The 55,421-nt window shown below is 41.7% G+C and carries 58 protein-coding genes, 2 tRNA genes, 2 rRNA genes and 1 pseudogene; 1 reads left to right on the plus strand and 62 read right to left on the minus strand.

Features of this window, described 5'->3' with window-relative positions:
* The 48 genes and pseudogenes from AAZR19_RS18385 to metG form a co-directional block, all read right to left on the minus strand.
* Window positions 1-77: ribosomal RNA gene (locus tag AAZR19_RS18385) — 16S ribosomal RNA — on the minus strand; the annotation flags it as partial.
* 341 nt (window positions 78-418) lie between these two features.
* Window positions 419-1,918, minus strand: a complete 1,500-nt coding sequence (lysS, locus tag AAZR19_RS18390; protein WP_024427180.1) for a lysine--tRNA ligase — start codon at window positions 1,916-1,918, stop codon at window positions 419-421.
* Between the two features lie 90 nt (window positions 1,919-2,008).
* Entirely contained in the window at window positions 2,009-3,010 is a 1,002-nt protein-coding gene (gene dusB, locus AAZR19_RS18395; protein ID WP_041105742.1) for a tRNA dihydrouridine synthase DusB, read from the minus strand.
* The gene (locus AAZR19_RS18400) at window positions 3,003-3,236 is read right to left on the minus strand and encodes a helix-turn-helix domain-containing protein (RefSeq protein ID WP_024425661.1); all 234 of its coding nucleotides are present in this window, start codon (window positions 3,234-3,236) and stop codon (window positions 3,003-3,005) included. The genes dusB and AAZR19_RS18400 overlap by 8 nt, the downstream gene beginning before the upstream one ends.
* Window positions 3,188-3,691, minus strand: a complete 504-nt coding sequence (folK, locus tag AAZR19_RS18405; RefSeq protein ID WP_024425660.1) for a 2-amino-4-hydroxy-6-hydroxymethyldihydropteridine diphosphokinase — start codon at window positions 3,689-3,691, stop codon at window positions 3,188-3,190. Before folK ends, AAZR19_RS18400 begins: the two co-directional genes overlap by 49 nt.
* A complete protein-coding gene (gene folB / locus AAZR19_RS18410; RefSeq protein WP_024425659.1) occupies window positions 3,688-4,050 on the minus strand; it encodes a dihydroneopterin aldolase in 363 nt (120 codons plus the stop codon). The genes folK and folB overlap by 4 nt, the downstream gene beginning before the upstream one ends.
* On the minus strand, window positions 4,043-4,900 hold the full coding sequence (folP, locus tag AAZR19_RS18415) for a dihydropteroate synthase (RefSeq protein ID WP_076839434.1): 858 nt from the start codon (window positions 4,898-4,900) through the stop codon (window positions 4,043-4,045). The genes folB and folP overlap by 8 nt, the downstream gene beginning before the upstream one ends.
* Before the next feature lie 9 nt (window positions 4,901-4,909).
* Window positions 4,910-5,758, minus strand: coding sequence for an aminodeoxychorismate lyase (gene pabC / locus AAZR19_RS18420; RefSeq protein WP_076839432.1), 849 nt, complete (start codon window positions 5,756-5,758; stop codon window positions 4,910-4,912).
* Window positions 5,755-6,348: an aminodeoxychorismate/anthranilate synthase component II gene (pabA, locus tag AAZR19_RS18425; protein WP_024427182.1), complete on the minus strand. Its 594-nt coding sequence runs from the start codon at window positions 6,346-6,348 to the stop codon at window positions 5,755-5,757. Before pabA ends, pabC begins: the two co-directional genes overlap by 4 nt.
* 13 nt (window positions 6,349-6,361) lie before the next feature.
* Window positions 6,362-7,780: an anthranilate synthase component I family protein gene (locus AAZR19_RS18430; RefSeq protein WP_434703946.1), complete on the minus strand. Its 1,419-nt coding sequence runs from the start codon at window positions 7,778-7,780 to the stop codon at window positions 6,362-6,364.
* Between the two features lie 124 nt (window positions 7,781-7,904).
* On the minus strand, window positions 7,905-8,828 hold the full coding sequence (cysK, locus tag AAZR19_RS18435; protein WP_024425655.1) for a cysteine synthase A: 924 nt from the start codon (window positions 8,826-8,828) through the stop codon (window positions 7,905-7,907).
* Between the two features lie 77 nt (window positions 8,829-8,905).
* Window positions 8,906-9,814 (minus strand): peptidyl-prolyl cis-trans isomerase, encoded by a 909-nt coding sequence (locus AAZR19_RS18440; RefSeq protein WP_024425654.1) that lies wholly within the window; start codon window positions 9,812-9,814, stop codon window positions 8,906-8,908.
* Window positions 9,815-9,860: 46 nt separating this feature from the next.
* Complete coding sequence (gene hslO, locus AAZR19_RS18445; RefSeq protein WP_041105733.1) at window positions 9,861-10,736, minus strand: Hsp33 family molecular chaperone HslO; 876 nt, start codon at window positions 10,734-10,736, stop codon at window positions 9,861-9,863.
* Between the two features lie 14 nt (window positions 10,737-10,750).
* A complete protein-coding gene (locus AAZR19_RS18450) occupies window positions 10,751-11,527 on the minus strand; it encodes a type III pantothenate kinase (protein WP_262090828.1) in 777 nt (258 codons plus the stop codon).
* A gap of 162 nt (window positions 11,528-11,689) precedes the next feature.
* Entirely contained in the window at window positions 11,690-13,591 is a 1,902-nt protein-coding gene (gene ftsH / locus AAZR19_RS18455; RefSeq protein WP_024427186.1) for an ATP-dependent zinc metalloprotease FtsH, read from the minus strand.
* Window positions 13,592-13,686: 95 nt separating this feature from the next.
* Window positions 13,687-14,226, minus strand: a complete 540-nt coding sequence (gene hpt / locus AAZR19_RS18460) for a hypoxanthine phosphoribosyltransferase (protein WP_434703950.1) — start codon at window positions 14,224-14,226, stop codon at window positions 13,687-13,689.
* Window positions 14,223-15,645, minus strand: a pseudogene (gene tilS / locus AAZR19_RS18465) (tRNA lysidine(34) synthetase TilS). The gene hpt and the pseudogene tilS overlap by 4 nt, the downstream one beginning before the upstream one ends.
* A 96-nt stretch (window positions 15,646-15,741) precedes the next feature.
* Entirely contained in the window at window positions 15,742-16,749 is a 1,008-nt protein-coding gene (locus AAZR19_RS18470) for a protein kinase domain-containing protein (RefSeq protein ID WP_434703968.1), read from the minus strand.
* Entirely contained in the window at window positions 16,733-17,470 is a 738-nt protein-coding gene (locus AAZR19_RS18475; protein WP_434703952.1) for a VWA domain-containing protein, read from the minus strand. Before AAZR19_RS18475 ends, AAZR19_RS18470 begins: the two co-directional genes overlap by 17 nt.
* A gap of 76 nt (window positions 17,471-17,546) precedes the next feature.
* Window positions 17,547-20,030 carry a stage II sporulation protein E gene (gene spoIIE / locus AAZR19_RS18480; protein ID WP_326149332.1) on the minus strand — a complete coding sequence of 828 codons (2,484 nt, stop codon included), beginning with the start codon at window positions 20,028-20,030 and terminating at the stop codon, window positions 17,547-17,549.
* A gap of 203 nt (window positions 20,031-20,233) precedes the next feature.
* Window positions 20,234-20,305 (minus strand) — tRNA-Glu (locus tag AAZR19_RS18485).
* A 25-nt stretch (window positions 20,306-20,330) separates the two neighbouring features.
* Window positions 20,331-20,404: transfer RNA gene (locus AAZR19_RS18490), tRNA-Met, on the minus strand.
* Between the two features lie 177 nt (window positions 20,405-20,581).
* Window positions 20,582-20,977, minus strand: coding sequence for a S1 domain-containing RNA-binding protein (locus tag AAZR19_RS18495; protein WP_008357409.1), 396 nt, complete (start codon window positions 20,975-20,977; stop codon window positions 20,582-20,584).
* Between the two features lie 82 nt (window positions 20,978-21,059).
* On the minus strand, window positions 21,060-21,434 hold the full coding sequence (locus AAZR19_RS18500) for an FtsB family cell division protein (protein ID WP_003217952.1): 375 nt from the start codon (window positions 21,432-21,434) through the stop codon (window positions 21,060-21,062).
* A gap of 18 nt (window positions 21,435-21,452) precedes the next feature.
* Window positions 21,453-22,091, minus strand: a complete 639-nt coding sequence (gene yabQ, locus AAZR19_RS18505; protein WP_041105727.1) for a spore cortex biosynthesis protein YabQ — start codon at window positions 22,089-22,091, stop codon at window positions 21,453-21,455.
* Window positions 22,088-22,396: a sporulation protein YabP gene (gene yabP / locus AAZR19_RS18510; protein ID WP_024425646.1), complete on the minus strand. Its 309-nt coding sequence runs from the start codon at window positions 22,394-22,396 to the stop codon at window positions 22,088-22,090. The genes yabQ and yabP overlap by 4 nt, the downstream gene beginning before the upstream one ends.
* A 73-nt stretch (window positions 22,397-22,469) precedes the next feature.
* Window positions 22,470-22,730, minus strand: a complete 261-nt coding sequence (locus AAZR19_RS18515) for an RNA-binding S4 domain-containing protein (protein ID WP_008341839.1) — start codon at window positions 22,728-22,730, stop codon at window positions 22,470-22,472.
* Window positions 22,727-24,211 carry a nucleoside triphosphate pyrophosphohydrolase gene (mazG, locus tag AAZR19_RS18520; RefSeq protein ID WP_041105725.1) on the minus strand — a complete coding sequence of 495 codons (1,485 nt, stop codon included), beginning with the start codon at window positions 24,209-24,211 and terminating at the stop codon, window positions 22,727-22,729. Before mazG ends, AAZR19_RS18515 begins: the two co-directional genes overlap by 4 nt.
* Window positions 24,201-25,805 carry a putative polysaccharide biosynthesis protein gene (locus AAZR19_RS18525; protein ID WP_041105722.1) on the minus strand — a complete coding sequence of 535 codons (1,605 nt, stop codon included), beginning with the start codon at window positions 25,803-25,805 and terminating at the stop codon, window positions 24,201-24,203. Before AAZR19_RS18525 ends, mazG begins: the two co-directional genes overlap by 11 nt.
* A gap of 190 nt (window positions 25,806-25,995) precedes the next feature.
* The gene (spoVT, locus tag AAZR19_RS18530) at window positions 25,996-26,532 is read right to left on the minus strand and encodes a stage V sporulation protein T (protein WP_024427194.1); all 537 of its coding nucleotides are present in this window, start codon (window positions 26,530-26,532) and stop codon (window positions 25,996-25,998) included.
* Window positions 26,533-26,671: 139 nt separating this feature from the next.
* Window positions 26,672-30,205, minus strand: a complete 3,534-nt coding sequence (gene mfd / locus AAZR19_RS18535; RefSeq protein ID WP_041105720.1) for a transcription-repair coupling factor — start codon at window positions 30,203-30,205, stop codon at window positions 26,672-26,674.
* Between the two features lie 68 nt (window positions 30,206-30,273).
* Complete coding sequence (locus AAZR19_RS18540) at window positions 30,274-30,504, minus strand: anti-sigma-F factor Fin family protein (RefSeq protein ID WP_003217967.1); 231 nt, start codon at window positions 30,502-30,504, stop codon at window positions 30,274-30,276.
* Window positions 30,505-30,559: 55 nt separating this feature from the next.
* Window positions 30,560-31,126, minus strand: a complete 567-nt coding sequence (gene pth, locus AAZR19_RS18545; RefSeq protein ID WP_024425643.1) for an aminoacyl-tRNA hydrolase — start codon at window positions 31,124-31,126, stop codon at window positions 30,560-30,562.
* Between the two features lie 140 nt (window positions 31,127-31,266).
* Complete coding sequence (locus AAZR19_RS18550; protein WP_041105718.1) at window positions 31,267-31,893, minus strand: 50S ribosomal protein L25/general stress protein Ctc; 627 nt, start codon at window positions 31,891-31,893, stop codon at window positions 31,267-31,269.
* 138 nt (window positions 31,894-32,031) lie between these two features.
* Window positions 32,032-32,985, minus strand: coding sequence for a ribose-phosphate diphosphokinase (locus AAZR19_RS18555; protein ID WP_024425641.1), 954 nt, complete (start codon window positions 32,983-32,985; stop codon window positions 32,032-32,034).
* A 22-nt stretch (window positions 32,986-33,007) separates the two neighbouring features.
* Window positions 33,008-34,378: a bifunctional UDP-N-acetylglucosamine diphosphorylase/glucosamine-1-phosphate N-acetyltransferase GlmU gene (gene glmU, locus AAZR19_RS18560; protein ID WP_041105717.1), complete on the minus strand. Its 1,371-nt coding sequence runs from the start codon at window positions 34,376-34,378 to the stop codon at window positions 33,008-33,010.
* Between the two features lie 198 nt (window positions 34,379-34,576).
* Window positions 34,577-34,873 (minus strand): septation regulator SpoVG, encoded by a 297-nt coding sequence (gene spoVG / locus AAZR19_RS18565; protein WP_008357439.1) that lies wholly within the window; start codon window positions 34,871-34,873, stop codon window positions 34,577-34,579.
* A gap of 224 nt (window positions 34,874-35,097) precedes the next feature.
* Entirely contained in the window at window positions 35,098-35,475 is a 378-nt protein-coding gene (gene ridA / locus AAZR19_RS18570; RefSeq protein ID WP_024425639.1) for a 2-iminobutanoate/2-iminopropanoate deaminase, read from the minus strand.
* Window positions 35,476-35,513: 38 nt separating this feature from the next.
* The gene (purR, locus tag AAZR19_RS18575) at window positions 35,514-36,347 is read right to left on the minus strand and encodes a pur operon repressor (RefSeq protein ID WP_076839430.1); all 834 of its coding nucleotides are present in this window, start codon (window positions 36,345-36,347) and stop codon (window positions 35,514-35,516) included.
* A 55-nt stretch (window positions 36,348-36,402) separates the two neighbouring features.
* On the minus strand, window positions 36,403-37,272 hold the full coding sequence (gene ispE / locus AAZR19_RS18580) for a 4-(cytidine 5'-diphospho)-2-C-methyl-D-erythritol kinase (protein WP_019743558.1): 870 nt from the start codon (window positions 37,270-37,272) through the stop codon (window positions 36,403-36,405).
* 146 nt (window positions 37,273-37,418) lie between these two features.
* Window positions 37,419-37,604 (minus strand): small, acid-soluble spore protein, alpha/beta type, encoded by a 186-nt coding sequence (locus AAZR19_RS18585; RefSeq protein ID WP_012008653.1) that lies wholly within the window; start codon window positions 37,602-37,604, stop codon window positions 37,419-37,421.
* Window positions 37,605-37,767: 163 nt separating this feature from the next.
* Window positions 37,768-38,025, minus strand: a complete 258-nt coding sequence (veg, locus tag AAZR19_RS18590) for a biofilm formation stimulator Veg (RefSeq protein ID WP_024425637.1) — start codon at window positions 38,023-38,025, stop codon at window positions 37,768-37,770.
* Between the two features lie 213 nt (window positions 38,026-38,238).
* Window positions 38,239-39,123, minus strand: a complete 885-nt coding sequence (gene yabG / locus AAZR19_RS18595; RefSeq protein ID WP_024427198.1) for a sporulation peptidase YabG — start codon at window positions 39,121-39,123, stop codon at window positions 38,239-38,241.
* A 134-nt stretch (window positions 39,124-39,257) separates the two neighbouring features.
* A complete protein-coding gene (gene rsmA / locus AAZR19_RS18600; RefSeq protein WP_041105713.1) occupies window positions 39,258-40,136 on the minus strand; it encodes a 16S rRNA (adenine(1518)-N(6)/adenine(1519)-N(6))-dimethyltransferase RsmA in 879 nt (292 codons plus the stop codon).
* Window positions 40,129-40,689 carry a ribonuclease M5 gene (gene rnmV, locus AAZR19_RS18605; protein ID WP_017359323.1) on the minus strand — a complete coding sequence of 187 codons (561 nt, stop codon included), beginning with the start codon at window positions 40,687-40,689 and terminating at the stop codon, window positions 40,129-40,131. The genes rsmA and rnmV overlap by 8 nt, the downstream gene beginning before the upstream one ends.
* A 161-nt stretch (window positions 40,690-40,850) precedes the next feature.
* Window positions 40,851-42,053, minus strand: coding sequence for a G5 and 3D domain-containing protein (locus AAZR19_RS18610; RefSeq protein WP_041105711.1), 1,203 nt, complete (start codon window positions 42,051-42,053; stop codon window positions 40,851-40,853).
* 244 nt (window positions 42,054-42,297) lie between these two features.
* On the minus strand, window positions 42,298-43,065 hold the full coding sequence (locus AAZR19_RS18615) for a TatD family hydrolase (protein WP_024425634.1): 768 nt from the start codon (window positions 43,063-43,065) through the stop codon (window positions 42,298-42,300).
* Between the two features lie 81 nt (window positions 43,066-43,146).
* Window positions 43,147-45,147 (minus strand): methionine--tRNA ligase, encoded by a 2,001-nt coding sequence (gene metG / locus AAZR19_RS18620; RefSeq protein ID WP_218677574.1) that lies wholly within the window; start codon window positions 45,145-45,147, stop codon window positions 43,147-43,149.
* A 520-nt stretch (window positions 45,148-45,667) separates the two neighbouring features.
* On the opposite strand from metG, the gene AAZR19_RS18625 reads away from it, so the two are divergent.
* Complete coding sequence (locus AAZR19_RS18625; RefSeq protein ID WP_087975202.1) at window positions 45,668-45,958, plus strand: AbrB/MazE/SpoVT family DNA-binding domain-containing protein; 291 nt, start codon at window positions 45,668-45,670, stop codon at window positions 45,956-45,958.
* A gap of 44 nt (window positions 45,959-46,002) precedes the next feature.
* Here AAZR19_RS18625 and rsmI read toward each other — a convergent pair whose 3' ends face one another.
* From rsmI to rrf, 14 genes are all read right to left on the minus strand, one after another.
* Window positions 46,003-46,884 carry a 16S rRNA (cytidine(1402)-2'-O)-methyltransferase gene (rsmI, locus tag AAZR19_RS18630; RefSeq protein ID WP_041105708.1) on the minus strand — a complete coding sequence of 294 codons (882 nt, stop codon included), beginning with the start codon at window positions 46,882-46,884 and terminating at the stop codon, window positions 46,003-46,005.
* The gene (locus AAZR19_RS18635; protein WP_041105706.1) at window positions 46,859-47,158 is read right to left on the minus strand and encodes a GIY-YIG nuclease family protein; all 300 of its coding nucleotides are present in this window, start codon (window positions 47,156-47,158) and stop codon (window positions 46,859-46,861) included. Before AAZR19_RS18635 ends, rsmI begins: the two co-directional genes overlap by 26 nt.
* Window positions 47,145-47,888, minus strand: a complete 744-nt coding sequence (locus tag AAZR19_RS18640; RefSeq protein WP_434703962.1) for a tRNA1(Val) (adenine(37)-N6)-methyltransferase — start codon at window positions 47,886-47,888, stop codon at window positions 47,145-47,147. The genes AAZR19_RS18635 and AAZR19_RS18640 overlap by 14 nt, the downstream gene beginning before the upstream one ends.
* Window positions 47,889-47,943: 55 nt before the next feature.
* Window positions 47,944-48,297: a DNA replication initiation control protein YabA gene (gene yabA / locus AAZR19_RS18645; RefSeq protein WP_024425629.1), complete on the minus strand. Its 354-nt coding sequence runs from the start codon at window positions 48,295-48,297 to the stop codon at window positions 47,944-47,946.
* A 14-nt stretch (window positions 48,298-48,311) separates the two neighbouring features.
* Window positions 48,312-49,139, minus strand: coding sequence for a PSP1 domain-containing protein (locus AAZR19_RS18650; protein ID WP_024425628.1), 828 nt, complete (start codon window positions 49,137-49,139; stop codon window positions 48,312-48,314).
* A gap of 2 nt (window positions 49,140-49,141) precedes the next feature.
* Complete coding sequence (holB, locus tag AAZR19_RS18655; protein ID WP_024425627.1) at window positions 49,142-50,131, minus strand: DNA polymerase III subunit delta'; 990 nt, start codon at window positions 50,129-50,131, stop codon at window positions 49,142-49,144.
* 11 nt (window positions 50,132-50,142) lie between these two features.
* On the minus strand, window positions 50,143-50,583 hold the full coding sequence (locus AAZR19_RS18660) for a YaaR family protein (RefSeq protein ID WP_024425626.1): 441 nt from the start codon (window positions 50,581-50,583) through the stop codon (window positions 50,143-50,145).
* Between the two features lie 12 nt (window positions 50,584-50,595).
* Entirely contained in the window at window positions 50,596-50,925 is a 330-nt protein-coding gene (locus AAZR19_RS18665; RefSeq protein ID WP_024425625.1) for a cyclic-di-AMP receptor, read from the minus strand.
* 91 nt (window positions 50,926-51,016) lie between these two features.
* Window positions 51,017-51,643, minus strand: coding sequence for a dTMP kinase (gene tmk / locus AAZR19_RS18670; protein ID WP_226015554.1), 627 nt, complete (start codon window positions 51,641-51,643; stop codon window positions 51,017-51,019).
* A complete protein-coding gene (locus AAZR19_RS18675) occupies window positions 51,640-53,049 on the minus strand; it encodes an aminotransferase class I/II-fold pyridoxal phosphate-dependent enzyme (RefSeq protein WP_076839429.1) in 1,410 nt (469 codons plus the stop codon). Before AAZR19_RS18675 ends, tmk begins: the two co-directional genes overlap by 4 nt.
* A gap of 77 nt (window positions 53,050-53,126) precedes the next feature.
* Window positions 53,127-54,191, minus strand: a complete 1,065-nt coding sequence (locus tag AAZR19_RS18680; RefSeq protein WP_076839427.1) for a toxic anion resistance protein — start codon at window positions 54,189-54,191, stop codon at window positions 53,127-53,129.
* Between the two features lie 18 nt (window positions 54,192-54,209).
* Entirely contained in the window at window positions 54,210-54,824 is a 615-nt protein-coding gene (locus tag AAZR19_RS18685; RefSeq protein WP_041105699.1) for a 5-bromo-4-chloroindolyl phosphate hydrolysis family protein, read from the minus strand.
* Between the two features lie 128 nt (window positions 54,825-54,952).
* Entirely contained in the window at window positions 54,953-55,144 is a 192-nt protein-coding gene (locus AAZR19_RS18690; RefSeq protein ID WP_024425620.1) for a sigma factor G inhibitor Gin, read from the minus strand.
* A 171-nt stretch (window positions 55,145-55,315) separates the two neighbouring features.
* Window positions 55,316-55,421: ribosomal RNA gene (gene rrf / locus AAZR19_RS18695) — 5S ribosomal RNA — on the minus strand; the annotation flags it as partial.

Below are 55,421 nucleotides of genomic sequence, written 5' to 3' on the forward strand. Positions count from 1 at the left end.
CCTTCTGTCCGCTCGACTTGCATGTATTAGGCACGCCGCCAGCGTTCGTCCTGAGCCAGGATCAAACTCTCCGAAAAAGTACAAAACCGAAGTTTTGCTTTTCGCCAGTTTGACTGACTACCTATGATGTATCATAGGATTTTTTATAAAAACTCGAATTAACAGGTACGTTTTGTCTTGTTTAGTTTTCAAAGATCATGTTCGTTATCGCTCGTAAGCGACTTTAATATCTTACCATTTTGTATCGGTTAAAGTCAAGAATTTTTTTCAATTTCTTTTTTTAACCTCGTTGCTATTTTGCGGCAACGAATAGTAATATACCACCTGGAATCTTTCCTTGCAATAGTTTTTTTAAAAAAAGTTTCATTTTATGAAAAATAAAAAGCGCCATAGATAAAATGGCGCTTTGATTGATGTATTAGCGGTTTCTCATTTGCGGGAAAAGCAGTACATCTCTGATTGATGGAGAATTTGTTAAAAGCATGATTAATCGGTCGATCCCGATTCCTAACCCACCTGTTGGAGGCATGCCGTATTCTAACGCTTCAACAAAATCGTCATCCATTAGATGTGCTTCGTCATTTCCTTCTTCACGTTCTTTTAATTGAGCTTCAAAGCGTTCTCTTTGATCAATTGGATCGTTTAGCTCTGTGAATGCATTTGCATGCTCACGGCGCACGATAAACAGCTCAAAGCGATCTGTGAAGCGAGGATCTTCAGGATTTTTCTTAGCTAATGGAGAAATCTCCACTGGATGTCCGTAAATGAATGTAGGCTGAACCAATGTTTCTTCTACTTTTTGCTCGAAGAACTCATTGATAATATGACCTACTGTCATATTTTTCGTGATTTCAACACCATGATCAGCAGCATGCTGCTTTGCTTCTTCTATAGACATCTCCTGCCAGAAGTCTACGCCTGTTGCTTCTTTGACCGCTTCAACCATATGCAGTCTCTTCCATTCAGGTTTGAGATCAATTTCATCTTCTCCATATTGAATGGTTGTTGTTCCCAGCACCTCTTGGGCAATATGAGCAATCAAGTTTTCAGTCAGATTCATGATGTCTTTGTAGTCTGCGTATGCTTCATACAGCTCAATCATAGTGAATTCTGGGTTATGACGAGTCGATACACCTTCATTACGGAATACGCGGCCAATCTCGTATACTTTCTCTAGACCACCGACAATTAGGCGTTTTAAGTGCAGCTCGATCGCAATACGCATATAAAGCGGCATATCAAGTGCATTGTGATGAGTAATGAAAGGACGCGCTGATGCACCACCAGGAATGCTGTGCATTGTTGGTGTTTCAACTTCTAAGTATCCTTTAGAATCCAAGTATCTTCTCATGGATTGAATGATTTTGCTTCGCATAATGAATGTCTGCTTACTTTCTGGATTTACAATGAGGTCAAGGTAGCGCTGACGATAGCGTTGTTCAACATCTTTTAATCCATGATATTTATCAGGAAGCGGGCGAAGTGCTTTTGTCAGAACCTCAAAGCTAGTCGCTTTAATAGAAAGTTCTCCTACATTTGTTTTAAATACCGTTCCTGTTACACCGATGATATCGCCTAGGTCCGAGCTTTTAAATAATTCGTAGGCTTCTTCCCCTACACTATCTTTACGAACATAGATTTGAATTTGTCCTTCTAAGTCTTGAATATGCGCAAAGCCAGCTTTACCTTTTCCGCGCTTTGTCATCATACGTCCAGCGATTGTTACTTGAGCCGCTTTTCCTTCTAAGTCTTCTTTAGAAAACTCGTCATATTCAGCGATAATTTGCGCAGATTGATGAGAACGGTCATATCGTTCACCGAATGGATCGATACCCTCTTCTCTCATTTTATTCATTTTGTCACGTCTGACTTGGAATTGGTCATTTAATTCTTCGTTATTAAGCCCTTCATTACTCATTTATATCACTCCAATAATGTATTTTGCAGAGAAAAGCAGAAAAACTGCCAGTACATGCACTAGCAGTGAGCTACAAAAAGAAAGATAATCTTATCCTACTTTTATACTTTGAAGCTCTTTTGCCTCGGCTTCGATCGTAAAGTCATCAAGAACTTGTACAAGCTCCGCTCTCGTTTCACTTTGATTGATTTGATTTCTCACGTCCGCATTACCTCGGACACCTTTTAAGTACCATGCTGCGTGCTTTCTCATTTCTCTAACAGCCACATGCTCACCTTTTAGATCAATGAGTCTGTCTAAGTGAAGCTTGCACACTGACATTTTCTCACGCACGTTTGGCTCTTCTTTCAGTTCACCCGTTTCTAAATAATGAACCGTTCGATAAATCATCCACGGGTTTCCAAGTGCGGCTCTTCCGATCATGACAGCGTCCACTCCTGTTTCATCAAGCATACGTTTTGCATCTTGAGGGGTTTTGACATCGCCATTGCCAATGACAGGAATTGAAACAGATTGTTTAACCTCTTTCATAATATCCCAATTCGCTGTTCCTTCGTACATTTGCACGCGTGTCCGTCCGTGAAGCGCAACCGCTTGTCCACCTGCTCGTTCTACAGCACGGGCATTGTCGATAGCAAAGATATGGTCTTCGTCCCAGCCCATTCTCATTTTCACTGTAACTGGTTTGTCTACAGCTTCTACGACAGCAGAGACCATTTCATAAATCTTGTTTGGATCAAGGAGCCATTTCGCGCCTGCATCACATTTCGTAATCTTTGGTACAGGACAGCCCATGTTGATATCAATAATATCAGCTGTGGTATTCTGGTCTACAAACTTTGCCGCTTCGACGAGTGTGTCTTTTTCCCCTCCAAATATCTGAAGGCTCAAAGGCTTTTCCCGTTCATCAATGTATAGCATACCCATTGTTCTCGCATTGTTGATCAGGATCGCTTTGTCACTGACCATTTCAGCGCAGACTAAGCCCGCTCCAAACTCTTTCACTGTCAGTCTGAAGGCAGAGTTGCACACACCAGCCATTGGTGCGAGCACTACTTTGTTTTTAATCTCGATATCTCCGATTTTAAACATTTTTCCCCCTCCTTTCTTCTTCAAGAATTGGCGAAAGTTCTTCCACCGTTATATTTAAAGCATCTGCTATTTGACCAACCAATTGGTTTGTTGGTAATCGATTGCCTCGCTCAATTTCTCCTAAGACAGAGACAGAGATGCCCAGTCTTTTCGCGAACCCTTCCTGAGTATACCCTTTTAGCTTTCGGTATGCACGAATTCTTCTACCCCACATGTCTTTTTCCATATGCTTACACCTTCTTGGTCTGTTACGGCATTTATTTGTACTTCGCCGATTTCTGGGCAAATCTCACTCATCGGGACAAGAACGAATAAACGTTCGTACATTCTAGGATGCGGCACTACAAGTTGTTCTGTTTCAATATTTTCACGATTATAAAGTAAAATGTCAAGGTCAGCCGTTCGCGGTCCCCATCTCACTTCTCTTGTTCTGCCTAACTCTTGCTCGATTTTCTGAGTAAGAGAAAGTAGCTCCTCTGGACGAAGTGAAGTGGTAATTTTCACAGCCATATTTAAAAAGTCATCTTGGTTTTCATAGCCTACAGGTGCTGTTTCATATATCGATGAGATTAATTCCACTTGAACCTCTGGATGTTCATGCAGTTTTTTGACGGCTTCTTTTAAATAGGTTTCTTTTTTACCTATGTTTGAGCCTAATGCGATGTATGCTGTATTGTTCATGTGCGCGATCTCGTCATTTCAATTGCAACGGACTGATAGTGTCCTGGAATTGGCGGGTCTGGCTTGATTACCTTCACTGTACATTCCTGAACTGTCGGAAAGTCCTTTAACACTTGGTTTGCAATTCTTTCTGTCAGTGTTTCAACGAGATTGACCGGCTCGCCTTCTACAATGCTTTTGCAGATTTGGTAAAGCTCTGCATAGTTGATGGTCTCATTGAGGTCATCAGTTTGTCCGGCTTTACTTAAATCAAGTGAAGCTGTTAAGTCCACGCGGAATCGCTGCCCTAATTTATTTTCTTCTGCAAATACACCATGGTACCCGTAAAATTCCATTCCATTTACATATACTTTATCGATGATAAGCGCCTCCCTTATTCAGCATGGCATCCATCATTTTTGCCATTCTTGCTATTTCTTTTACATCATGTACACGGACCATCGCACTGCCCTTTTGAATCCCAAGGCAGACCGTCGCACCTGTTCCTTCAGTACGTTCTTCAGGCGGCAGGTCTAAGACAGCACCAATGAATCGTTTTCGAGATGTAGCTAGCAGCAGTGGATACCCAAGGTGACAAAAATGTTCAAGTTCATTCATGACCTTCAGGTTGTCCTCTTTATTTTTCGCAAATCCTACCCCTGGATCTAATATGATCATGTCATCACGGACACCCGCTTGCTGGGCAATTTGGACACTTTCTTTCAAATCGGCGATCATATCTGAAATCAGATGTGTGTAGTTTCGTTCTGGCCGATTGTGCATTAAAATAATTGGGACATTGTGCTTCGCTGCCACATGTGCCATTTGGGGATCTGCCTTCGCTCCCCATACATCATTAATGATGGAGGCTCCAGCTCTCACCGCTTCATCTGCGACACGGGCTTTATACGTATCAATAGAGATAGGTACATCTAATTCTTTTGTGATCTTCTCAATGACAGGAATGACCCTTGAAAGCTCCTCTTCTTCCGAGACAAGTGCCGCTCCCGGGCGAGTCGATTCTCCGCCAATATCAATAATATGCGCCCCGTCTTCTATCAGCTGCGCTGCATGAGCCAGCGCTTTATCTACTTGATTAAACTTTCCTCCATCTGAAAAAGAGTCAGGAGTGACATTTAAAATGCCCATGACCAATGTCTTTTCTTCATAGCTAAGGGTGTGATGCTTGGCCTGTATGATTTTAGGCTGTTTTATCAATTGTTGTGTCATTGTGTCCACCTACTCTTTATGGTCTTGACGTTCTTTTGTGTATTGCATTCTTAACTTTGTTGAGATGGTCCGGCTGTTTTTGGGCAAGTGGATGTCTCCTATACTCCCGAAAGGTACAACTCCCTGAACAGAATTGGTCATCCATGCCTCATCAGCTGAGAGCAAATGTGAGACTGGGTATCGTCCTTCCTTTAGCGAGACCCCCATCGCGTGGAGTGTTTCCATACAGTATCGACGTGTGACCCCATTTAAAATGCCTGTATCAAGTGACGGTGTATAGACCTCATCATCTTTCCGCCAAAATACATTCGAGGTAATACCTTCTGCCACATCATCTTCTTTCGTTAAAAAGATGCCTTCTAACGCCGGGTCGTTCCCCACTTCTCTTTTCCCGAGCAGGTTGTTCATATAGTGATGAGACTTGAGGCGTTTTGGCCCTTCAGGTGTATTTCTTCTTGTTTGAAGAATGACTCCCTTTTTCTCATCCAAAATAGATTCTGGACGGAATGGAGAGATCATGACAAAAACGACAGGCTCTTCATAAGGATCTGCAGAAAACCCATTGCCTCTGCCCGCAGAAACATTCAAGCGAATTCTCGCATGGCCGCCTGCTATTTGGTTTTTATTTAGTAAAGTATGAATGATGTCGAGTACAAATGGTTTCTCTATTGTGGATTCGATGCAAAGGTCACGTAATGATTGATTGAGCCTTTCAAGATGCCAATCTAACAGGAATACTTGTCCTGCCAGGCTGGTAAATGTTTCGAATACACCGATGCCATATAGAAAACCATGATCAAAAGGAGAAAGAGTCGCGTCTTTCTCCTCTATATACTGACCGTTCAGATAAATGATCATGCGTTTACTTCTTGCCCCTTTTTACGATAGGTTTCAATGAAATTTTTCAGCATTTCTTTTCCGAAGGACGTCATAATCGATTCAGGATGGAATTGCACACTTTCAATCGGCAGTTCTTTATGGCGAATCGCCATGAGCTCGCCTTCTTTTGTGCTGGCTGTTGCGTCAAAGCACTCTGGCAGTGTCTCGTTTTTGACAATTAACGAATGATATCTCGTTGCGACGAGCGGATTTTGTAGTCCTGTGAAGACACCTTTTCCGTCATGTTTAATCTCTGACGTTTTCCCGTGCATTAAGCGCTCTGCTCGAACGACATCCCCGCCAAAGACTTGTGCGATGGATTGGTGACCTAGACACACACCGAAGATCGGAATACTTCCTGCAAAGTGCTTGATCGCCTCCATACTAATTCCCGCTTCATCAGGACTGCATGGCCCTGGAGAAATCATGAGAAAATCCGGCTTGAGTTCTTCAATTTCTTGAATGGTGACTTGATCATTCCGTTTTACGATCAATTCTTCTCCAAGCTCACCTAAATACTGGACCAGGTTGTACGTAAATGAATCATAATTATCAATCATTAAAATCATACTCTGCTCACCTCTAACTCAAAATAGTCTCTTCTTTGCTCAGCTGTAATGCTTTTTTCACTGCATAGGCTTTTTTAATCGATTCTTTATATTCGTGTTTTGGGACTGAATCAATGACGATCCCCGCACCTGACTGCATAAAGGCTTTTCCTTCTGTACAATACGCAGTACGAATGACGATATTAAAGTGCATATCTTGATTGAATCCAAACCAGCCTATAGATCCAGTATAAAGCCCACGTCTTGTTGGCTCAAGTTCTTCTATGATTTCCATCGTCCTCACTTTTGGAGCACCTGTAATCGTTCCACCTGGGAATACAGCTCTCATGACATCTACCGCGTCACATTCATCACGCAGCTCTCCTTGTACATTGGATACAATATGCATTACGTGTGAATATTTCTCAATCGCCATAAATTCGTTCACTTTTACGGATCCATAAGTGGATACGCGTCCAAGGTCATTCCGCTCAAGATCAACGAGCATCACATGCTCTGCGCGTTCTTTTTCATTTCCAATGAGCTCTTTTGCCAGAGCTTGATCCTCAGCGTCGTCTTTGCCTCGTGATCTTGTTCCGGCAATTGGTCTTGTTTCTAGCTGAGTTCCTTTTTTCTTAATAAGCAGCTCTGGAGATCCACAAACAATCTGGAAGTCAGGCGTATGCAGGTAAGACATGTAAGGAGATGGATTGACTTGACGTAACGTTTTGTATAAATCATACGGATGAGTGTGTAGCTGTTCATCTTGTCTGATGGATAAGTTCACTTGGAACACATCACCGTTTGCGATATATTGCTTAATTTTCTCTACTGCTTCCCCAAAGGTTTCTTCAGTGAATGGTGCTGCTGGTACAAATTCTGTGGAAGGTTCACTGACAGGTGATTGTGCTGATTCTTCTGAAGAGCTTGTCCATTTTTGCTTCCATTCTTCAAGCCTTTGGTTCGCTTTACTCACTGATTCCGTTTCCTCTATGTGCGTAATCAGCCACAGCGCGTGCTCTTTATGATCAAAAACTGCAACATCGTTAAATACGAGGAAATAAAGGTCTGGTGTTTGAAGATCATCAATTGACAGCATCTTAAAATGTTCGATGTATCTAGCATAATCGTAGCTTAAAAACCCAATTGCTCCGCCTTGAAAATCGGGGTATTCGTCGTTCGTTTCGGTTTGAAGAGTTTGAAACCAATCCGTAAACGCTCTGAATGGATCACCTTCTTTGAACAGCACCTCATCTTGATAATGGATAGTCGTCATTCCATCTTTCCCCTTCGCTTTAGCGATCGGGTGAATACCAGCGATGCTATAAGAACCGCCGCGCGCACTTTCAAGAAGCACATGATGTGTTTCACGAGCAGTTAATTGTTCGTATCTTTTCAAGAATGCATCTTTCGTAAAAGGAATTTTGATGCCCATCGGCCTGCGTTGTGTCATGTTATCATCCTTTTTCATTTTCATTAATCTTATTGTAATGCAATCCAATTTATTTAGAAAATAGTATTTGCTTTCCATCTTCAGAATTCATGAAAAAACCCCAGCAAATGCTGGGGTGATTGGTTTAATCGAATTGATAAAGAGGTGTACTGAGGTAACGCTCACCATTACTTGGGATGATGGCCAGAACCTTTTTCCCTTTACCAAGCTTCTTCGCTGTTTGAAGTGCTGCGTAAATAGCTGCTCCGGAAGAAATACCGCCAAGGATTCCTTCTTCTTTCGCTGCTTTTCTTGCAAGCTCAAATGCATCTTCGTTTTTCACTTGGATGATGCCGTCATATATTTCTGTGTTCAAGATTGAAGGAACAAAACCTGCTCCAATTCCTTGAATTTTATGTGGACCCGGCTTACCGCCTGACAATACAGGAGAATCTGTCGGCTCTACTGCATAAAGCTGGATGGATGGGATGGCTTCTTTTAGGACTTCACCAGCACCTGTAATCGTACCGCCCGTACCAACACCTGCAATAAATGCATCAAGCTCGCCGTCAAACTGTTCAAGGATTTCTTTCCCAGTTGTACGACGGTGAATCTCTGCATTGGCTTCGTTGCTAAATTGCTGAGGCATGAAATAACCATGCTCTTCTGCTAATTCTTCCGCTTTTTTGATGGCACCTTTCATTCCTTCTGCACCTGGTGTTAAGACAAGTTCCGCACCATAAGCGCGTAAAAGGTTGCGGCGTTCCTGACTCATTGTGTCCGGCATAACCAAAATCGCATTGATTCCTTTAGCAGCCGCTACCATTGCAAGGCCGATTCCTGTATTTCCGCTTGTTGGTTCAATAAGCGTATCGCCGGCTTTTAATGTACCTTTTGCTTCAGCATCTTCGATCATCGCTAAAGCAATACGATCTTTGACACTGCTGCCCGGGTTCATATATTCAAGTTTCAAGTAGACATCCGCACTGTCTTCATCTACTAAACGGTTTAATTTAACGACTGGTGTATTTCCTATTAGTTCAAAAACTGAATTTGCAATACGAGCCATCACTAACACCTCTATCTCCGAGTAATTTTATTGTATTAATATTAAATTATCAATTTCAAAAAATTTTGTCAATGCTTTTAGTCCTGCTCTCCATCGTAAAACCATGTGACTTTTGCTTCTTTCCACAGGGTTTTGACATTCGCCTTTTCACCTAGATCTTCCATGGCGATCTGCCTTTTAATCTGGTCTTTGACTTCGTCATAGGAGAAAGAGCGGCCATTTAATTTTTCTTTTAACTGAATAATGGCATACCCGTTTTTGGTCTGAATCGGCTCTTTCGTCCATTCATCTGGCTGAAGCTTTTGAGCTTCTTGTATGTATAGGGCTGGGATACTTTCCTGCTCTTCTGTCACAAATCCAAGATCTCCGCCGTATGGTGAGGTGTAACGGTCGATTGAACGTTCAGCTGCCACGGCTTCGAAACTAGATCCACCTTTTAAATCTTTCAATACATTTTCAGCCTCGCTCTTTGTCTTCACGACGATATGGCGAATGCGGTATGAATCATCATATTGATATAAGTCCTTGTTTTTTTCATAAAACGATTTCGCTTCTTTTTCAGAAACGACGGCATCTCTTGTTAAAAGCTGCTCTAATAAAATTTGATAACGAATCTGTTCTTTCCATTCCTTCTCACTTGTATGTCCATCTTCATAGAAATTATTAGACACCGCTTTGAGCATAAGCAATTCACGATTGATCTCTTTTGAAGACACTTCCAGCTTGTTTTGCTTGGCAAGCTGATTGACCACCTTTTGATTGATCATTTGCTCAAGAGTCGCCTTTCCGTAGCGGTCTTCCATTTTCTTTAGCCATTCTTGACGCGTCACCTTCTCTTTTCCAATTGACGCAATTTCTTCACCGCTCTTCCCGTTAGAAGAAGCCTGTGACATTTGTGACTTTGTTAATACATATGCAATGACAACGGCATTAATCATGAGCAACACGAGGATAAATGTCCATACCACTCTTGCTTTTAGTCTCATCTTTCGTCTCCTTTCCATTCTAAAAAGAAAACCCGCTGCTTAGAGCTTAGCGGGTTAATTCTTCACGTAGCTCTTCTAGCTCTTCTTTTGTAAATACATACGTTTCGTTACAAAAATGGCATTGAGCTTCTGCTTGTCCGTCTTGTTCAATCATATCATCAATTTCGGCTTTCCCTAGGCTGATAATGCCATTTGCAAACCGTTCTTTTGAGCAGTTACAAGAAAATTCGACAGGTACAGTTTCTAAAATTTGAGGCTTTTCACCGAGTACTTCTTCTAATATTTGTTCTGGTGTCATCCCTTTTTCAATGAGTTTAGAGATGGGTTCAATGGTTGACAGGCGCTTTTCTAGTCTTTCAATGACAGCATCTTCTGTACCAGGCAGCAATTGAATGATGAAACCGCCTGCTGCGAGAATCGAATTATCTGGATTGACAAGGACGCCTACGCCTACAGAAGAAGGCACTTGCTCAGAAGAAACAAGATAATAAGTGAAGTCATCTCCAATTTCACCTGAGACAATTTCTGTTTGTCCTGTAAAGTGGTCCTTCAGCCCGATATCTTTGACAACACTTAACGTTCCAGATGTTCCGACTGCACGTCTAACATCCAGCTTGCCATGTTCATTTAAGTCAAAGTGAACTTGTGGGTTTGAGACATATCCTCGCACCTGGCCTTTTGCATTTCCATCAGCAATAATGGCGCCGATTGGTCCACCGCCTTCTATTTTGACAGTTAGCTTATTCTCACCTTTCAGCATAGCACCCATCATGACTGTTGCTGTCATCGTTCTGCCGATGGCTGCTGATGCAGTCGGCCACGTATGATGTCTTCTTTGTGCTTCGTTGATTGTATCTGTTGTGTTTGCAGCATATGCGCGGACTTTTCCGTCATATGCTAACGCTTTAACTAAGTAATCCATTTGATTTAAACCTCCTATAATACACCGACACGATTACGTTCATAAATGAGCCGCAGTCCTTTTAATGTGAGGAACGGATCGACAATATCAATACAGTCTGATTCATTTCCAATCAATGTAGACAAACCGCCTGTTGCAATGACTTTCGGTGTTTGTTTGGCTTGCTGCTTCATCCGTTTCACTATTCCCTCGACTTGGCCAACATATCCATAAAGGATGCCGGATTGCATCGCACTGATGGTGTTTTTTCCAACAATGTGATCTGGACGGACAATTTCAATTCTCGGCAGCTTCGCCGCTCTTGTATATAAAGCCTCAGTTGAGATGGTAATACCCGGTGCAATCGCTCCACCCATGTATTGTTTTTGTTCATTGATATAACAGTAGGTTGTTGCCGTTCCAAAGTCTACCACAATAAGAGGTGCCCCATATAGGTGAATTGCTGCTACTGCATTGACAATTCGATCTGCCCCGACTTCCTTTGGATTGTCACACATAATGTTTAATCCAGTCTTCATTCCAGGCCCTACAATTTGGGGTGTTATGTGAAAATACTTTTCGCACATTCTTTCAAGTGCGAACATCATTGGCGGGACAACAGACGAGATGATAATCCCTTCTATTTGGTCAAACATCAGCCCCACATAATCGAATAAAGCCCTGATGGACATACCAAATTCATCTTCTGTTTTATGACGGCTTGTTTCAATTCGCCAATGGTAGTTTAGATCGCCATTATGATAAACACCTAAAACGGTATTTGTGTTTCCTACATCTATCACGAGTAACAACTTCATCACCACTTTGAATAGTTTCTCAAAAAGAGCATTTTTCGACTTTCTATCATACCATACACGAATTGAGTTCCATTTGTAAACAATTCGAAACCGATCCATTCATGAATCGAAATAAAAAAAGCTGCCGGTGATCCCGGCAGCTTTCACAGAAGGAGATTAGATCTCCTCATCTTCTTTTTTCTTGATGTTTACTTTCACATCATCGTTTTTCTCTTCGTCATCTGCATATACACGCTCTGGAAGCTTTCCAGTTTCGTAAAGAGATTTAATTTGTTCAGCATCTAATGTTTCAACTTCTAGAAGGGCTTGTGCAATGATTTCTAACTTATCTTTATTCTCAGTGAGAATTTGTTTCGCACGTTCGTAGCTCTCCTTAATGAAACGCTGAACTTCTTGGTCAATTTCGTAAGCGATCGCTTCACTGTAATTCGGTTCATTGTTGAAATCACGGCCAAGGAAGACTTGACCTCCTTGTGATTGACCGAATTGAAGCGGACCAAGTTTATCAGACATACCGAACTCTGTGACCATTCTTCTTGCAATGCCTGTTGCACGCTGGAAGTCGTTGTGAGCGCCTGTACTTACTTCACCAAACGTAATTTCCTCTGCAACACGACCGCCGAGCAAGCCGACAATCTTATCAAGAAGCTCTGGCTTCGTTTGGAAATAACGGTCTTCTCTTGGAAGCATGACCGCATATCCGCCTGCCTGACCACGAGGAACGATCGTTACTTTATGCACCATGTCCGCTTCGTCTAGGATAAGACCAATGACGGTATGACCTGCTTCATGGTAAGCCACGATATTACGTTCTTTCTTCGAAATGACACGGCTTTTCTTCGCCGGCCCAGCGATGACACGGTCAGTCGCTTCGTCAATATCACGCATATCGATTTTCTTTTTGTTATGACGGGCAGCAACAAGTGCTGCTTCGTTTAGTAAGTTCTCAAGATCTGCTCCAGAGAACCCTGGTGTTCTGCTTGCAATGGCTTTTAAGTTAACTGACTCGTCAAGCGGTTTGTTTTTCGCATGAACTTTCAGTACTTCTTCACGGCCAATAACATCTGGGCGGTCAACCGTAATTTGACGGTCAAAACGTCCCGGACGCAGCAATGCAGGGTCTAGAATATCTGCACGGTTTGTCGCAGCAATGATAATAATACCTTCGTTGGCACTAAAACCATCCATTTCAACAAGAAGCTGGTTAAGCGTTTGTTCACGCTCGTCATGACCACCGCCAAGACCGGCTCCACGCTGACGACCCACTGCATCAATCTCATCAATAAAGATTAAGCAAGGTGCATTCTTTTTCGCATTTTCGAATAAATCACGTACACGTGATGCACCGACACCGACGAACATCTCGACGAAGTCAGAACCACTGATGCTGAAGAAAGGAACGCCTGCTTCTCCTGCAGATGCTCTCGCAAGCAATGTTTTACCTGTACCTGGAGGTCCTACTAGTAAAACCCCTTTAGGGATTCTTGCGCCAAGCTCCGCAAATTTACGTGGGTCCTTCAGGAATTCAACCACTTCTACAAGCTCTTGCTTTTCTTCATCTGCACCGGCAACATCTTTAAATTTCACACGTTTCTTCTCTTCTGTGTAAAGCTTCGCCTTACTCTTACCAAAGTTCATGACTCGGCTTCCGCCGCCCTGAGCTTGGTTCAATAAGAAGAAGAACAGGATAAAGATGATGATAAACGGAATGATGGTTGTCAGAACTTGCAGCCATCCATTTGTTTCAGGTGCTGGTTCTACTTTTACATCTGTATTCTTCAGTGCACTGTAAATTTGGTCAACACCTTGACCATCTGGAACATGGGTAATGAAGTATTGATCTTTCTTCGCGCCATCTAATTGACCACGAATTTCATAAACCCCTCTTACAGGCTGAATGGAGATACTCTCCACTTTTCCCGCACTTAGATTTTGCGAAAATTTGCTGTAAGACATGTTCTCAGGCTTTTGATTTGGGGATCCTAACCAACTGACGACCCCTATCACAAGTAATAAAATAAGTATATAAAAAATCGTATTACGAAAAACCCGATTCATTCCTTACCTCCTCCCACAGTAAGCACAACTATGTTCAATAGTATCATAGAAAATCATTCCAACACAACCAATAACCTCATGTATACGTATGCTGATTAGCTTTCGTAAACAGATGGTTTTAACACTCCAATATACGGGAGGTTTCGGTAACGTTCAGCGAAATCCAATCCATAGCCGACAACAAAAGCATCTGGCACTTCAAATCCAACATAATCTGCTTTGATGTCTGCTTTGCGGCCGCTTGGTTTATCAAGCAATGTCACAATTTTAATGGAATTTGCTTTACGGTATCGGAAAAGCTCTACCAGATAGCTCAAAGTTAACCCACTGTCGATGATATCTTCCATAATCAAAATATCTCTTCCTTCAACAGAAGTATCTAGATCCTTAATGATCTTTACTTCTCCAGAAGATACGGTAGACTTTCCGTAGCTAGATACATCCATAAAATCAAGTTCTAAATATGTATCAATGTGTTTGATCAGGTCTGCCATGAATGGAAGAGCCCCTTTCAAAACACCAATAGCCAGGGGAAATTTACCATCATAATCACTGGTTAATGTTGCACCCAGTTCCTTCACTTTTTGCTGGATCTCTTCTTCTGAGATCAAAATCTTTTCAATATCTTGTTTCATGCTTTTGCTTGCCCCCTACAAATTTTCGTGCTGTCTATATTGTAATACAATGAGATCGCTGTTTGTCATATCAATTTCTTCAAAAACGGATTTTTTCAGACCTGGGATCCAGATGATTTGATGATCCGAGTCAGTGACGATCGGCCAGCTGTCTCTTTCTGCAAGAGGCACTTTTTTATCAATAAATATATCCTTCACCTTTTTTGATCCATTCATCCCTTTAAGTTTGATTCGATCACCATTTTTTCGTGAGCGAATGATCAAAGGGAGACGAACATGATCTTTTTGAAGCAAGAAAAAATGGTTTCCGTTCCGTGCATCCTTCGGAACATGATTTGATACTGCGATAGACTGTCCATTTGGGAGAAAAAGCTCTTCTCCGAGCTCAACCTTTAAGTGAAGAGCATAAGACTGGTCTAATACATGCGATCGTTCAAAGGTAAACATACAGTGATCATAAGACTTGACAGCTTGTAAACCTTTTGGCAAATCTAATGATCCAGACGGTTGATCGGTATGAGATAACCAGTCTAAAGTCCCTAGAATATGCTGGTTTGAAAACGCTGATTGAGTGTTTTCATAAAGATAGTTTAATATTAGTTGAATGCCTCTTCTTTGTAAAGGCAAAGGCAGGTCAAGCAAAGGCTTCGTTTTGATCTCAATTTGGTTAGGCGATTGACTCGTTATCACTTGGTTCATTTGTTCCTTTGTTAAAGCCTGCAAGTATTGCTCATCCTCAGTCAGCATGTCACTTACAAACTGAAAGCTTTCATGTACATGAGGTGCCTCTTCTTTTAACACGGGAAGAATGTGTCTTCTTACCCGGTTTCTCAAGTAGTCATCCGTATGATTGCTTTGATCAATGACATAGGGGACATGTTCTTTTTCACAAGCTTTTAGTACGTCGTCCTTAGAGTATCCAATGAGCGGTCGAATCAGCCACCCATTTTGAAAAGGACGTTTTGCTTGGATACCCGCGAGTCCTATACCAACAGTCCCTCTCGCAAGTCTCATCAACATTGTTTCTACTTGGTCGTCTCCATGATGTGCAAGCGCTATAAATTGAGCGTTGTATTGCTCCATCAATTGACGAAAGAAAGCATATCTGCACTCCCTTGCAGCTGCCTGTTTGTTTAAGCGGTTTTCTTTTGCATATTGGGTGACCTGTATGCGGGACGATTCAAAAGGGATCTCGTGCTCCTTACAGTATGCCTCAACAAATGCCAAATCAGCAAAGGACTCTTCTCCTCTGAACATGTGATCTACATGGGCTGCAATCAGCTGATAGGAACCTTTGCGGCGCTTGTTAAGTTCATGCAGTAAGAGCATGGAATCCGGTCCGCCGGAAACCCCGACAATGACTGTCGTATTTTCAAGGTAAACATCATGCTTTTTCAAAAAAGATTCAATTCTATTCACAACTTCCTCCTCACAAAGAGCAGGTAATTTAAAGATATACATATCCTATCACTTTCAGTAGCTCCAAGCAAAGAAGAAGCCTGCTTTTTTACAGCTCTACAACAGGAACAAAACCACATATGCACAGTAAAGAGCGAGTACACTGCACACGATAAGAATGGTTTCAAAAAGCCCGCCTGATTTTTTGCGTGCTGACGTTCTTTTTGCTGCTGCAGCCCGCGATCGTGTAGTCACTTGTTGATTTTGATTAACAGCGTGTTTTGGCGCGTTTTTTTGCTGCTGCTTCTTTTGGCGCGTTTTTCTTGATGCAATCAGCTGTCCTTCTTTCAGCATCGCGCTTTTCATATCTGCTGCTGATTGATATTTACCTTGTAGAGCAGCCTTTAACACCCTTTCATATCGCTTTAATAAAGGATGTCCTTCAATGGCTCGATAAAGCTGCTTTTCTGGTTCTGCTCCTTTTTTGAATTCTTTCTTATACGCACAGTTGACCATCACCATGGTCAGGGCAAATAAATCATACGATGGTTCAGCTTTTCTTGTGCCAAACCCCCAATAGCCTCGATCAAAAAACTCGGTATACTCCTTAATTGCCCTGCCTGCTTTCGTCGTTCCACCCACATCAATGCACCGAATCGTTGCCGGGGGACCAGAAACAATGAGATTATCCGGCTTTAAGTCACCAAAAATCCATCCTTCCTGATGTAAATGAGCCAGACTGGATAAAAGCTGAATCATCAAAACAACGATCCACTCATCACCCTTTTGTTTCACAAATTCAAGCAATAATGGACCTCTGACATATTCCATCACATAAAAAGAGCGTTTTTGAGGCATACCGGGATAAATCGCATCATCCATATCATAAAAAGAAGGCCCCATGGTTTTCACAGGAGCCTTTGAAAAGGATTTTAATACATTGACTTCAGATGCAATGAGCATACTGTCATCACTCACTTTAAGGGCCGCTTGCCCATGTGGCGATTCGGCCAGATAGACAACACCGTTCGCCCCTTTTCCAAGCTCTTTTACAATACGGTAATGATGGTGGTGCCATTTCCCTTGAATCACCGTGCCTAACGGGATGTTAGAATCCGAATTCATCATCATGCTTTTCCTTTGCTTCAAGCAGCCCTTTGCGTGAACGAACTGATTTGAAATGCTGAAGTGCTTCCCGAAGCGCTGGTCCCGTTGGGGTGATTCCTCCAGTGGTCAGTTTTGGGAAAATAGATGATAATGAATCGAATCGAGGCGTCCAATTCAACACAATTTCAGCATCTGAGTTTTTCCCGGGAAATACACACATCCCAAACTGATTTTCTCCAATTCTTGAATTTAAACTGATAGAAAGGTCGATAAGTGCTTCTTTGACGGTTGGCAGCTTCGGTTTCATACTTGCACTTGTATCAACAAGCACGAGTACTTGAAGGTGAACCGTCTCTCCTAACTCATCGACAACCTCCATTACTTCCCCGCGCTTATCAGGTGGAAGTTCTTCAATTTCAGCATCTTTGCCGAGAATTTGCTGCAATTCTTTATTCACAACACCTTGTAGCGTTTGTGTCATCGCTTTTTTTGTGACCATTTGTACTGTTTGAGATAACTGCTGGACATAGACAACTTGATGGATGCCTCCGCCTGCGAGAGCAATCCCCTCCACTTCCTTCATCGCTTCATGATCGTGTCTGTTTTCTTCCATAATGCCAATGACATTGACTGTAATCCCTTGTTCCTTTGCCAATGAGGCAATCGCAAGCGGATCTTCCCCGTGATTTGAGCAGCCATCTGTAATCAATAAGATTTGGTTGACGTGACCTTTTCGCATCTTCATTCCTCCTGGGATTGTAACTGAATGCTTATATCCCCATCATCGCCAGAAGAAATTCATATTATACGATATATTAAGAAATCTCTTGTTTCTCAAGATAGAATGTACCGGTCGGAATGGAAGCCCATTTTGGTGTGTTGTGGTCGAGCCTGATGACAACAACTGTCATATCGTCGTCAATTTGGCCTGCTCTTGTTCGAATAACCTCTTCCATTAATAAATCAGCAATTTCTTGGGGATCTTCTGTTTTAAAGCTTTTCATTTTCCGTTTCACCCACAGATCATGATTTTCAATATGCTTTGGCCCCTCAAAAATACCGTCACTCATCATAATCAATAGGTCTCCTGCCTTCATCTGTTCACTCACAACCTCGACTTCGAATTCATCAATAATACCGATTGGCAAGTTGCTTGCTTGTACCTTCATCACCTGATCACCCCGTTTAATAAAGCTGGGTGTTGAACCAATCTTGAGGAACTTACAGCTCGCATCCTGTAAATCAATGATCGATAAATCCAATGTGGAATAGATCTCGTCCGTCGTTCGTAAAGATAAAATACTATTAATGGTTTTAATCGCCACTTTTTCATTGATACCTGACGCCAATATTTTTTCTAACAGCTTAATCGTTTCATTGCTTTCAAAATGAGCACGTGCTCCGTTGCCCATTCCATCACTAATAGCTGCGGCATACTTGCCTGCTCCAAGCTCCATCATGCTGTAGCTGTCTCCAGATACCAGTCCTCCGCCTTTTGCTGCATGTGCCACGCCTGTAGCCACTCGGTATGATTTAGCAGAGCCAAATACAACGTGGCAATAGCCTGTTGGATGCTCTGCACACTGTTCTGCTTTGACTAAAATCTGTTCTTCTAAAATATCCGAAAGCATTGGAGCAATGATTTTTTCACATTCCCCATGCCCTTGGCAATATGGTATTCTCATTTCAATATCCACATTTCCCTGCTCCAAGCTATAGATTTCTACTTGCTGAATTTCAATACCAAAGTGCTGAAGCGCTTCTATCATCTGCTCTTCCTGAATAAAATGCTGCTCTCTTTCTCGTTTTATTTCCCGGGAAAAATCCTCCATTACTTGCGAGACCCCCATCAGCTGTTCAGCGACAAGACGCCTGCTGTCTTGGACTTTTTTCTTCAGTGTCTGGTTGGCTTTATAGTAAGCGATCTCCTCTTCGATCAATTCCTCAACATGTTTTGATTTTGAGCAGTGCTGACTAAATTTCTTTTTCAATTTTCGGTTATGCTCATACGTTTTTTCATCAGATTCATGCATAACTTGTTTCATTAGTTCATAGGTTGTATCAAAGTTCTGCACCCAGCATTTATTTTTCTTATAGCACGTTTGACAGGATCGTTCTGTGATCGTACTTAAAAAAAGATCTACATCCTCTTCCTGCTTCTTCTCTTCAGGAACGGATTCGTAAAATGTCGCAAAACTCTCAGACAGCGCATGAAATACATGAGAGAATTGATCTACCTTTTTTGCTGTCACGTCTCGTACCTTCCGAGCATATTGCTGCTGCTCTTGTACATGCTCTACCGTACCAGGAATGTATTTCGCTACCTTGGAAGTAACTGATTGCGGCGTGAGCAAAAAGAGCGCAACCGCTATAAGTGATTCATACAGTGTGGTCATGAGACCTGCTGACCCTTCCCCGTACAGTGAAATGAGTAAGGAGCCCACAATTAAGCCGATGGCTGCCCCTGCTTTCTTCCCTTCTTTCAGCAATCCGCCTAATAAGCCTGAAAAGGCAAGAAGACTCATCTGATAAAGGTTTCCGATGTTAGCGAGACCGAGAATTAATCCTGTCACAACACCGACCGTACAACCAATACTGGCTCCGCCAATAAAGGCAAACGTCAGCACTACATAACGTGACAAAATATGCTCTGCCTGCATTCCTTGAAATGTGATCCCAGCAAGACCAGTTAAAACTGAGGCAATTAAAATCATAAAACAAATAATTTCTTCGACCTTTAAAGAGTGTTTAATTTTCCTGACTGTAAAAATCGGCAGGCTTTGAAGAAAAATCAGAGTCAAAATGAAGGCAAGTCCTGCTTCGACACCCGCCATGACGTAATCATAACTTTGCACAGCACCTTTCTCTAGGTAAACAAACGCTCCTCGGGTGATCAGCATTGAGAGAACAATGACAACCGGTAATGTTTTCACTGGGTCTTTGATGATGAAAGAAACGACCTTTGACATAAGGAGAAACATGAGCAGCGACGCAAACACAAACAATGCATTTTGAGGTGATATTGTCATCGCCCCAGCGAGTAATGCTAGACAAGCAAGCATCGCCTTATCTCTTTTAATAAGTAGCATGGAGCCAAAGAAAGGCAGAGCAAATGGCATAATTTCAGATAATATAAAGGCTCGTCCTAATAAAAAGCCTAGAACAACATAAATAAACCCTTTATAGAAAAAAAGAGAATGCGTGTGATGAAGAAACAGGTTTTTCATCTTTTTTAATCCCGCACTGATTCTTTCAAACCCCGCTCCTGTTAAATCAGTTCTTCTTTCTAGTTTTTCCATCTTCTCATCCCCCACCTGATATTCGTTGCTTGTCATTATAGCGAAGGTGAAAAAGAAATTTTGTCAAAAGAAGTTGTCGTTTCCATAAAACGTTCGACGCTTTATTCGTCAAAGAGGCATAGTTTCATGAAAGTCGATGTCTTTCATCAGAATTTTACGAAGGCACAAAAAAACAGCTTTCCTATAGAAAGCTGTTTCGAAGATGACCCGTACGGGATTCGAACCCGTGTTACCGCCGTGAAAGGGCGGTGTCTTAACCGCTTGACCAACGGGCCTTGCTTTATGTTCTAGTTAAAAGGATAGCGGCGGAGGGGATCGAACCCCCGACCTCACGGGTATGAACCGTACGCTCTAGCCAGCTGAGCTACACCGCCATAATGAAAATGCGCTAAGAAGCACAAGAACTATAATACAAAGGATTCGCTTGTCCGTCAATAGAAAGTTTGAAATTAAATGACGAAATCTCAAAAAATGTCGGATGGATCATGAAAAAAAGCACCTGCTGAACAGCAGATGCTTTGTTGTGAAAATATATAGAAAGCAGCAACAAGTTAACCTCTTCTTGCTCCGCGCCCCCCACGTTTTGATTCCGTGTTACGTTTTAAAGATGTTAAGCGATCTTCGCTATCTTTTAAGAATTTGTTCATTTTTTGTTCAAACGATTCCTTCGGACGGAAATCATTTCTGCTTGGTCTTGATTGTTGTTGAGGACGATCTTTTGCTTTTTTAATGGACAAGCCGATTTTACCGTCTTTTTCAACGTTAATCACTTTCACTTCAACTTGTTCACCGACTTTTAAATGCTCATTAATATCTTTTACATAGTTATCGGCTACCTCACTGATATGAACGAGACCAGTTGAACCGCCTGGCAACTCCACAAAAGCTCCAAAATTTGTAATGCCCGTAACTTTCCCTTGTAACTTGCTGCCAACTTCAATCGACATAAAAAAAGTGCTCCTCCTTAGACTTATAAAAAAATCTCATTTGTTCAATTATACATAAACTGAATTTTAAGTGTCAACAAGGCTAATCGCTCTTATTGCCCACATCAAAGATTTTTTCGCCTTTTTTGGACATATAATAGTCCCGTCGTGCCAGTTCGAGTACGTATTCCTTGCTTTTCAGCTTCTTAATTTCATCAGAAATATCTTCCTGCTTTGTTTGTAATTGCTTCAACTCTTTTTCGAGCGCAACCTTCTTCTCTTCTTTTTCCTTTAGTGAAGACGATTGCGACCAGAGGGCACTTGTCACCAAGACAGCAAACATGAGCACGATTACACCAAACACGGTAAGCCTTCTAAGGAGTCCGCGACGTTTGCGTTTTAAGCGCTGCGCTTGCTGTTCCATTTGTTTTTGGTAATCATTTTGAATTTGTGCGATATTTCTTTTTCTCTTGTTCAAAATTGAAGGCCTCCTCTCTTACTTTGTCCAGAATTGTTTCCATTTCGTTTTGATGGTACCAGATAATTTCTTGGCCCCTTGTAAAATTCCTGCTCCTTTTGAGAAAAACAATCTCATTGATGTTCGCCATTTTTCGGGAATCCGATGAATAATGGTCACATTGAGTAACCAGATGAGCGGATAACAAACAATCGACAGCACCTTCCACACGAGCCGAAACGTAAAACGAACAAGACGTAAGAGCGAGTGGAGCAAGAACAGAATAGCACTTATAATCAATGTGATCATCCAGCGGATCGGCTGGAAGACAACCGACATGACCAGCCTTTTTAGGAAGAGAACAGTCTGATATACACACATCATGATAAACTTGAGAATCTTGAGATACAAATGTTTCATCAATGCCTGATACATCGAGAAACCTAGAGCAACAGCTAGAAAAATATAAAGCCTGAATTCTCCCTCATTTGTCAGCAGCAGGACGTAAAAGAATAAGAGACCCTGTACCATCCAAAAAAGGAGATCGTGGATAACCAAAAGCCATTTTGCTGTTTTTTCCCGGTTCACAAACAGCTTGTACGTATCAAGCGATGCGCCCAGCCAGATGCCCATCGCCGCCATGGAAAGCATCGTATAAAACTGGACTGTCAGCGTCATTTAAACAGCTTGCTAAAAAATCCTTTAGCTTTCTCCCCGTGCTGCTCATCAACATAGATTAAATCAAAAACACGCCCTTTGATCGACACAACGCCCTTTTCGACGTCTAGGTTTTTCATTTGCAGATTTTCTCCGCGGATGGCGAGAATCCCCATGACCGTCTCCAGCAGAAATTCCTCACTATCAAAGCTTTCCACTTGTTTGACACCAGTAATATCTAAATGCTTTCTGTTTCGCATTGTGACATTGTGCTCCGCGTCTGATGACAGCTTCGTGCCTTGAGGTTGATTATAATATTGATTCATCTATACATCCCCCATATCTCATACTTGCATGTTACTGCATTGTATGTGATAAGAGGGTCATTTAGAACAAGCCCTATTCTGCTGTTTTTTCTTCTTTTAGCACAGTATACATGCCAGCCGCTTCTTCTTTTTTCGTCGTGTCCTTTAACTCGTTGACTTGAACAGTCACTAGTTTTTGACCAAAGCGGATTTGCAGCTCATCTCCTTCTTTCACGTCAGAGCTTGCTTTCGCCTGTGTTCCGTTAATAGATATCCTGCCTTGATCAGCTACTTCTTTTGCCAATGTTCTTCTTTTAATTAAACGGGACACTTTTAAAAATTTATCTAGTCTCATGTGTGTTCACCTCTTTCTATGCGTTTCGCATCGTTCCATAGATCGTCCATTTCCTCTAGCGTTAAGTCATCTAATGAACGGCCCATGTCCTTTGCTTTTTGTTCGATATGCTGAAAGCGCCGTATGAATTTTGTGTTGGCAGAAGCGAGTGCCGTTTCAGGCTCTAGGTGATAGAACCTGCCAATATTGACGAGAACAAACAAAAGATCTCCAAATTCATCTTTCATCTGCTTCGTTGCACCTTCGTCCGTCTTCTCTGCCACTTCAACGAGAAATTCCTGCTTTTCTTCTTCGTATTTGTTCCAAATGTCTTGAACATCTGTCCAATCAAAGCCTACTTTGGCAGCTTTCTTTTGGAGCTTATATGCCTTTGTTAGTGCTGGAAGTGTCGCCGGAATCGATTGCAAAATAGAACCGGCCCGCTCTGGCTTCTCCTGCTGTTTGATTTTTTCCCAGTTGGCCACCACATCTGCTGCCTCAGAAACATTCGTGTCACCAAACACATGGGGGTGGCGCCGAATCATTTTTTCTGTGACATGCTGAATGACGTCATCGATTGAGAAATAACCGTCATCTTCGCCAATTTGAGCGTGAAGCAGCACCTGTAGCAGCACATCGCCGAGCTCTTCCACCATATGATCTGGGTCATCTTCATCTATCGCTTCAAGCAGTTCATAGCATTCTTCAATTAAATATGGTTTGAGTGATTCATTTGTTTGTTTTTGATCCCATGGACAGCCGCCCGGACCTCTTAATGTACGTATGACGTCACGGAAGGTGTCAAATTGTTGATAAAGCAGCTGTTCATCTTGAATCGGAGGAACATAAACACTCGTTAAGTTATTTATCGACACATCTCGATCAAGTTCAAATAAAGGAACGGCAGTAATCTGTTCCTGACTGCTTCCAGCTGCAGTCACAATATAAACTTCATAATCGTCAGGGAGCTTTTCCATCAGCGTGAGTTTCACATTCGAAGCTGTCATCTGATCATATACCTGACAAATCAGAACGTGCTGGGTTAATTTCAGATCATCCGCTCTCATATCCCCTGCATCAACGAATTGTAATCCCTCGATGGGGTCAATCTGCAAGGAGTTGAATGTCGCATCTAGAAAGCTTTGTCCACCAGCGACAGACACCTCAATCCCGCGCTCTTTCTGCCCGGCGACGAGCAGCTGTACGGTCTTTTCTGCCACAAATGGATGACCAGGTACAGCGTACACAATGTCTTTTTCCGCTGCCTCTGCAAATAATATTTCGGTAATTTCCTGATACACCTGATCAAACTGATCATGCTTTTCATAAATTTCATCAAAAAAGGTGAGAGATGGGACCTCCTGCATTAACTCTGCGGTAAGCGGATGATCCTGCGTTCTCATAAATACTTCTTTCGCCTGCTTCAGCTGCTTATATACACCGAGCGTCAGCTGATCCATGTCGCCTGCCCCGAGACCGACGACGGTAATCTTACCTGCCATTTTGATTCCCTCTCATCTGTTTAAAATATAAAATCTTTTTTCCTAATGGAATGAGTCTCCATTCCTCGTCCGTAAATACTTCTAGCTTAAGAATACTATATAAAAAGGCGAAACCACCAATAAAAACTGATGTCAGGCTCTCTAAAACGGAAAACGGACGTTTTTCAAAGGGGATGACCCATGAAAACAGAGCCTGATATCCTATTAAGACAACAGCCATGAAGGCGGCTGATAAAAGAATTTTCACCGGGAACAGCTCTCTCAATGAAATCCATCCTTTATGCTTTAAATAAACGGCATTGAGCACGGCTGCTGTGAGAAAACCACATACAGTTGACCACGCGGCACCGTGGATGCCAAATAACGGTACAAGCGCAATCGTTAGAATCCATTTCACCAGCACGCTGAGGACCACCACAACAGCAGGGTACACAGTATGCCCGAGCCCTTGCAGTAAAGCCGCCTGCGTAATGGCAATCGACGTAAAGGCGATCGATATACAGAATATTTGCAAGGCATCGGTGCCTAAGTCATTACGAAAAAGCATTGTATTGACTGGTGCTAAAATACAAATCAGTCCAACCGCTGACCCTATCCCTAATACCGACGTGGTCTTAACCGATGACCGAACTTTTTGCCGTATCGTTTCATGCTCTCCATTCCTCATGGCTGCCGATAAAAATGGCACAAGTGAGGTTCCGATGCTGATAGCAAACACCGTTCCGAGCTGTAAGAATGGCTGGCCTCGGTCATATACACCTTTCGCCGCCTTTGCCGCCGCTTCACTGAGACCCTCGCTACGCAGCAACGCATACAGATGAAAAGCATCAATCATTTGCATCCATAATATGAGCAAACCACTGACACAAATCGTCAATGTATACAGCACCAAACTCTTCATAACATCTTTTTTTCGAAGTGTCGCCTGTTTGCCTGACATACTTGCAGCAGACTGCTTTCGATAGGTCAGCCAAAGGAAAAGAAGCAAAATGAGCGAGGCCGCACTTCCTGCGATAGAAGAGAACACCGCACCCGCCCCTGTTTCATAAAGCGAATAGCCGTGCCTCACGAAATAGAAGGATAAAACAAGCAGGACACCTACCCTGATGAGCTGCTCAACCAACTGAGAAACAGCCGTTGGAAGCATCAGACCGTCACTCTGAAAAATTCCCCTCAGCATCACGGTGAGCGGCAGAAATAGAAACACAAAAGCACTCATCTGGATGAGCAGAATTAATTGACTGTCTGCCATAAGGCTTGCAATTGTGCCTGCTCCTATGTAAAGACAAAGAAATAAGACTAGGCTCAGTAAAGTGATATAGACCAAGGATACCCTTGTAATGATCCGTCGATTCTCTTCCCCATGCTCACTCAAAAGCTTGGACACCATGACAGGAAATCCTGTTGTACCAAGCATGATGGCAATGCCAAGGAAAGGATATACCTGCTGATAAATATAAAACCCTGTGTCCCCTACGATGTTTTGAAACGGGACACGGTAAATGGCACTTAATATCTTTGATAACAGGCCTGCGATGGTCAAAATCACCGCACCCTGGAAAAGCCAGTGCGGCTGATTCACAGCATTTTTCATGGATGACTCCTTTAAAATAGATCTACAGTTAAACGCACTCATTATATCATACGTGAATGAAAAGGCGTTTCTTTCTAAGGAGTAGACGGCACATGTCTCGTTTTGTTTCATCCCATATAAAAAACCGACAAAATCAAATGATTTCATCGGCATTCTTTCATTTTATCAAGATGATATAGAGTTATTAGACCTAATGTTCCATTTGACGGGCTAAGAAGCCAGCTGCCGTTTCTGCCGCTTTATGCTCCACTTCTCCCATTGAACGCTCTTTAGAAAATAAGACGACGGCGCCAATTGGATCTCCGTTCGCAACAATAGGTGCAATGGTATAAGCAGATACGTCATCATCAATACCATCGACAAGTTGAATTTCTTTTTTATTTTCTTCTAACACAGAATTACGCTGATCCATTGTTCGTTCAAGTAAATCACTGATGGATTTGTTCAAGTACTCTTTTTTCGAACTGCCGGATACAGCAATATACGTATCTCGATCACAGATCAGGATGGAATGACCCAGACTGTCGAATAATGCATCAGCATATTCCTTCGCAAAGTCTCCTAGCTCACTAATCGGCGAATACTTCTTCAAAATTACTTCTCCATCGCGGTCGACGAAAATCTCAAGCGGATCTCCTTCCCGGATGCGCAATGTTCTGCGAATCTCCTTCGGAATAACCACTCTACCTAAATCATCGATGCGGCGTACAATTCCAGTTGCTTTCATTCACTGCTGCCTCTCTTTCGTTTGATGATGTGTTGGGTGAATGGAACAAAAGCGTCCACTTTATGCAACATTCACCACTTGACCCTGAGTTTAGTATCCGTCACATCAAACGTAATATACACGAGAGACAAACAAAATTTTATGAAGATGGAATGGTTTCTTTTTTCACATCTTGAAGGCCTCGAAGCATGTTAAGAACAACCTCAAGCCATTCCTCAGTCTTCTTGCCTTTCGTTTGGACAGAAATAATCAGCTTGCTGCCTTCCATTCCTAATCCGATTTCACGTCCATATTTACTGCCGAGCTCAAATAATTTTTGACCGTCGATTTCACTGCTGGCTTTCTCATCAAGGGTCATTCTGACAATGCCTTTCTCCATCTTGATCAGCTCGACACGTTCCTGGACAGCGTACACCTTCATTGTCGCAATCGTAAACAAGTCAGCCACTTCTTGCGGATATTCACCAAATCGGTCGATCATTTCATCCTGAAGCTCTTTTCTCTCTTCAATCGATCCAATTGCTCTAAACTGTTTATACATTTCAATCTTTTGCTTGCCATCCGAAATATAAGTGTCTGGGATGTAAGCATCAATTTGCAGATCAATTTCTGGCTCGAATTTATCTTGGGCCGTTGTATCGCCTCTTCTTTCCTCAATGGCTTCTTTCAGCATTTGAGAATAGAGATCGAATCCAACCGAATCAATGAAGCCATGCTGCTGAGCACCAAGTAAGTTCCCTGCTCCTCGAATTGTTAAATCACGCATCGCAATTTTAAACCCAGATCCGAGCTCTGTGAATTCTTTAATGGCTTGAAGTCTTTTCTCCGCAACTTCAGAAAGAACTTTATCTTTTCGATACGTGAAATAAGCATATGCGACACGGTTCGAACGCCCGACTCGTCCTCTTAGCTGGTACAGCTGAGAGAGCCCCATTTTATCTGCATCATGGACGATGAGCGTGTTCACATTTGGAATATCGACTCCCGTTTCAATGATGGTGGTACTGACCAATACATCTGATTCACCTTCAAGGAAATTAATCATCACTGATTCCAGCTCGTTCTCACTCATTTTCCCGTGCGCATAACTGACTTTTGCGTCTGGGACCAGCATGGAGATTTCGTCTGCTTTTCGTTCAATATCCTCAACACGGTTGTAAAGGAAGTACACTTGACCGCCGCGTGCTAATTCTCGCTCTATCGCTTCTCTGACTAGAGCGCCATTGTACTCAACCACATAGGTTTGAACAGGGAAACGGTTTTCAGGCGGTGTTTCAATCACTGATAAATCCCGTACGCCAAGCATGGACATATGAAGCGTACGCGGAATTGGCGTAGCCGTTAATGTCAGTACGTCGATATTGGCTTTCATCTGCTTAATTTTCTCTTTATGCGTCACACCAAAACGCTGTTCCTCATCAATGATCAGCAGCCCTAAATCCTTGTAGACGATGTCTTTTGAAAGAAGACGGTGTGTGCCGATAACCATATCGATCGTTCCGTTTTTCAGCCCTTTTAACGTTTCAGTTGTTTCTTTTCTTGTACGGAAACGGCTCAGCTGCGCAATTTTGACAGGGTAGTCTTGGAATCGGTCCATGATTGTGTCAAAATGCTGCTGTGCTAAGATGGTTGTCGGAACAAGCAGGGCTACCTGCTTCCCGTCAGCAATCGCTTTGAAGGCCGCACGAATAGCCACCTCCGTTTTTCCGTAACCCACATCTCCACAAAGCAGACGGTCCATTGGACGTTCCCGCTCCATATCCTGTTTAATTTCGTGAATCGAACGGATTTGATCATCTGTTTCCTGGTAAGGGAACGCAGATTCAAACTGGCGCTGCATCTCATGATCAGGCGAGAAAGCATATCCTTTGCTTGCCTCGCGTTCTGCGTACAGTTTAATCAGATCATCTGCGATGTCCTGTACAGATGTTTCAACTTTTTTCTTCACACGTTTCCAATCACTGCCGCCAAGTTTGTACAGCTTTGGTTCTTTACCTTCTGATCCTACATATTTCTGCACCTGATCGATTTGTTCAACCGGTACGTAAAGCTTGTCGCTTCCTTGATAATGAATATTTAAATAATCTTTATGAATGCCGCCGATTTCAAGCGTTTCTATTCCTAAATATTTACCGATCCCGTGGTTAATGTGCACCACATAATCGCCGACTTGAAGCTCTGAATAGCTCTTGATCCGCTCTGCATTGGTCAGCTTTTGCTTACGCGCCTGTTTTTTCACACGTTTCTTGAAGAGTTCACCTTCTGTGATTACAGCAATTTTTGATAACGGCAGTTCAAAGCCTGTTTGCAGCTCACCTTGTAAAATATACACCTGTCCGCTCACAAGCTCAGCGTCCGGTTTAGCAAGAGCGGCTTCAATGTCATAATCATGCAGAACAGACGACAGCTTTTCTGTCCGCTCTTCATCAGCACCTAAGAAGACAACCGTGTATTGCTGTTTTTTATAGCGTTCAATTTCACTCGCCAGCACATTCATCTGTCCGTGGAAATTCTGCATTTGCTTACTAGATACATTGACGATATTTTGCGGATTTGTCTGCTGGACATGTCTCAGGAACAAAGAGTAGTACAGAATGGATCTCGATTGCTGATTGATCAGTTCTTGGAACGGGAAAGATAGAGATAAATCATGAAGAATATTGCCTTCTTCAAGCAGACTAATTGTCCAATCGGCTTCTTCCTGTTCAAGCTGTTCTTCCATCTCCTGAATTCTGCTGATTTCATCTAAAATAATAATCGTATCCTGCGATGTATAATCTAGCAAACTAGCAGGCTTTTCATAGAAATAGGACAGGTACTTCGTCATTTCCTGTGTCACGATGCCTTCTAGCAGCTTCTCGCGATCAGCAGAAATATTTTGATGAAGCAGTTCTTTTTGCTGATCTGAGTTGAATTTCTTTAAGCTCTTCGCCAGCCCTTGATCAAGCTGTTCAATAGCTCTCACTCGTTCAGGACCTCTCACAATTAACTCTTTTGCAGGACCTATTTTGATTTCTTGAAGGGTTTCTAATGAACGCTGTGTATCCGAATGAAACGTTCGAATCGAGTCTACTTCTGTATCAAACAGTTCAATACGGATTGGATGATCTTCCGTTAACGCATAGATGTCGATAATTCCTCCGCGCACACTAAAATCCCCGGGCGCTGCAACCATCGACGTCCGGTCATAACCAATTTGTACGAGTTGTTTTGAAAACGCCTCCAAATCAATTTCTTCACCGATCTTTAAATGGATCTGACTCTCCTTCCAGAGCTCAACTGGCGGAAGCATCCTGCGCACCGCAGCTGCGGGAGTGACGATAATGGGGTTTTCTCCATTCGCAAGTCGATTCAGGACATCCAAACGCTGTGCTCTCAGCTCAGGACTGGCCACTGCAATTTCTGAAGCGATGAGTTCATTGACAGGATAAAGAAGAACCGAGCGATCCGGCATCACACTTGCTAGATCATCTGTTACCTTCTGCGCCTGATATAAATTGTGAGTCACAATAAACATTGGCCGCTTCAGTTCGTCTGATATCGCGGCTGTAAATAAAGATCTGACGGAGCCTGATAGTCCGGCAAGCAGCTGTTCTTTTAACCCTTCCTTTAGCCCATTAAAAATGGACTGAAAATCATCACTTTGTTTGATAAATGATTGTATGTTTTTCATTTGGCTCCTCCTCCCTGTTTGTTTAAAACAGAAAAACGCTTTGGTCTAATATCTACACCAAAGCTTTTTTATTGAATAAAAGTATGATACTGATGGTAATCAGGATTTCTTTCGAGCGCCTCTTGGCAATCCTCACAAATGGTTTGTACATGTAAATCACCATTTTCCCTATAAGAAATCATATCGTTTCTTTCCTCATTTGTTAAGTGATGAAATCCAAGTGCTTCACTTTGGACAGCAGATTCATCTAGACTGCCAACCTTTACACCACAGTGGCGGCAGTAATAATGCAAAGCCATACGTGATCCTCCCATGCTGAGATTTTATGATCAGTATGTGCTTCGCTTATCATTCTTATACCTTCTTGTTAAAATCATTCATCACTTCTAAAAATGGCTTTTTTAAAGCTGCTTCACAAGCCTCGACAGACGATTGAATGGCTGATGCAATGTCAGGCTGTTCTTCTTCTGAGAAACGTCCTAGTACGTAATCAACGACCTTCATGCCGTTTTGAGGACGTCCAATGCCGATACGGAATCGGTCAAATTCAGGTGAACCTAAATGCTGAATCAATGATTTGATTCCATTATGCCCGCCTGCACTTCCTTTTGTACGTAAGCGAATCCGGCCAGTTGGCAAATCAAGATCATCATAGATCACTTTCAAATGTTCAAGGGGAATATCGTAATAGTCCATCAGCGGACGCACGCATTCTCCTGATAAGTTCATATATGTAAGCGGCTTTACAAGTAGAACCTTTTGCCCCGAAACAAACCCGGTTCCAAATTGTCCATGGAATTTTGATTGATTTAAAGGAATGTCCCATTTTTTCGATAATTCATCTATTGTCATAAACCCGACATTATGTCTTGTTTTTTCATATTCTTTTCCTGGATTGCCTAATCCAACAAATGCAATCATGAAACCAATAACCTCCTTTGTCACACAGCACACGCCTAAAAAATGAGCCAATCAGATTGCCTCATGTAAAAACGTATGAATTCTTTTCATTCTAGCACAAAAGACGCAACCGCGGGAGGGTTACGTCTTTAAATGACCAGTTATTCTCCATCGTCATCCTTTTCTTTAATGGCCTCAGGCTCTTGCGGCTCCTCTTCGCTATCTGGCTCAGGAACCTTTGATTGCTGAGGCGGCAGAATGGAGGCAACGACTTCTTCTGGATCGTTATTGATTTGATAAGATGACTGAACAGACAGATCAGCAACTGTTAAGACATCATTGACTTCTAAGTTTGTAATATCAGCTTCAATATTCTGCGGGATATCTTTTGGTTTCGCTGTAACAGATAGTTCAAATAGTGGCTGCTGAAGCACACCGCCATCTTTTACCCCTTTAGACTCGCCAATCAGCTGTATTGGTACATCCGCCTCAATTTCACGCTGTAAGTCAACGACTTGGAAATCAGCATGGACAAGTTCGTTTTTCAGCGGATCTGTTTGTAATTCTGTCACCATCACAGATTTCGTTTCACCACCCACGTCTAAGGTGATAATTGTATTCTTCCCTTCATCACGTAAGGTTTTTAATAAATCGATGCTGTCTAATGAAACAGCCAGGCTATCTGTATTTTTTCCGTATATGACACCAGGAACGTGTCCTGAATGACGGATTTTTTGCAGTGTGGAACGTTTGAAATCAGTTCTTTTATTTGCTTTTAAAGTTGCCATATTCAGCACCATCCTATTTCTTTTTTGTCACTACTCTCATAATTACCCATAACCGAATCATTTTAAACCTATTTGCCGTGAATGATGATAGCAAAAAGACCCCAAGCTTGATGCCTAGGGCCTTTTTTAATCAGAAAATTAGCTGAAAAGGTAGCTCACAGATTCTTCTTCATGTACACGGATGATGGCTTCTGCAAGCAAAGGCCCAACCGAAAGCGGAATGAATTTTCCAACTTTCTTGTCATCAGTTAATTGAATACTGTTTGTCACAACTAATTCTTTAATTTTAGAGTTTGTGATACGTTCTACTGCTGGTCCAGACAAGACTGGGTGCGTACAGCAAGCATATACTTCAGCTGCTCCATTTTCGACTAGCGCATTAGCAGCAAGTGTAATAGTACCAGCTGTATCAATGATATCATCGATTAGAATCGCCGTTTTGCCTTCAATGTTACCAATAATGTTCATGACTTCAGCAACGTTTGGCTTTGGACGGCGTTTGTCGATAATTGCGATTGGCGCTTTCAGGCGGTCTGCCATTTTACGCGCACGTGTCACACCACCGTGGTCAGGAGACACAACAACGATATCATTCAAGTTCTTCTGTTCGAAATAGTTTGTTAAGATTGGCACAGCCATTAAATTATCGATTGGAATATCGAAGAAACCTTGGATTTGCGGCGCATGAAGATCAAGTGCAATCACACGTGTAGCACCTGCTGTTTCAAGCAAGTTTGCAAAAAGCTTCGCAGTGATTGGCTCACGAGGTTTTGCCTTACGATCTTGACGTGCATATCCGTAATAAGGGATCACAATATTGACAGTTTTCGCAGAAGCGCGTTTTAGCGCATCCACCATAATGAGCAGTTCCATGATATGCTCATTGACTGGCGCACTTGTTGATTGAATGACATAACAATCACAGCCGCGGATACTTTCTTCAATATTGATTTGGACTTCACCGTCACTAAAGCGTTTAACAGAGCTCTTTCCTACATCAACTCCGATACGATCGGCAATTTCTTTGGCAAGTTCAGGGTTTGAATTCAAAGAGAATATCTTTAAATTCGCATCAGCATAACGATTAGACATGGTAAACCTCCGGGTATTTGGATTATTTTTTATGAATATTTTTCACATAATCTTCTTTATTGACTTGTCTTGCTCTAGCAATAGACAATGCATCCTGCGGTACATCTTCTGTAACCGTTGAACCGGCTGCAACATATGCCCCTTTTCCGACAGTGACTGGTGCAACGAGATTTGAATTACAGCCGATAAATGCGCCGTCTTCAATCTTCGTTAAGAATTTGTTTTTCCCATCATAGTTGACTGTAATGGAACCACAGCCAAGATTTACATCAGTTCCGACCTCTGCGTCTCCAATGTAGCTTAGATGAGATGCTTTGCTGCGGTCTCCGAAAACTGTTTTCTTGATTTCGACAAAATTCCCAATTTTTACTTCATCGCCAATTTTCGACAACGGGCGAATATGAGCAAACGGTCCAATTGTCACATCAACTCCAACCTCACTATCGCAGACGACAGATTGCTTAATAACTGTTCGATCTCCGATGATGCTGTCAACAATTTCAGTGTTTGGCCCAATAGTGGCGTCTGCACCGATTTTTACATTCCCTTTGATGACCGTCCCAGGATAAATAACTGTATCTTCACCGATGACAGCATCTGGCGAAATATACGTGTTCTCAGGATCAATCAAGGTCACACCATTCTTCATATGCTGATGATTAATACGTCGCTTCATGAATTGCTCTGCTTGTGATAGAGCGATACGATCGTTAACTCCAAGTGTTTCTTCAAAATGCGGTGTTTGATAAGCTGCAACTGTTTGCCCTTCATTTTTTAAAATTTCAATAACGTCTGGCAAGTAGTATTCACCCTGTGCATTTTCATTCGACACTTGCTCAATCACACGGAAGAGATCTTCATTTGAAAAACAATAAGTCCCTGTATTAATTTCATTCACTTGACGCTCTGCATCGTTCGCATCTTTATGCTCCACAATTTTCACGACAGCACCTGTTTCGTCACGAATAATACGGCCATAGCCTGTTGGATCATCCGCATGTGCTGTTAAAATAGTAACTTTCGCTTGATGTTTTTGATGCTCGCTTAACATGGCTTCCATTGTTTCCGCTGTCAATAATGGCGTATCACCACAAATGACAATGGTTGTTCCCTTTTCCTGCGCGAGGAACGAATTTGCTTGTTTGACGGCATGGGCTGTTCCCAGCTGTTCTTCTTGAAGTGCATACTCACTTCTGTCTCCAAGCTGCTCTTTCACGTCCTCTGCACCATGACCGACAATCGTCACTAGCTTGGCTAAAGAAAGCTTTAACGCTTCATCTGCCACATGCTCGACCATTGGCTTTCCGCAAACTGGATGAAGTACTTTATATAACTTTGACTTCATTCTCGTTCCTTTTCCCGCTGCTAAAATCACTGCGAACCGCTTATCCATTGATTGGCCTCCAATATCCCTATTATCCATAGAAAAATATATCCTAAATAAAGACTGATTTCAAGGATACATAAGGAAGTACAATAATTTTCTAACAGATGAAAGACTTAAGAAACAAGAGAAAAAACGCAAAAAAGACAGCATTTAAAAGAAAACATTCATTTTCTCTTAAAGCCGTCTTTTTAGGTTCACATATGATTAAGAAGCTCCAGCTTCTTCATATTCAATTGTTTCTTCCTCTTCGCCTAAGCGATGATATTCATTTAATACAGCATCTTGGATTTTACCCCGAGTGCTTGAATTAATTGGATGTGCAATATCGCGAAACTCTCCATCAGGCGTGCGTTTGCTAGGCATTGCAACAAACAACCCATTGTTTCCATCAATCACACGAATATCATGAACAACAAATTCGTGGTCCAGCGTGATGGATGCAATCGCCCTCATGCGACCATCGGTATTCACGCGGCGTAATCTTACGTCAGTAACTTCCACAGTAGTTCACCACCTTTTCCCAATATAAAAGCATTACTTAGGTATTCAACGATCGTGGTGATTCTCCTGCTCTTTTTTTAAACTTTTTTTGAAATATCGGGATATTTATACATTATTTGTCATATTCGTGACGACGCTTACATTCTCAGCATAAAAAAAGACATCATGATGATGTCTTTCCCTGCATATGATGAAACCAAACGGCTTTCATTGAGAGTGCCTGTTTATTTAACTAATGCAACTACTTCTATTTCTACAAGCGCATCCTTTGGAAGTCTTGCCACTTCCACGCATGAACGAGCTGGCTTATGTGTATGGAAATACTCACCGTACACTTCATTCACTTCAGCGAATTGTTCCATATCTTTGATGAAAACAGTTGCTTTCACGACTGTTTCAAAGGAAGCACCTGCTGCTTCAAGTACAGCCTCAAGATTACGGAATACTTGATGTGTTTGTTCTTTAATATCTCCATTGACAAAATCTCCAGCTGGGGTTAATGGAATTTGCCCTGAGCTGTAAAACATGTTATTGACAATAATTCCTTGAGAGTAAGGTCCAATGGCTGCTGGTGCATGTTTGGTTTGAACAACTTTTGTCATATCAATCTCTCCCATTCAAATACATGTTTAATCAAAGCTTACGCTTTCGAATGAAAAAACTCGTGGAAATTGCCTTCATTGATCTCAATGATTTTTTGCTTCATATCAATGGTAGAAAGCTTTAACAACGAGACATATTCATCGACAAGACGTTCATCTACGCCTTCATCTTCTAAAAGAACACCGATCCCTGCAACATTTGCATTAAATTCCTCAAGCAAATTCATCATGCCGTTAATGGTTCCGCCCGCTTTCATAAAGTCATCAATGATCAACACATTGGAGCCTTTATCTAAGCTGCGCTTTGCAAGGGACATGGTTTGAATTCGGTTAGAAGAACCTGACGCATAATTAATACTGACAGTTGATCCTTCGGTTACCTTATTATCTTTTCTAACGATCACAACAGGCACATTTAAATAACCCGCAACAGAATAGGCAATCGGAATCCCTTTTGTCGCAACGGTCATGACGACATCAATCGCACGGTCCGCAAAGATGGTCGCAAACAGCTTACCGATTTTCGAAAGTATCGATGGATTGCCTAAAACATCGGTTAAATATAAATAACCGCCAGGAAGTACACGTTCAGGAGTTGATAATGCCTCTCCGATATCGTTTACTACGTCATCTGCTTCTTTTAGGTGAATTTTTGGAATATATTTCACTCCGCCAGCAGCGCCAGGTACAGTAAGCAATGTGCCTATTCCTTGCTGTTCGAAGGTCTGTTTGATAATCGTTAAGTCTTCACTAATGGAGGACTTTGCAGATTGATAACGTTCTGCAAAAAAAGTTAACGGTACTAGTACGTGCGGGTGGGCTAACAAATAATTTGTTAAGTCCACCAATCTGCCGCTTCGACGAAACTTCATGAACTTACCCCCAGAACCCGAATAATTTATGAATAATATAACTTAATATACGGATTTAATCAAGGGCATTTTGTTCGCCGATCATGCGGACAGCGTATACTTGATCACAAAATCCTCTCAGTCCGTTATATATTCTTTGTACCTTCGATTCATATTGAATCAAGCCAAATACCGTTGGGCCGCTTCCACTCATTAATACAGCATCAGCACCGAAACGCTTCATCTGTCTTTTGATCATATCTACTTCCGGATACATCTTTAATGTCACAGACTCCAGAACGTTACCGAGTGAGCCGCACATCTCTTTATAATCTTTCGCTTCTATGGCTTCAATCATACGCTGTACATTTGGGTGTTCTACTTTGCTTGCGTCATATTGTCTATAAACTTCAGCTGTAGATACCCCAATCACCGGCTTCGCTAAAATCACCCAGCAATGCGGCGGTGTCGCGATATGCTTCAGTTTTTCTCCACGTCCTGTCGCTAGTGCTGTGCCTCCGTGTACACAAAAAGACACATCTGAGCCGATCTCCGCTCCAAGCTCAGCCAGTTCATCTAACGTGAGATTTAACTTCCACAAACGGTTTAAACCGCGAAGCGCTGCTGCAGCATCACTGCTGCCTCCAGCTAAACCTGCTGCAACAGGTATTGCTTTTGTGATGACAATCGATACCCCTTTTTGAATACCGAACCTTGTTTTGAGTAATTTAGCCGCCTGATAAGCCAAGTTACGCTGATCATCTGGCACAAATCGATTATGAGATGATACACGGATTTCGTCTTTGTCCAGCTCAGTCAGCTCAAGTCGATCTGCAAGGTCTATTGTTGTCATCACCATCTCTACTTCGTGATATCCATCCGGTCTTTTTCCATGGACATCAAGTGAGAGATTAATTTTTGCCGGTGCTTTTTCTAAAATACGCAAACATTTCACCTACTTCTCCATCTAAACATAAGTATCAATATTGTATCACATTTGATGGATCTGATGAATATTGGCTTTTACGCCCAGCACACTGACTTTTTCAACAAAAAAAGCCAGAGACACCTGAGGTATCCCTGACCATTTTTCTATCGTTGATTCTCATCCTGAGCCATGTGCTGCTGAGCTAATTCGATGGCACGTTTGACCATATTACCTGCGTCACGCGCACGAATTTCTCCCCAGCCTCCATTTTTGACGGTATCATAAAATCCAAGATCCTTCGCCAGCTCGTATTTGAACTCATCTGACATAATGCCTCGGCGTCTACCCAAACGAAACAGCCCCTTTAGTCGAGAATTCGAATCAGTGCCACTGCTTTTGTGGCTTTCTTATTTTATATCGAATCCTTTCTTTTACCCCTTTCAAAAAATGGACAGACTCCCATTCAGAAAAAAAGGCAAAACAAAAAGCAGTAAACAAGAAGTTCACTGCCCATTAATAGGCGACTGAGCTAGCGGCATCATCGAACGTTAATTCGACCGTCTCAGTCAGTATATCTGCATAACTGTAAGAAACTCTTTCAAACGAATTCTCATCTTGATCTAATTGAATCACAAATACAGAAGGGTACGTTTCAGCTAAAATGCCCGAACGCTCAATTGTTTTACGGCGGCCTCCGTTAGCCTTTAACGTCAAACGTTTACCTAAGTTACCATCAAGCGATCTTTTGATGTCGGACAAAGTCTTCGCCATTGCATCCACCTCACTGAGATAATTATACAACAACGGCCCATTTTTGTCAAATAAAAATTAAATTATATCAACCAACACGAGCCATTGTCAACAAAATAATTTTGACAAACTTCTACCTTTTCTCCTCCCTATTTTTCTCAAATTCCGGTGAATTATGTATCCGTTTGAAATTTCTTTTTACACATAAAAAAAACCAGACTGAAATCAGTCGGGTTATGTCGATTCATGGTCTTTTTTATATGGCATACCTACCCTTAAAACACCCTTCGTCTCGATGCCTCCTAGACCTTTTTCTCTTGTTAATGTATTACGAAGCACATCCCACACATTGATTCGATCTACAAATGGAGTGAAGCTGATCTTCGCAACGATATAGACGGGATCGAGCGCATGGATGTTCACACGTGAAGGTGAGCTTGCAAAATTGGCACCTGCTTGGATCAATGATTCGAAATGAGATTGACAGGCGCCTGCAAAGATCACAAGCTGATCTAAATGAGGAATTTTCTTTCTTGCTTTTTGAACCGTCTCAACGAAATGACGAGAATGGCGATAGGCACCGATATCATTTACGCCGCCCTTTTGCTTGGAATACGCATCATGCCCTGTAATGACCAAAATATCAGGCCGATATTGATCAAGTAACGAATCGATCACGCTTGGCATTTTCTTCTCATGACAATGCACTCCATATACAGGCACACCAATTCGTTCATATACATCTAAGCATTTCTTTAAGTATGAAGCATCTCCATCTAAATGAAGGACCTTTCCAGGCATGTGAAAATACTGCTCCTGATGCTGATATTGTCCAGAAGTATAATACTCTTGTTTTTCACGCAGCAGCTGATAATCCTGTCTTAGTAAGTCGAGCGATTCGTTAATTTTCCGTTCGTCGTCCTTCTCCCTTGTCAGCTGCTCCTCTTTTTGAATTAAGACGAGATCTGACATCTTAGCATCAGCAATCAGCCTCACTTCATTCCCATGCAATATGGCAGTGGCTTCGTGCTGATCTGTCTCATCAATTCGAATGATTCGAAACATAATATCCATTTGATAGGATGCCCTCGTCACCATATCTCCTATTTGAAATTGCATGCTGTTCACTCCACAATCAGGCTCATATCCTGTTGGTATCGTCTTGCACTACACATGGCCGTCTTTCATATGTGCTGTTCTTTCTAGCCTATGCCCGAACAGTTGAAGTGGTGAAAAACAAAAGAAAAAAGCCCTTACGAAAGGGCTTTTTGTAAAACATTCGACAAACGGGCAAATTCCTCAATGGATAATGATTCTCCGCGGCGCTTTCCTTCAATATCTGCTGTTTGAAGTGCTTCTTCGATAATCGCTTTATGTTTTTTTCCATCAGGTAGATTATTCATCAAATTATTCATCAATGTTTTCCGTCGTTGGCCAAAGCTCGCTCGGATCAATTGAAAGAAAAACGCATCATTTTCTACTGAGACAGCAGGCGTTTCACGAACAGTCAGCTTAATCACAGCCGAATCGACATTTGGCTGAGGAACAAAAACCGTTTTAGGCACAACCATCACCGTTTTTGCTTCCGTATAAAATTGAACTGCGATAGACAGTGAATTATATTCCTTTGATGATGGGGCAGCTGCCATACGATCTGCTACTTCTTTTTGCAGCATGACCACAATCCCTTTCAATGGAAGGTTTTCTTCAAGCAATTTCATAATAATCGGTGTTGTCACGTAATATGGAAGGTTGGCTACGACCATCACTTCCTTACAGTCAGCAAAATTTTCCTCGATGACCTTTCTCACATCCGCCTTTAATACATCTTGATGAATGATCGTGACATTATCATATGGAGAAAGTGTATCGTTTAAAATAGGCAATAAACGCTGATCGATTTCAAAAGCGGTGACTTTCTTTGCACGTTTAGCGAGCTGCTCTGTCAATGCGCCGATACCAGGTCCAATTTCAATGACGCCGGTCTCATCTGTAACCTCCGCATGATCGACAATGCGATCTAAAATATTTGTATCAATTAAGAAGTTCTGCCCTAAGCTCTTTTTAAAAGAGAAACCGTACTTCTTCAGTATTTCCTTCGTTCTGACGGGTGTCGCAATATCTTTATTCATCGGCTTCCTCCTGCATGACGGTCTTTAAGGCCGCAATAAAATCATGTTTGGTTATTTGGAACATGTGAAGGCGCTTTTGCAGCTGCTTCGCATTGGTATATCCTATATTTAAAAGCACTCCTAGTCGTTCGCGGCGGCGTTTCGATGCTTCGCCACCGATAAGGCCTGCGTCAAATAAGTCGTCTAATGTAATGTCACTTTCCGATTCTTCCATTTCTTCATGGACATGGGCAAGACATTCCCGAATACTGTCCAAGGAAGCATGCTCGACACCAATTCCTTTATCCCGCTTCGCCTTCGCAAGATGTTTTGGCAAAAAAGCGTGCTTACAGCCAGGAACTGCCTCTGCGATGGTTTTACGGATCTTCTCACCAGGAAAATCAGGATCTGTTAAAATAATGACCCCTCTCGTCTCCTGCGCAAGACGCACTTGTTGAATGACTGTATCGCCAATGGCGGATCCGTTTGTTTCGATCGTATCTGCATCAACCGCCATCTTCACTCTGGCAGTGTCATCACGACCCTCCACCACAATGATTTCTTTGATTTTCATGTATTCCTCCGCTTGCAAAAACAATCTACATTTTTTGGTTAAAAAAACGAAACCTTTCATGCTGCTTTTGCGTCTAATTAATTAGAAAACAGTGCTTCTATTATAACCAAAAAAACAGAGGGTGCGCAAAGCCCTCTGTTCATATAAATGATTTGATGTGTTTATTTGAGTACTCTAATCTTCACTCGTTTATTTCCCCATTGATAAGCTGCCGACTTACTTGGGACGAACACATCAATTTTATTCCCTTTTATAGCAGATCCAGTGTCTGATGCAACGGCATATCCATAGCCTTCCACATACACTTTTGAGCCCAGCGGAATGACACTCGGATCAACTGCTATGACCTTTGCACCCGGATTTGCTTTTAAATTAAAGCCTGTAGACGTTCTGCCCGTACATCCAGCACAGCTTGCTGTATAGGCTGTTGACGCCACATAAAATTCTTTTCCTGACGATTCATTGCTTCGTGAAACCGCAGGGGACGCTGTAGGCTCCTTTTTGGCCACTTGTGTACCAATAGCCACTAATCGGTCCTTACTATCTTTTTCGGTCACTTCTTTAATCAATTCTTTAGACACCACTTTGCCGTTTTCTTTCACAATGGCATAGTGCTTCTTCAATTTACCTTCTTCACCTTTTTTAAGTACCTTCTCTTTCCCTTTTTCAAGAGAATGATCCTTTTTATGTTTGGTATCAAAAGCAATTTTCTCTTCCACTACATCGGTGACTTTTTCCACCCGAGTGATCTTTATATCTGCGCTCTTTTTAGAAAGGTTACTATGTAACGCAGGCTTGATCTTATCGTGCTTCTTGAGCTTCAGCTCTTGTTGCTTTAAAAAGTCAGCGACCGTAGTCGAAGTGGTCCACACTTTTTTATCTTTTCCTCCATCATTTAAGCTGACCTGGAAGGCCTGCTGAACCACAAGATTCATATCCTTTTTTAACTTGTCATTCTTTCCTGGAGTTACTTGATCGTGCTTCCCAATATCTATCTTCTCATTCTTCAATAATGCTCCAACCGTCTGATCTGTTGTCCATATCGTTTTCTCTTTCCCATCTAGGGTCAGATGAACCGGTATAGCCGCATCATACACAATGTTCATGTTGTCTTGAATCTTTGTATTTAGACTTGGAGAGATATGATCCTCCGCCTTGGTCCTTATGCCAAGGTCTGAAAGCAGCTGAGCTACTGTCTCTTCATGTGTACGAATTGTCTTCTCTTTACCATTGATTGAAATGGTAATAGACTGCTTAGTGAGCTCATGCGCACCGTAAGCCGTTCCAGTTCCAGCTAAAAGCAAGCAAACAACTAGTAATAAAACCTTGCCTTTTCCTAGCTTCACAGAAAACAGATTTTTCATTTTTTGTACGATGAAAAACGCCTCCTTCTCCTCGGAGAGATTATATAGAGTATCTCAAAACCTGTCAACCCTTCCACCCACTGTACAAAAATGCTCGATTGTAAACCTATTATGGGAGATTTATGGAAGGAAGGGAAGAAAGACTTATCGACAACTTATCCTATGAGGAGGCGCAAACGTGTAGAACTTTTTCGTTATGTTTCACAATTGGACAAGCTTAAACAAGGATTGACATCATATACTGTCAGTTTATACGGAAAACTTTTTTTGCATTTTTTGTTGTCAATTCAGCAAGCTCTTCAAAGCTAATTTCTCTCAGCTCCGCAATCTGTTCTGCGATATATTTGACATAACTTGGCTCATTACGTTTCCCTCTAAATGGCACTGGCGTTAAGTATGGGCAGTCTGTTTCAATCAAAAGCTTGTCACTTGGTATCTCCTTTACAACTTCCTTTGGCTTTTTGGCATTTTTAAATGTCACGGGTCCACCGAATGAAATATAAAAGTTCATCTCCATACACGCTTTTGCAGTTTCCAGACTGCCAGTAAAGCAGTGCATAATACCTCCAACTTCAGCTGCTCCCTCTTCCTTTAAAATCGTCACGACATCTTCCGTTGCGTCACGATTATGAATAACGATTGGAAGCTTCACTTCCTTCGCAAGAGCAATTTGGCGTCTAAAGACTTCCTTTTGCACATCTTTTGGCGACTTGTCCCAATAGTAATCCAGACCCATTTCTCCAATCGCAACCACTTTTTCGTGTTGAGATAAATCTTTGATCCAAGCCAAATCCTCATCTGTCATATCAATAGCATCGACTGGATGCCAGCCGATAGCTGCATATATGAAATCATACTCTTCAATTAATTCCATCGCTCTCGTAATTGTTGGGCGGTCAAACCCTACCACCACGATTTTCTCAACTTTTTCGCTTTTCGCTCTTTCGATCACCTGTTCTAAGTCTTCATTGTATTGTTCTGCATTCAAGTGGGCATGTGTATCAAATAACATAGTTGTTTGCTCCTTTCGACAATTCTGCTAAAAAACAAAAGGTGTTCGACGAAATGTTACACGTGGAACACCTTTGTTGAGTTATAAAATTTTTGTTCCATTTGCTAGAGATTGATCTACTTCAAGAACCTGCAATTCCCCGCCTGTTTCTCCAGTTAAAATCATTCCCTGGGAAATTTCCCCTCTGAGTTTAACTGGGGTAAGATTCGCTACGCAAACGAGCTTTTTCCCTACTAATTCTTCTGGTTGATAGTGCTTGGCAATCCCAGAGACTATTTGTCTTTTTTCAAATCCAAAATCAAGCTGAAGCTTTAAAAGACGATCCGCTTTTTTCACTGGGGCTGCTTCCAATACCTGTGCAACTCGAAGATCAACTTTTGAGAAATCATCAAATGCAATTTCTGCTCCCAGCTCAGGTAATTCCGTTTCTTCGATTTCCACTTTCTCTTCTTCTACCTTAGGTGCACTTCCCTGCATTTTTTCTTTAATGTAGGCTACTTCTTCTTCAACCTCTAAACGCGGGAACAAAGGCTCTCCTTTTTGTACCGTCGCTTGTTGAATCGCACCAAATGATAGGATACTATCCCAGCTTTTGAGCTTCTCTTCTTCAATTCCAAGCTGGAAGAAGATTTTCTCAGGTGTTTTCGTTAGGAATGGCGTTAAGAGTACTGCTGTGATTCGAAGTGATTCTGCTAAATGATACATAACAGAATGCAGTTCTTTTCGTTTTGTTTCATCCTTTGCCAGCACCCATGGAGCTGTTTGATCAATATATTTATTGGTTCTGCTGATTAATGTCCAAACATTTGAAAGAGCCACAGAGAATTCAAGATTTTCCATCGCTTCTTCATAGGCTTTGACTGTCTGCTCAGCGACTGCTTTCAGCTCTTCATCAAACTCATTAACAGGACCCTTATAGCTGCTTAATGTGCCGTCAAAATATTTTTGAACCATCGCAACTGTACGATTAAGCAAGTTACCTAAATCATTGGCAAGGTCATAGTTTACACGTTCCACGAATCCTTCTGGTGTAAACACACCATCTGCACCAAATGGTACTTCGCGAAGCAGATAATAACGAAGGGCATCGAGGCCATAGCGATCAATTAATGTGACCGGATCTACCACATTCCCTTTTGATTTAGACATTTTGCCATCTTTCATGAGCAGCCAGCCGTGTGCGAAAATTTGTTTCGGCAGAGGCAGATCTAATGCCATTAACATAATCGGCCAATAAATCGTATGGAAGCGTACAATTTCTTTTCCTACGAGATGTACGTTGGCAGGCCAATATTTTTTATATTTTTCATCTTGATCTGTTCCATAGCCAATCGCAGTTAAATAGTTAAATAACGCATCAATCCATACATAAATGACGTGCTTTGGATTGTTAGGAACTTTAATTCCCCAATCAAAGGTTGTTCTTGATACTGCTAAATCCTCTAAACCTGGTTTAATGAAGTTATTAATCATTTCATTCTTTCTTGATTCAGGCTGAATAAACGATGGATTTTTTTCGTAATAATCGAGCAAACGGTCCGCATACTTACTCATACGGAAGAAATATGATTCCTCTTTAATTAATTCAACAGGGTGGCCGCTGTCAGGGCTTTTCCCGCCAATGACTTCCCCTTTCTCATTACGCTCAACATCAACAAGCTGTGTTTCCGTATAGAATGTCTCATCAGGAATACTGTACCAGCCCTCATATTGATCTAAATAAATATCGCCTTGATCAAGCAACTTTTGGAAGACCTGCTCAATGATTTTCGTATGTCTTTTTTCTGTTGTACGGATGAAGTCATCATTCGAAATGTCGAGTTTCTTCCATAATGATTTAATGTCTTCAACGACTGGATCTAAATACTCGATCGGTGTGATATTTTGTTCTTCAGCTTTTTGCTGTATTTTTTGTCCGTGCTCATCTGTACCTGTTAAATACATCACATCATAGCCTTGTAGACGTTTATAACGAGCCATAGCATCTCCTGCTACTGTCGTATAAGCATGTCCAATATGTAATTTTCCGCTCGGATAGTAAATAGGTGTTGTCAGATAAAACGTTTTTTTCTTTTCCGGCATGTCGGAACCTCCTGCGTGTGTGTAAATGTCAAAAACTCCCGCCCAATGGACGAGAGCGGTTATCATCATTACATGAAAATGTGTCAGATCAATTCATTCAATTTTGCACTTGTGCTTTCTCTATGATACCATCTTAGCCTTTAAGATCAAGCATATATACATAGAACAAGATGAAATGATCGAAAAAGATGAGTTTTTCGAAAAAAACGACAAACCCGTCGACATTTTGTCGAATATTGTCGTATGAAATCTATTTCCAGATTTACAATTGGCTAAATTAGGGCAAAAGTCTTGTTAATCTGATCTCGGCATTTCTTATATTTTCATAGGAAAAGCCTACAAAATCCTTATACACCAGTAGTTTCAAGGTCTTTTGACTTTAAGAGTCATATTTTACAAACAATAGTAAACAAAATGATTGACGATTTATGGAAACCTTGTTATGCTAGGAATGTAAGGAATTTGTCGAATAATGACGAAGATAATATTATTTTAAGAATAAGAACTTTTTGGGAGGAGAATGAAGATGAAATCTACAGGTATTGTACGTAAAGTTGACGAATTAGGACGCGTGGTGATTCCAATCGAACTTCGCCGTACGCTAGGAATCGCTGAAAAAGACGCTTTGGAAATTTATGTTGATGATGAAAAAATTATCTTAAAAAAATATAAACCAAACATGACTTGCCAAGTAACAGGTGAAGTATCAGACGATAACCTTAAGCTTGCTAATGGTAAATTAGTTCTTAGCCGTGAAGGTGCAGAGCAAATCATTAACGAAATCCAAAACCAACTTCAATCACAAAAATAAGGTTCATATAAAAAGGTTCTTGCACCGTTTGCAAGAACCTTTCTTTATTGTTCAATATGATAGGCATCGTATATCGTGCGCTTTGGCACACCACGTTCGACAGCTGTACGTTTAATGGCTTCCTTCGACGTTAATCCTTCCTCTATGTAATGGATCACATGTTCTTTTTCAGATAAGGACGTCCACCAAGCTTCTTCATTCAGCTCTTCTTCAGCTTGATCATTTCCTTGTACCACAAGACAGAACTCACCTCGAATTTGATTCTCCGCAGCCCATGTCAGCACAGATTCTAAATCCCCACGAATAAACTCTTCGAATTTTTTCGTCAGTTCTCTCGTAATCGCGATGTTCCGATTCCCCCACACTTCCTTCATTAAAGTCAGCGTTTCTTTTAACCGATGGGGCGCTTCATAGAAAATGATCGTTTCTTGACGTTTTTTCAAGGCTTCAAGCTGCTTTTTCTTTTCTTTTTTTTGACGGTCGAGAAAACCATAAAAGAAAAATGGCTGAGGTCCGATTCCTGATGCAATGAGTGCCGTTAGTGCAGCATTTGCGCCAGGTAACGGAATGACATAGCCTCCGATGCTAGTAAAATCTCGAACCACTTCAGCCCCTGGATCTGAAATCGTCGGTAAACCGGCATCACTCACGAGTGCGATACTTTTCCCTTCTTTTAGCCATTCGATTAACTTGTGGCCGCTGCTGTCTTTGTTATGCTCATGATAGCTGGTTAAGGGTGTATCAATTTCGTATACATGACAAAGCTTTTTCGTTTGCCTTGTATCTTCTGCGGCAATATAGTCTACATCTTTTAATGTTTGTATCGCTCGGAACGTCATATCTTCTAGATTTCCGATCGGGGTTGGGACAAGATAAAGAATACCCATGCCAGATTGACCATCAAAGCTTTTCTGTGTCTTTTTCATGTGCCGCCTCCTTTTCCATTCGCATTTCTTCTATATAAATGTCTTTCTTTTTCCGCGTCCACGTTTTGAAACGATATTCTTGCTGCATGGCTTCTCTTTTGGTTGCAAAACATTCATGATAAAAAAGCTCAACCGGCCGTCTCGCTCTTGTATACTTTGCTCCCTTTCCACTATTGTGGGTCATCAATCTCTTTTGTAAATCATTTGTATAACCCGCATACAGGCTGCCATCTGCACATTTTAATACATAGAAGTAATGATTATGCTTCTCCATACAGTATCGTCCTGATTTCATCTGTATACTCCTGATCTTCCCCATAAACAAAAAGAGGCGGGAGAATTTTCAGATCTGGTTTTCCATCTTTTATGCCCTCTACCAAGATGGTATTGGCTTCTTTCTCTTGTTTGGGATAAACAAATTGAATTCGTTTCGGCTCAATTCGGTATTTTTTCATTAATTCCACAATCTCAAGCAGCCTTCCTGGTCGATGAACCATCGCCAGTTTCCCCCCTTGCTTTAGCAGCGTGGAAGAAACACGAATAACATCTTCTAATGTACAATGAATTTCATGCCGTGCAATCGCCAAATATTCATTTTCATTGATTTCATCCTTAGAGGGTGTCTTAAAATATGGCGGGTTACATGTAATCACATCAACTTTATGGTTGCCGTAGCGTTCCGGCATATCATTCAAATCACCATGAATCAATTCAATCTGGTGCGCAAGTTGATTATACTCCACACTTCTTTTTGCCATATCAAACAGCCGTTCTTGAATTTCAACCCCCGTAATCGAGGCCTTAGATCGAGTTGAAAGCAGTAATGGCACGATGCCATTTCCGGTACAAAGATCAATGATCTCTCCTTTTTGGATTGGCACATACGCAAATTTAGCTAATAACACCGCGTCCAATGAAAAGGCAAACACCGTTTTACTTTGAATAATCTTCATATCTTCGGCGAGCAGGTAATCTAAACGTTCATCTTCTCTTAACGAAACCATGATGTATCCTTTCTTTTCCTGTGAAAAAGGCTCCCGATTCAGCGGAAGCCTTTTCTCATTTTTTATTTAAAAATGACAGACAGAACAAACAGTCTCCCTCTTTACGAATGCTCCCATAATGTACATTACAAATATGGAAGCCCTCCTGATATAACCGGGCCAGGTTATCATGACCTTCTCCTATATCAGAATGACTTGGCTTCTGGGCAGAATCATTCTCTGCCTCAGACGATTTGTCTCGATCGGACTGATCCAGACGTTCACGCAAGTGCTGATTCTCCATCTGCAGCTGATGATTTTCTTCAATCACTTCACCGATATGATTTTTCAAATCACCTAACTGGCGATAAAGAGAACCGATTTGTTCTTCTAAATTAATCACCGTATCAAATAGTTCCTTTTTATCCAAGGTGGCACACCTCGTTACTCAGTTGTTTGTGCAGATACAACGCCTTCTTGTAATAATTCTTCCCATGTATATTCTATCACTTTTTCTTGCCCGGTTAATTCAACTTGCAAAATTCGTTCTAAAATATTGAGCCCTACTACCTTTGCAGAGCCATTAGACGTCTGAATCGTTTCACCGATATCCGGTAATTGTTCCTTCGCTGTTTCATACTCATCATTCTCATATTTCAAGCAGCACATCAAACGGCCGCATAGTCCTGAAATTTTTGTCGGATTTAACGACAGGTTTTGATCCTTTGCCATCTTAATAGACACTGGTTCAAAGTCTCCTAAGAATGTCGAACAGCAAAGCATTCGCCCGCAAGGACCAATACCGCCAAGCATTTTTGCCTCGTCTCTTACGCCAATCTGGCGAAGTTCAATTCTCGTTTTGAAGATTGATGCAAGATCCTTCACTAGCTCACGGAAATCAACTCTGCCATCTGCTGTGAAGTAGAAGATGACCTTGTTTCGGTCAAATGTAAATTCAACATCAACCAATTTCATTTCTAGCCCATGTTCACTTACCTTCTGAAGACATGTATCAAAGGCTGTCATCGCTGCTTCTTTGTTTTCCTCAACGATGAGCCGGTCTCGTTCGTCTGCTACACGAATGACTTTACGCAGAGGGAGAACCACATCGTGTTCATCTACTTTTTTGTTGGCGATGACCACTTGTCCGTACTCAACCCCTCTGACCGTTTCTACAATGACACAACTATCATTTTCTATATGAAATCCATTAGGATCGAAATAATAGATTTTGCCCGCTTTTTTAAAGCGAACACCAATTACGTTGTACAAGCTTATCCCTCCTGCAACATCAACACCAATTGCTCCATCAGCCCTTGGGCATTCACGTTGGATTGAAGTCTCTTTTTCGCTTCTAATACAGCAAGGATCTGGCTGGTCACCATCTGCTGTGTGGAATGCAGCGCATGCTGCTTCATTGTCTGGAATAAGTCTTGATAAATGACTTTATCTTCATTTCCTATTTGAATCGACAATACATCACGATATATAAATAAAAGCATATCCAGACCTGTTTCTTGAAGGTCTTTTTCTTTGAAAAAAGGCATCCATTGATCCTGTATATAAAAAAATGCATGTTCTTTTCGCTGGTGTAAGACTTCATACAATTTTATCACTTTCGCTCTAGACTCTGCAAACTGATCATTTCGACTTAATTCGAGTGCTTCTGCTAAATTATTGGTTAAATTCGACAAAAGCCTTGCGAGATGCTGAGATACGCCTTCTTGTAAAAGCTGCTGCTCCAAGGATTGTGGCTGCAGCGGCTGAAAGCTGAGCATCTGACATCTTGAAATAATCGTATCCAGCATTTTATGAGATTGCTCAGTGATTAAAACCGCCATCGTTTCCCGATTAGGCTCCTCTAGGAACTTCAATAAACTGTTCGCGGCATTGACCGTCATTTTGTCCGCATGAAGAATAATATACATTTTCCGGTGAGATTCTACACCTGCTTTTGTAAATTCCTCTTGCAGTGCCTGCACTTGCGCCTTCTTAATTGATTGGCCATCGGGCTGCACAAGATGTAAATCGGGATGGTTTCCTGATGCAATCCTTTTGCAGTTTTGACAGGATTCACATGGTTTCACTCCTGATTCCAAACAAAAAAAGCTCTTAGCCAAAAGCATCGCTGCATCCAGTTTTCCGGTTCCTTTTTTTCCTTCAAATAAGTAGGCGTGCGCAAGTCGGTCTTTATCAATACTATTAAAAATCAGCCGCATGACGCGCGGCTGCAAATCATTCATGTCATCCCAGCTAATTGCCATGTTATCACTCTCTATGTGTAAAGGTTAATCAATAAACCTTTTATTTCTCCAATACGTTCAAGCAAATCAATAGATGGTTTCTCTTGATCCATCATTTCCTCGGTTAATTCAATCAGCTTTTCATCTAAGGCTTTGACCAAAGCAAGTGTACGTGTGTTTCCATAAATGTCAAAGCTCCTTGATGTTTCTATATTTAATCCATTATCGACTGTCTCTTTCACAAAGCGCTTCACCAGACCTTTAAACCTAGCCAAATCCTTTAGGTTTCGTGACTTTGCAAGCTTTTTTCCGAACACTTCGATATCACTCAGCATGACCGTCAGCTGTTCTAAGCGCAGTTTGCCGCTTTGCGTCTCCATCGAAGCTTTAAAGGAGGCAGATGTCTGGCTTCCTTTCATCGCTTGAAGTTCACGCTTTTCTAAACGCAGCCGCATATCTTGATTAATTTTCACAGCAACCCATCCTTAAAATTGATGAAATTGTTCAACTGGCAGAATAAAGACAGTAGCTCCGCCAACTTCAACCTCAACAGGGTATGGTACGTATGAATCTGCATTTCCGCCCATTGGGGAGACAGGCGCGATCATTTGATCACGTTTACGGCAATTTTCTTTTATAAGCTGTAATGCTTTATCCACCCGGACATCATCACAACCAATAATAAAAGTCGTATTCCCAGACTTTAAAAACCCACCAGTTGAAGCTAATTTTGTCACGCCGAAATGATGTTCAGTCAATATTTTCAACAACTTGCTGCTATCTTGGTCCTGTACAACGGCAACAATTAATTTCATTTGATTGGCCTCCTTTATTTTAGGCACAGATGACATGCCGATGTCTTCCTCTATATTATAACAACGATTGGGAATTAGGTCATATTTGATTTTACTTTAATGTGTCCTGAATCAATTGAAGGACTTCTTCATAGACAGCCTGCATCGGCTGAGACGCATCCACTACACGGAATCGTTCTGGCGATTGTGCAATAAGCAGTTCATAGCCTTCTCTGACAAGCTGGTGGAAATTCAGCGTCTCCATGTCTAATCGATTCTTTTCTCTTCCCTGGTTGGCATCAATTCGCTTTAGCCCTTCCTCAGGTGTAATAGAAAAATAAATGGTCATTTGCGGCATCGTGCCATTGATAGCAAAGTCGTTAATTGACTTTACTTCTTCAATCCCAAGCCCTCTCGCATAGCCTTGATAAGCAAGGGAGCTATCGACAAAACGATCACATAAAACCGTCTGCCCGCGCTGTAATGCCGGTTCTACCTTCTCAGCCAAATGCTGCCTTCTTGCGGCTGCATACAGCAAAGCTTCTGTTTTCGCATCCATTTTTGTGTTTTTTTCATTTAAAATGACTTCACGAATCTGCTCTGCAATGTCAATGCCGCCAGGCTCACGTGTCGCCATCACTGCATATCCTTGGCGTTCCATTTCTTCATACACTTTTCGAATCACTGTCGTTTTTCCAGCACCCTCTGGCCCTTCAAACGTAATAAACATACCGCTCATAGTGTCTCCTCTTCTATATAAACATATAATTTTCTCTGATGAATCACCTGACTGGCTTGAACATGAACCTGATGTCCAAGCAAACGGCTTAAAGCCGCAATTTGATCGATTTCAATACGCTCTCCCTTAACGATCAAAGGAATACCCGGTGGATATGGAATAACCGATTCTGCACTAACCCGTCCTGCTGCATGTTCAAATGAGACGGCTTCTATATCCTGTCTATGCTCCTCGTTGTCATCAGCCAGCGCCTCTCTTTGCAAATGATCTTTTCCTTTGAGCAATGAATTGCTTTGATTAAGGGCCTGCTCTATCCGTTTAAAAGGTATATCCTTCTTCTGTTCTAAACCAAAGACAAGTAAAACCTGATGTTCGTCCGCAAGCTCTGGGTGAACCTCCACTGATTCAAGTACTCGTTTTAGTTCATAACCAGTCAGCCCTTTTGTTGATCGAATCACACATTTTAATGGATCGTTAGAAAGCAATTCAGACTCTACCACTTCAAGCTGAGGTATACGATTGAACTCATTTTTCAGCTCTGCCAGCTCTTTCATCATTCCATCCAAGATCTCTTTTTTCTTGATCTCCTCGACATAAGCTCTTGCCACATCTAATGAGGCCATAATTGGATAGGATGGAGAACTGCTTTGAAGCATCGTGAGGAATGTTTTCAAACGTTTTGCATCCATTCGCCCCCCCTGAAGATGAAGGTAGGATCCCATCGTCATGGCCGGAAGGGTTTTATGTGCTGATTGTACCACCACGTCAGCTCCATAGGAAAGAGCAGATGGAGGAAAAGCGCCGCCTAATACAAAATGTGCACCATGTGCCTCATCAACTAAAACGATCATCCCTTCTTCGTGACACATGTCAATCAGCTTTGATAAATCAGCTGCATGTCCGTAGTAGTTCGGATAAGTCAAAACGATCGCTCGGCAATTAGGATGTTTGGATATGGCTTTTTTGACTGTTTCATTCGTCACATGTGTTGGAACATGCAGGTGTGGATCTACCTCAGCTTCTACCATAATAGGCGTGGCTCCTGCAAGCTCAATCCCATGATAAACAGACTTATGACAATTTCGCTGGACGAAAATCTCATCTCCCGCACGACAGGCTGCCATCACCATCGCTAAATTTCCGACAGTTGTCCCATTCACAAGGAAAAAGCTTTGATCTGATCCATATAGCTTTGCCAATAAATGTTCAGCCTCTTGAATCACACCAGTTGGATGATGGAGATCATCTAACCCTTCAAGCTCTGTTACATCCAGCTGAAGAATTGAGTCATAATAAGTCCGTGCCTCATCAAAAAAGACATCTCCATTGTGATGTCCTGGAACGTGGAAAGAATAAGGTTTCTTTTCCGCATGTTGTGCTAATGCTGTATATAAAGGTGTTTTCAAACAAATCGACCCTTTTCACTTTAACGATATCTTATGTCTATTATAACGTTCATACAAGGGAACCGAAAGATGGATTCTCATTCCTTTATTGGCTGGTGATTCGCCAGCTGCTGTTCTGCCTCATACATGCTGTTTTTCAATTGGGCTCGCTCTTGGCTTCCATGCTCCTTCACCTGTAACGTTTCCTGTAAGGTTTCAGCTAATTGGCGTTGAACCTTTTTCAACGTATCTATAGGTGCAAAAGCTGCCTCTTCAAGAAGCTCCCCCTGCTGCTTTGATACCTTTTCATATGTTTTTTGGATTCGATTCTCAAGAGCTGAATTGGCACGCTGTTGAATATGCGTTAATGCAATCGACATTTGGTTGATCCATAGAGGAATAGATGCAGAAACTGTTGATTGAATGTGATTGGCCAATGTATGATTCGTATGCTGGATAATTCGAATTTGGGCATTACATTGCAACGCAATTTGCCGGCTTAGCAGCAAATCATATTTCCGTTCTTTCAACCTCTCCATATATTCTTCTGCATTGACTTCCTGACTCATCAATTGCTCCTCTATAGTCCGATTACCAACCTGCTCCGGTTCTGATATGATCTGCTTCTCTAAAGTTGTCATTTTCGCTTCAACTGCTGCAACCTGCAGTGTCATCTCTTGGAAAAAAGTTTGATTTTCTTCAAATAAACGCTCTAATAACATATGATCCGAAATTAATCCGCCTTTTGCGTAACGAAGCCTTGCTGATAATCTCTCGATCTGTGATTTTGCATGTTGAAAACGCGAGATGATTTCCTGAGTAGAACGCTTCTCCCGCCGAAATAACGTCGAAAAAAAGCCCTGCTTCTTTGGCAATAAGTCGTCCGGTTCTACTACATGCAGCTGGTGCAAAAAGGCCTCAAGCACGTCTCCTATTTGATCGATATCTTTTTTCTCAACATATTTCATCATTTGTTGTGATTGTTCCAATAATCGTTCCTGAACACGTGTACCATAGAAAAGCAGCTTTTGCGGATTGTCAGGGATCTGCTCAGCACGCTGCAAGGCTTCTTGTTTCTCCTCATCAGATAAGGTATCAAACACCTGAAACTGAAGATCTGTAGTGGAAGCAGGTGATGTTGGGATGTGATCTTCTGGTTTCATTACGTTTGACTCCTTTCATTATTTCTTTATCATTTTATCTGCCACTTCAAGCTCAATATGAAGGGCTTCTATGTCTCTTCCTAATACTTGCTGCAAATCATTCGTCAATTGCTTTTGCAGCTCTGTCAGCGTCACTCGAGTTTGGCTTAGTGTCATTTCCAGCTCATGACTGCGATCAGGCTGATTATACAATAGTGCATATTTTTCAGTTAGTTCAACGACAGAATCCAAGCTTTCAAAATAAAAACGCTGTGCATCATAAAATCGGGTCGGCTCTTTTTTTGTAATCGTATAGATTCGTCGTGCAAGTCGGAGAATTTCATAATTATGTTTGATCGTCTGTACGTTCTTCACAGCAAATAAAGCCTTCTTTAAACGTACGAGCTTTTGTCCTGCTTCTTTTAAATGCTGTTTGATATATACATAATCACTACGAGAAAGTCCGTGTTTCTTTAAAAACAACTGGAAAGCAACCCATCTGCTCCCTGCAAACATCACGCCCCACCCCATCATCGCATACAGTATCGATAATCCAACATGATAATGGAAAACCCCAATACTGACGGTTAAAATCATAAGCGAAAAAAAAGTAGAGAGGATGGCCCATATAAATGTATAAAAGATTGATTTCATGTTCATCGACTCCTATGAATAATCAGGCTCTCTGTTTATCTTATTATTAATTACGGATGATGTCCAAACTAAGTTCCAAAAAACAGGCCCAATCCTTCATACCTCATAAAAAAAGACCATCTAATGGTCTATGAATACAAAGGCGGCGTATGAAGATTTTTTAGCTTTCTAACATAATCGGCATAGCTAGGATCCGAGGTCGATGTAGAAATTAACTTTCTCTCACATTCTCGGCACAAAAACTGATGATATAAATAAATTCCCTTTGTTTTTTTCTCTTCACAAATCAAACAAATCGCTTCTCGCTCTTTTTTGCTCATTGTGACACCTCCACTTATAGCTTCAGTATGCCCTAGCGCTTTCAATTGTATACAAAATTAAGAATGTTTTAGATGGTAGTTTAGTATATGTATCCATGTCAGATCGAGTGTTTGTTCCTTTTCTTAAAAAACAAAAAAGACCAGTTCCGACTGGAACTGATCCTTATAGAAGCTTGGCGGCGTCCTACTCTCACAGGGGGAAACCCCCAACTACCATCGGCGCTGAAGAGCTTAACTTCCGTGTTCGGTATGGGAACGGGTGTGACCTCTTCGCTAT

Source organism: Bacillus sp. Je.9.29.b (genome assembly GCF_051129925.1).
GTDB lineage: Bacteria > Bacillota > Bacilli > Bacillales > Bacillaceae > Bacillus > Bacillus safensis.

Excerpts from the sequence above, each read along its gene's own strand:
- hpt (WP_434703950.1), bottom strand. The coding sequence starts at position 14,226 with ATGAAACAAGATATTGAAAAGATTTTGATCTCAGAAGAAGAGATCCAG.
- pabA (WP_024427182.1), bottom strand. The coding sequence starts at position 6,348 with ATGATTTTAATGATTGATAATTATGATTCATTTACGTACAACCTGGTC.
- lysS (WP_024427180.1), bottom strand. The coding sequence starts at position 1,918 with ATGAGTAATGAAGGGCTTAATAACGAAGAATTAAATGACCAATTCCAA.
- folK (WP_024425660.1), bottom strand. The coding sequence starts at position 3,691 with ATGAACAATACAGCATACATCGCATTAGGCTCAAACATAGGTAAAAAA.
- dusB (WP_041105742.1), bottom strand. The coding sequence starts at position 3,010 with ATGTTTAAAATCGGAGATATCGAGATTAAAAACAAAGTAGTGCTCGCA.
- AAZR19_RS18495 (WP_008357409.1), bottom strand. The coding sequence starts at position 20,977 with ATGTCGATTGAAGTTGGCAGCAAGTTACAAGGGAAAGTTACGGGCATT.
- AAZR19_RS18690 (WP_024425620.1), bottom strand. The coding sequence starts at position 55,144 with ATGAGCAAAAAAGAGCGAGAAGCGATTTGTTTGATTTGTGAAGAGAAA.
- ftsH (WP_024427186.1), bottom strand. The coding sequence starts at position 13,591 with ATGAATCGGGTTTTTCGTAATACGATTTTTTATATACTTATTTTATTA.
- cysK (WP_024425655.1), bottom strand. The coding sequence starts at position 8,828 with ATGGCTCGTATTGCAAATTCAGTTTTTGAACTAATAGGAAATACACCA.
- AAZR19_RS18555 (WP_024425641.1), bottom strand. The coding sequence starts at position 32,985 with ATGTCTAATCGTTATGCTGATGCGAATTTAAAGATATTCTCTTTGAAT.
- AAZR19_RS18400 (WP_024425661.1), bottom strand. The coding sequence starts at position 3,236 with ATGGAAAAAGACATGTGGGGTAGAAGAATTCGTGCATACCGAAAGCTA.
- purR (WP_076839430.1), bottom strand. The coding sequence starts at position 36,347 with ATGAAGTTTCGTCGAAGCGGCAGATTGGTGGACTTAACAAATTATTTG.
- yabQ (WP_041105727.1), bottom strand. The coding sequence starts at position 22,091 with ATGACGCTGACAGTCCAGTTTTATACGATGCTTTCCATGGCGGCGATG.
- AAZR19_RS18625 (WP_087975202.1), top strand. The coding sequence starts at position 45,668 with ATGAAGATGAAATCTACAGGTATTGTACGTAAAGTTGACGAATTAGGA.
- AAZR19_RS18615 (WP_024425634.1), bottom strand. The coding sequence starts at position 43,065 with ATGTTATTTGATACACATGCCCACTTGAATGCAGAACAATACAATGAA.
- mfd (WP_041105720.1), bottom strand. The coding sequence starts at position 30,205 with ATGAAAAACATACAATCATTTATCAAACAAAGTGATGATTTTCAGTCC.
- folP (WP_076839434.1), bottom strand. The coding sequence starts at position 4,900 with ATGACACAACAATTGATAAAACAGCCTAAAATCATACAGGCCAAGCAT.
- AAZR19_RS18635 (WP_041105706.1), bottom strand. The coding sequence starts at position 47,158 with ATGGAGAAGCATAATCATTACTTCTATGTATTAAAATGTGCAGATGGC.
- AAZR19_RS18515 (WP_008341839.1), bottom strand. The coding sequence starts at position 22,730 with ATGAGACTAGATAAATTTTTAAAAGTGTCCCGTTTAATTAAAAGAAGA.
- AAZR19_RS18525 (WP_041105722.1), bottom strand. The coding sequence starts at position 25,805 with ATGAAAAATGCTGTGAATCAGCCGCACTGGCTTTTCCAGGGTGCGGTG.
- AAZR19_RS18610 (WP_041105711.1), bottom strand. The coding sequence starts at position 42,053 with ATGAAAAATCTGTTTTCTGTGAAGCTAGGAAAAGGCAAGGTTTTATTA.
- hslO (WP_041105733.1), bottom strand. The coding sequence starts at position 10,736 with ATGGATTACTTAGTTAAAGCGTTAGCATATGACGGAAAAGTCCGCGCA.
- metG (WP_218677574.1), bottom strand. The coding sequence starts at position 45,147 with ATGCCGGAAAAGAAAAAAACGTTTTATCTGACAACACCTATTTACTAT.
- tmk (WP_226015554.1), bottom strand. The coding sequence starts at position 51,643 with ATGAGCGGTATGTTTATTACGTTTGAAGGGCCAGAGGGTGCTGGAAAA.
- pth (WP_024425643.1), bottom strand. The coding sequence starts at position 31,126 with ATGATTGCATTTGTTGGATTAGGCAATCCAGGAAAAGAATATGAAAAA.
- holB (WP_024425627.1), bottom strand. The coding sequence starts at position 50,131 with ATGGCAATTAGCTGGGATGACATGAATGATTTGCAGCCGCGCGTCATG.
- glmU (WP_041105717.1), bottom strand. The coding sequence starts at position 34,378 with ATGGATAAGCGGTTCGCAGTGATTTTAGCAGCGGGAAAAGGAACGAGA.
- AAZR19_RS18685 (WP_041105699.1), bottom strand. The coding sequence starts at position 54,824 with ATGAAATCAATCTTTTATACATTTATATGGGCCATCCTCTCTACTTTT.
- AAZR19_RS18550 (WP_041105718.1), bottom strand. The coding sequence starts at position 31,893 with ATGGCAACTTTAAAAGCAAATAAAAGAACTGATTTCAAACGTTCCACA.
- mazG (WP_041105725.1), bottom strand. The coding sequence starts at position 24,211 with ATGGCAGGTAAGATTACCGTCGTCGGTCTCGGGGCAGGCGACATGGAT.
- rnmV (WP_017359323.1), bottom strand. The coding sequence starts at position 40,689 with ATGAAAATCAAAGAAATCATTGTGGTGGAGGGTCGTGATGACACTGCC.
- spoVT (WP_024427194.1), bottom strand. The coding sequence starts at position 26,532 with ATGAAAGCAACTGGAATTGTACGCCGCATCGATGATTTAGGTAGAGTG.
- veg (WP_024425637.1), bottom strand. The coding sequence starts at position 38,025 with ATGGCGAAGACTTTGTCCGACATCAAAAGATCGCTTGATGGTAACTTA.
- rsmA (WP_041105713.1), bottom strand. The coding sequence starts at position 40,136 with ATGAATAAAGATATTGCGACACCCGTCAGAACGAAGGAAATACTGAAG.
- AAZR19_RS18640 (WP_434703962.1), bottom strand. The coding sequence starts at position 47,888 with ATGGTTTCGTTAAGAGAAGATGAACGTTTAGATTACCTGCTCGCCGAA.
- AAZR19_RS18470 (WP_434703968.1), bottom strand. The coding sequence starts at position 16,749 with ATGAATTCGGATTCTAACATCCCGTTAGGCACGGTGATTCAAGGGAAA.
- AAZR19_RS18665 (WP_024425625.1), bottom strand. The coding sequence starts at position 50,925 with ATGAAATTAATTGTTGCCGTTGTACAGGACCAAGATAGCAGCAAGTTG.
- AAZR19_RS18540 (WP_003217967.1), bottom strand. The coding sequence starts at position 30,504 with ATGGCTTTGCATTATTACTGCCGCCACTGTGGTGTAAAGGTTGGCAGT.
- rsmI (WP_041105708.1), bottom strand. The coding sequence starts at position 46,884 with ATGAAAAAGACACAGAAAAGCTTTGATGGTCAATCTGGCATGGGTATT.
- pabC (WP_076839432.1), bottom strand. The coding sequence starts at position 5,758 with ATGATCATTTATCTGAACGGTCAGTATATAGAGGAGAAAGACGCGACT.
- AAZR19_RS18430 (WP_434703946.1), bottom strand. The coding sequence starts at position 7,780 with ATGACACAACGCAGGCCGATGGGCATCAAAATTCCTTTTACGAAAGAT.
- ridA (WP_024425639.1), bottom strand. The coding sequence starts at position 35,475 with ATGACAAAAGTTGTTCAAACCAAACATGCACCAGCAGCCATTGGACCT.
- yabP (WP_024425646.1), bottom strand. The coding sequence starts at position 22,396 with ATGAATCAATATTATAATCAACCTCAAGGCACGAAGCTGTCATCAGAC.
- AAZR19_RS18475 (WP_434703952.1), bottom strand. The coding sequence starts at position 17,470 with ATGCGAAAAGGTCACGTCAACCAAATCTTATTGATTACAGATGGCTGC.
- AAZR19_RS18440 (WP_024425654.1), bottom strand. The coding sequence starts at position 9,814 with ATGAGACTAAAAGCAAGAGTGGTATGGACATTTATCCTCGTGTTGCTC.
- yabG (WP_024427198.1), bottom strand. The coding sequence starts at position 39,123 with ATGCAATTTCAAATAGGAGATATGGTGACGAGGGCATCCTATCAAATG.
- spoIIE (WP_326149332.1), bottom strand. The coding sequence starts at position 20,030 with ATGGAAAAACTAGAAAGAAGAACTGATTTAACAGGAGCGGGGTTTGAA.
- AAZR19_RS18680 (WP_076839427.1), bottom strand. The coding sequence starts at position 54,191 with ATGAAACCAGAAGATCACATCCCAACATCACCTGCTTCCACTACAGAT.